The sequence below is a fragment of the Hadarchaeum sp. (SeqCode) genome (assembly GCF_049969415.1).
Lineage (GTDB): Archaea > Hadarchaeota > Hadarchaeia > Hadarchaeales > Hadarchaeaceae > Hadarchaeum.
On the sequence record NZ_JBMFOX010000002.1, the window covers coordinates 55,178 to 105,466 of the forward strand.

Below are 50,289 nucleotides of genomic sequence, written 5' to 3' on the forward strand. Positions count from 1 at the left end.
AATCCGGGCCGGCGGAGGCTGAAGCTATCTTTTTCCAACCGCACCATACCTTCGGAGCCAAGCTGTCTCAGGACAAGTTGGGCGGAATCGACGTCTAGATCTCGGTAAGGCTGAGCTTTCCTTAACAACGTGACCGTCTCTTCGATATTACTCCTGCCTTGGTCTAAGGAGATCCCAACCAATTGGTGGGCCAGCACGTCCAGCGCCAGAAAGTGGAATTTCTCCAACTCCAGTTCACCTAACATGGCCTTCTTGCCGATGACCATCGCCTCAGCAATGTCATCCGGGTTGGCTGCAATTACGATTCCCTCGGAAATGGCCTCCGCACGGTGACCTGAGCGTCCTACCCTCTGGACCAGTCTGACCACCTGTCGCGGTGACATGTACTGTATAACCAAGTCTACCGCCCCGATGTCTATTCCAAGTTCCATAGAGGAGGTGCAGATGAGACCCTTCAAACGGCCGCTACGGAATCCCTCCTCGGCCTCTATTCTGATATCCCTGGCTAAGGAGCCATGATGGATGCCTACCTTCAGCGATGGGTCCAGTAGTTTTAACCGAGATCCTAGCGTTTCCGCCGTCTCCCTCGTGTTGACGAAGATCAGGACTGAACGATATTTGTTAATTAGTTCATGGAGTCTTCTCAGCCTAGCCGCCATCGTAGGTTCTACATAGAGACGTTCCGCAAGAGCAACGTCATCTTTGGAGGGGATTGGGCTCTCAACTTTAATTTTAATCTCCTTCTCCATTGAGGCGTCTATAATCTCTACGTGGCGATTCGAGCCGGCTAAAAACCTTGCTACCTCGTCTTTTGAACCAACAGTGGCCGAGAGTCCAATGCGCTGGAACTCTCCAGCGATTTTAGCGAGTCGTTCCAGACCTACGGCAAGCTGAACACCTCGTTTGTCCGGGGCCAGCTCGTGTATTTCATCTACAATTACCCAGCGCACGGCTTTCAGGTGCTTTCCAATAATTTTGCCCGGGATTATGGCTTGAAGAGTTTCCGGCGTCGTGATTAGCATATTTGGTGGTTCAATTGTCTGCTGCTGTCGTTCACCAGCCGTTGTATCCCCGTGCCTGACTGCAAGGGTAATCCCTAAATTCTTGCAGAGGCGCATAAGCCTCTTGAGCATGTCCCTGTTAAGCGCCCGCAGCGGCGCGATGTAGAGTATCTCGATTCCGGCATCTCGTTTCTGTGAGAGGTGGAGGCTGAACACCGGAAAAATGGCGGCCTCGGTTTTTCCGGTCCCCGTGGGCGCAATTAACAGCACATTTTTTCCGCTTAGAATCGCGGGGATGGCCAGCTCCTGAGGCTTGGTTGGGCTGTTTATACCCAGTTCCCGGATTGCCAGCCTTACGGGCTCCATCATTTGGGAAAAAACATCCATTTTATTCAGCTCAAACGATGTATTTAATTGAAGTTATAAATCAAACGATGTTGATCCAGATGTGTGAGAATAAACCGCTGAAGTTGCCCGAAAATTTGCGTCCGAGACTTCAGTCCCCGCTAGGTCGGTTGTTTACTCATATTACCGATGTTTTTTACCACATCCAGAAGGTTAGGCCTACCCGGTTGATTACTGTTGGCGACATGGTAACCTCTTGCTTTCTTAGCGCTGGATTTAAGCCCGACATCGCCGTGGTGGATTTAACCCTAATGAGGTCTCCGGTCAACGAGAAGATCAAATCTCTAATAGATTCTTTTGAGGCCAACGTGGTTAAAGTCGAAAATCCTGCCGCCACGATAACTCCGGAGCTTTGGCGGGCGCTGGAGTCAGCAAAATCTCCCACCAAGATAATCGTGGTTGGTGAGGAGGATCTCGCCACCATTCCTGCGGTCCTCACTTCGCCTGATGGGTCGGTTGTGGTATACGGGCAACCTAGACAAGGGGTTGTTTTAGTTGAGGTCGATGAAAAAAAGCGTCAAGAGTTTCGTGAGATTCTGAGCCATTTTGTGAGGTGATTAGGACTATCGGCTGGCTCTACTATGGTGCCTCAGGCCAAATAATTTAAAACGTTGAGTTTATTTTAGTATAGCCTTATTGAAGAAAGGGATGAAAATGAAAGTTGAAGTGATCAAGAGGACAGAAAACCCATTGCTTAAACGGGTCGAGGTTGAGTTTAGAATAGATCACGCCGGAGCACCGACACCAAGGCGACTTGAGGTCAAGTCGCAGTTAGCCGCCCTGCTGGGAACGTCCGAAGACCTCTTGGTAATCGAGAGGTTGACCAGCACGCACGGCCGCCAGATGGCAACAGGTGTGGCGCGGGTTTACAACACGCGCGAGCAACTGGAGGCGATGGAGCCCAAGTATTTGTTAAAGCGCGGATTGCCTAAGGAGGAAAAGGCCGCTGAGGCTAAGCCGGAGAAAAAGGCGCCGCCGGCAAAAAGTGAGTCAGGTAAAGGAGAGGGTTAACTATGGGTAAGAAGGTTAAGGCATCGAAATCAAAGCTCTACAAGTTGGATGGAAAATCGGTTAAGCGTCAGAGACCTCAGTGCCCCCGCTGTGGGCCGGGAGTTTTTATGGCGGACCACAAAAACCGATGGTCCTGCGGCAAATGCGGGTACACGGATTTTAAGAAGTGATTTCTATCTTTGTGCCGAGGAGTTCACCGGCCGATTTCTGCAGAACATTCTTCTTAGAAACCAGCTCCTCGAGCATATCTCTGATTTTACTTTCGAGCTGTTCAATGGCATGCAGGGATTCCTTTCGCTCCTCTTCCAGCTTTTCTATCAGGTTTTCAAGTTTAACAACTTCTTCAAATAAGGGATTTTCGGAATCCCTTTTCATATTTTCAGCATTTTCCATCAGCATAGCTAGGTTCTTCTTGACTTCCTTTAACCTAGAGGGCAGAGAATGTGCTGCGGCTTCTAGGTTTTTCATTTCTCGTTTGTCTAGACCTATCTTACCACAACCGGCGAGTTCGAGAGTTCTCCGAAGAAGTTTATCAAAAGCGTTTAGGTTATCTTCTGAGGAGATTAGCTCTCCAGGTTCGTTTATGCAAATTTCCAGTATCTTCTCTAATTCAGGAACCGTCTGAAGTTCACCAGCCTTTAAGCTCTTTTCCAGCTTTCGGAATGGACGGTTTAGCTCGGAAATCAAGCAGACGGTACTTTCCCTCGCTTTGCTTATTTCGTGCCGTGTTCTCTCAAGTTCACCTGCCAAATCAGTTGCCCTTTTGAATTCCGGGCTTACTTTAATCCGAGCGATTTGAGAAGCAATTTCGTTGATTTCGATCTCAAGTTTTTTGACTTTATCTTGCAAATGGGCGATGTTCCCTTTGATCCTTTCCATCTCCATTTGGGTCAGCTTATAGGACGAAATTTCCGAAATCAGTCCATCTAAAGCGTTTATTTCAACGATTATGTGGTTGAGGGTTGGTTGAGTTTGAATGATTAACTCGTTCAGTTTGCGCAGGTGGAACTCAAACTCAGCGTATTTTTTTCCAAAAACTGCTCGCACATAGCGTCCATGCGCTTTCATCGCATCGGCGATAATGGAGGTCGCTTTCGAAATTTTTTCGTTGAATTTAAGGAGAGAATCTGCAGTGAACTCTTGCGGGCACTCCATATTGGCGATGGCCCGCGAAATCTTTTCGTAAAAGAGCTTTCTCGCCTCCGTTGCCGATTTTACCAATCCGTGATGAACCTCGTCCTCTGGCTCCGATTGATAAAGATCTTTCAGGCTAAGAGAAAGCGGGGTACGTATTTTATTAATCTCTACAACCAGTGCGGCCAGTTGCGGCTTATTTTTTTCGATTTTTTCCTCCTTCATCCTTGTGGCACGGTTTCGCAGGGAATCTGGGTCTAGCCTTTCCAGAACAGGTTCGGGTGGTTGCGGTTTGCTGAAAATTCTCCTCAAGAACATTGATACAAATAGTCCTCCAATGTTTTTTTAGTTTATTGCAGCAGTCGCTCATTTATGTCGTTGAACCGCGTAAAACTTTGGTTTTAAATCAATTTAAAAACGAAAAAGTTAAATGTTATGTCTTAAGATGTTTAACTATGCATCTTCTAGTGCCGAGAAACGTACGCTTTGAGTGCCAGCGATGTGCCAGATGCTGTGGTGACACATCGCACCGTGGTAGAAATTTGCTTCTGACCAAGAGTGAGGTGGAAGAGATTTCCGAAAGGACCGGCTTGAACCCACTTTCCTTCGCCACGCCCATTTCAAACAAAGGAATTTACCAATACAGGATGAAAAAGCGCGGGGGCAAGTGTATTTTTTTAGATGGTAAAGCATGTCGGATTTATGACATCCGCCCCTTGGTTTGTCGTTTTTATCCCTTTTCGGTTTGTAAAAAAGATGAAAAATACGTTTTCAATTTTGCTGAGGACTGTCCCGGTATTGGTTTGGGCGATGTGGTGGCGGAGGATGTTTTTGAAGAGTTAGTCACCGAGGCGCAGTTTAAATTAAGGACCAGCTAAATAATTGTTACTGGTGGTTTGAATGAGGGAGGCCCCGATTTACCTAGAAGAAGATGAAGACGATTTCGAGAGTGAGGAAGATCTTTCCATGGAGATCAAGAGAAGCGTTGTCGAGTTTGTCGTTAGGAGATTCGGGCTGTACAGTTCAGCTGACATCGCCAAGGCCCTGAACTGGAAGGTCAGAGAAGTCAATCGGGTTCTGAAGCATCTGGAGTGTTCGGGAAGAGTTAAGCGCGAAAAGATTGGGAAAACCTTCATTTGGATGCCGGTTGAGGAGCGCCACATCAGCCCCATGTACTACTAGCGCCACTGGGTCAACAATTTTTTGCCCGATTCTAACACCACCCAAACTTATATTTTGTTTCAGTGATTTCTCTAAAGTGATGACATGGTTCGCATGGTCGACATAGGGCATAAGGAGGCAGTACCCAGAATGGCCCGGGCCAGCGGCCTTATCCGACTTAAAGCGGAAACCCTGAAAAAAATAGAGGCTAGGGAAGTCCCGAAGGGAGATGTTCTTGCGGTCGCACAGACGGCGGCGATAATGGCTGTGAAGCGGACAACCGAACTGATTCCACTTACTCACCCCATTCCGATAACCGGCGTTGACGTTGACCTTAAAATCGAAGAGAACGGTGTCCGTGCCGAGGTGGAGGTAAGGAGCCTCGGGAAGACCGGAGTTGAGATGGAGGCCTTGGCCGGAGTGATTGGGGCGCTTCTCAGCGTTTGGGATATGGTAAAGGGTTTGGAGAAGGATGAGGCCGGCCAATATCAGACAACTTGCCTCGAGGATATTCGCGTGGTCAAGAAGGTGAAAGGTTGGGTTTCGAAGAGCACAGGAAAAAAGCGCCGAAAAAGCTCAGGATAGCCGTGTTGGTGGTCAGCGACACGAGATCGGCGGCAATGGCGAAGGGATTGGATGAGGATATCTCGGGCAAGATCATCGTACAGAAGGCTCGCGAGGCCGGCCACGAGGCGGTGAGGACGATAGTCCCCGATGAAAAGGTAAAGATTCGCCGGGCCGTGACGGGGTTCGTGTCCGATGCCAGAATTGACGCGATAATAATTACCGGAGGCACGGGAGTCGCGCGGAGAGACGTAACAATTGAAACAGTGGCTCCGCTCTATGATAAGGAGCTCCCCGGCTTTGGAGAGATTCTTCGCAGGGTCGGCTATGATATGGTGGGAACACCTGCTTTGCTCACACGGGCCTCCGCAGGCATCATTAAGGGAAAACCAGTATTCTGCCTGCCTGGGGCACCAAACGCGGTTGAGACGGGCATGGGCATAATTCTTCCTGAACTGGGGCACATCATCAAGCATGCACGTGAGTAAGATGTCAGTCAGGATGCGCGGGTTCTCCCAGTACACTAGGCTTTCGGAGGCGCTCAAGGTAATACTCTCGAAAGTTCAACCGCTCGATCCGGAAAGCATACCTCTGGAAAAAGGATTAGGAAGCGTTCTAGCCGAGGACATTGTTTCCGAAGTGGATATTCCTCCATTTGACCGTTCCGCTGTCGATGGCTACGCAGTCAGGGCGGAGGATACCTTTGGGGCCAGCGCACAAAAGCCAGTAGAACTACGCGTGGTCGGCTCCGTTGAAATCGGCGTTCCGCCAAAGATTGGTCTGAAAAAAGGCGAGGCAGCGAAAATAATGACCGGCGCCGTGATGCCGCGCGGCTCTGACGCCGCGGTGATGGTTGAGAATACTAAGTTGGATGGTACTAGGCTTAAGGTTTTCGCGCCTGTAACCCCAGGTAAGAACGTCTCCGCCAGGGGTGAGGATGTCCGCGCTGGCGAGATCGCTTTGGCAAAGGGGCAGCTGCTCCGCCCGCCAGAGATAGGATTGTTGGCGGCGATGGGCAAGTTAAGGATAAAAGTCGTTAGAAGACCTGTGGTCGGTGTCTTAGCCACAGGCAGTGAGCTGGTCGAGCCTGGGAAAAAACCGCCCCCAGCTAAGTTGGTCAACGCAAACACCCATTCATTATCTGCATGCGTTCAGAGCTGTGGCGCTGTGCCTAAGAGTTTAGGGATTGCTCCAGATGATCCTGAAGTTATCAAGACGATTCTACGCCGAAGCACTGTTTACGATATGGTCATCGTTTCTGGTGGCAGTTCCGTGGGGGAGAAGGATCTGGTTCCCGATGCCATAGCCGAAACCGGTGAATTGCTTTTTCACGGAGTGGCAGCTCGACCCGGGAGCCCCTCGGGTTTTGGAATCGTTCGGGGAAAACCGGTTTTCGCTCTTTCAGGTTTCCCAGCGGCAGCGCTCGTGGGATTTGAGCTTCTGGTCAGACCGGCCCTTCTGGCGATGCAGTGTTTGCCGCCGGATTACGGTCGTTGCCGCATCCATGCTAAGCTGGCGCGCAAAGTTAGCTCCACCTTGGGTCGGCTGGAGGTGGTAAGAGTTAGCTTAAGGAGGGATAAGGGGGCAATTTTGGCCGAACCGATAGCGATAACGGGCTCCAGCGCTTTCAGCTCCCTGACCCGGGCCGATGGGTATGTCATGGTGCCGGAAAACGTTGAGAGGCTTGAGGCAGGGCAAGAGGTCGAGGTGGTGCTGTACTCTTAGGATTAGATAAGCGGCTTGAGTTCCGGCGAGGATTGGAATACAAATCCCGGCGTGTTTTCCACTTCCCACCATGGAAGCATTTGGTAAAAGATGTTATAGTTACCGAACTGAACTCTCCAAACAGGATAGGTTGATACGTTCGTGGTCACTGCGGAGGCTTGGATTTTTGCGTCTGAGGGTATGGCCACGATCAAGTTATCACTGACCTGGCTCCATGTTCTCGATCTCAGATGTTTGAGCACCGCTTCTGGTGAGTACAGCCAGCCGGTCAGATAAGCGTTGTCTGGTGAGGGACAGGAAATCCAGGAAAAGTTGTCCTTAAGTTCAACATTTTCCAGAAGTTCCACAACCCACCAGTTTTCGATAGCCCCGACCTTGGTTAGATTTTCCCTGCCTTCGGCGCGATTGATGGTAGTTTCGTCACCTTTCCTGATTTTTATCAGAATTGAGTCTGTATTTTCCCACACGTACGATACCACGATGACGTTTTCTCCTGAATGTGATCCCAAGGCGTTGAAGTAGGCTGCGGCTATGGCAGCGGCCTCTTTGGGAAACTGCTTGGAGAAGTGATAAAATTCGGGGGGCTCGGTGGGGGTGATTTTAACCACTTTTTCCGCCTTGGCCTCGATCGGTGAGGCGCTGGCGATGATCACATCACCATTGAACATGAAATAGACTTGGCCTCCGGGCGAGAATTTCCCGTCCTCTACAAGAATGGTCGAGTTAACTACGGCTGAATAAGAGGAACCCGACCTCCTTCCAGCCAAAATGCTCACCACAAAGATGCTGTTTTCCTTTACGCTTATGGAGTAGGTACTGCCCCCCAAGTACTCGGGTAGATTGATCGAGTGCAGGCCGCCTGATATTGAGGCAAAGGCGGTTTTGGCCAGTTCATCCGCGAGCGATTCAGCCTGCTGGTCAACCAAGGCGTTAAGCTGCTGGTCGTAGACAAAAAGGAACAGAGCGGCGAAAAGGATGGCCAGAATTGCGCCGAACAGTATTATCAGAGGAAGGTTGTGAGCGCCCTTTTCCTCAAGTTTTGCCGACATACACCCCCTCCTCAACACGGCGAATGATAAGGTTTAAATTTTGCCCGCTGTAGACCGGCCCGCTAACCGGAATGCCTACGGGAAAACTCTTTGCAACACCGCCGATTTTAATCGATACTGCGTTGTCAGAGAAGCTGAGTTCACAGCCAGCCGGAACGAAGATCTGGATATATTCAATCGACCCCACGTCCTGAGCCGCCATGGCTTGGATTCTTTCAGCTAGGAGTTGGGCTCGGTACTCAAATTCCCTCTCCGCAGCCCCTTGCTGGTAGCTGAAATACATGGTGAAGCCAATGCCAATGAAAACGGCAGCGAGAACGGCCATGGCTAGGTAGTCTAGGGCCTCCATGCGATCAAAGTTAATCTCGTCAAATGTTCTAAAAGGGTTAATGTGATTTCCAATTTTGTCGGCCATTCGGTTTGGTGAAGTTTGGCCAAGACCTAATGAAGCTGTGAAATCATCTTAACTCTAGGCGAGATGGACCCAGCATGTTGAAAAATAATGTGTAAGAAGAGTTTAGTTCGCCCGACCAGAAATAAAAATAAGATTCAAGAGCTTACTCAAAATTGTGGTTGGGATGGAAGCCATTGAGGCCATTCGGTTGCGGAGGTCGATCAGGTCGTATGAAAGGAGACCGGTCCCGAGGGATAAAATTGAAAAAATTCTAGAGGCCGCCCGTTTAGCACCTTCAGCGAAGAATGTTCAGCCTTGGTACTTCGTTGTGGTAACCGATGACGAGAAGAGGGAGAAGATCGCTAAAAGCGGCAGGTTCGCCGGCTTTATCAAGGAGGCCCCGGTTGTGATTGTGGGCTGCGGTGATACCAAGGCCTCGCCAAAGTGGCACGTGGTCGACGTTTCCATCGCGATGCAGAATATGGTCATCGCGGCCACGGCGGAGGGATTAGGGACCTGCTGGGTGGGCAGTTTTGACGAGCTTTTGGTTAAGGATATTTTGAAAATCCCGGAACACTACAAGGTGGTTGCCCTTCTGGCGTTGGGTTATCCTCGCAAAAAATTTGACTTGACGGCAAAGCTGCTCCACTTCACCCGCAGAAAGAAGCATTTAGATCAGATTGCAGGATTCGAGGAGTTCCAAGGCTGATTTAAGAATATAATTAACCGCTCGGGCCGCTTGGTGGATTGTCGTTATCTTCATCGGCCCAGGCGTACTTTCGCTGTAACGTCTTGGGATAGTATTTCCTCCAGTCGTATCCAACCTTCTTGGCCCAGCTAACGAAGGCCCGGGGATCGATGTAGCTCTTGAGCGAGGTCCCGAGATTGTAATCTTTGGTGGCGGTCGCGAGCTCCACCTTCAGCTTGGCTTCCTTTATCTTTTCTTTTAGTTTTTTTATCTGTTTTTCACGCGCAGCCGTTTTCGGTTTTTTCATGACTTCTTCCAGTTTGGTTTCAAGCGTCCTTACCCTCTCCTTCTTTTTTTCTAGCGAGGTCTCCCAGTTTTTCGGAAGCTTCCTCTTGTGGTTGCAGGTGATTGCCGCTTCGAGGTTGGCCAAGGTGGCCACATATTTCTTTTTGAATTCAGGGTCCTCGGGTTTCACCTTGCTCTTGTTAAGACACTCCCGGACCACCTTGGTGGCATGGTAGGTTCGGAAAACCTTGGCCGTCAACCATGGGGCCACCTCGCCCAGAAAATCATTTACCATCTCCGAGCGGATGCCGTCGAAGATTGGTTCGTCGGGTCCCTTGATAAATGACTTCAGGTTTCTGATGACGACGGGCGGGGGCTTGATGCTTTTGGTCCACCTCACGGCGTCCTTCCCCAAAAAATCGAATTTCACCGTGTTCGAGTCCTCGAATTGAACGTGACAGCCCCGCAGGGTTGTGGCGCCCACAGTGTCGGCCTCATCCTCATCCTTTTCATCACCCACTCTCATCTTCAGCGTATCGATAAGATAGGCAACGGTAGCTATTTTGCGGCGCATGATATCTTCCGATTCCAGATTTTCGTTTATGTGCTTCCGGACCTTGTCGATGCTTTTTTCCAGTTCATTGGCCTTGTCGAACTTGTCCTTCTCCCGCTCCTGTTTGAAAAAGGCGCTGTCAGCCACCCAGACGTATTTCAGTTCGCCGGTCAGCTTGTCTCTCCACTTGGCAATCCAGAGCGACTCGGGTTCGAAGACCCTGCCCCCCCAGCTATGCTCGGGAGGAGTTTCTGGCGTTGGTGCGTCATCTGAGAGATTAAGGATGATATCTTCATAAGTTACCCTTGGTTTCCACCTGCCGCGTAGCGGGTGCAATCCCCGCCCCACGAAGATGCAAGGAGGCTCCACGGTATAGTTGGCGATTTCCACTAGTTGGCCGTTTACTTCGGCGTATCCATACTTTTGTTTGTTTTCCTCCTTGGCTTTCTTCCTCGCTTCGGCGAGCTTCTTTTTTTCCTCGCGGCTCATGCTTTCTTTTTTTGCCTTTTCGCTTTCGGCCCAGCGGATAATCTCAGAGAAGTCGAACTCCTCAATAGGAACGGGATCTTTGAAGCCAAGGGCCTTTGAGAAATCTTCGCCGAAGTTTTTCACAAAAACCGGGTCCTTAACGTAATCAGTTCCCAGCTTTTTGACCCAGGCCACGGCCATCTCTTCCTGTTCTGGGGTCAGCTTTATTGTTTTTCCCCTCCACCTAATGGAGAACCCCTTTGGCTCGTAGCTGGGGATGATGACTCCGTTGTGCCGCAGCCTTTCTATTTTGAACTCCGGCGCCATATTATCAACTTATCTTAAACTAATCTTGAGGTATAAAAAACTGATTTCGGAATTTGCGGTTTTAGATTTCGTTACCAACACGCTATTTATAGTGGGAGACCATAAAGAAATCAGGCATATATATGGAACCAGCGACTGAAAGTGCTTCGGCACAAACGGTTAAGGTAAAAGATCTCACGCCGCAGTCAAGGCGAGTGAACCTCGTGGTTAAGGTGATTGGCGTGGGAGAGCCCAAGGAAATACCGGGCAGATTCGGTGGAGAACCAAAAAAGGTAGCCGACGCTCAGGTCGGGGACGAGACGGGCACGATCCTGCTCTCGCTTTGGCAGGAGCAGATCGGGTCGGTATGTGAAGGGGATGTTTTGTCGATAGAAAATGGCTACGTATCTCTGGTGCAGGGCCACATGCGCCTGAACATAGGCAAATACGGAAAGATGACGAAGACGGATCAGGAGATGAAAGAGGTTAACACTGAAGTGGACCTCAGTGCCGCGGAGCACCCACGAGAAAGCAGACCGTTTAGACCGAGGCGCGGCGGTTATCAAAGCCGCGGACGTTACGGCGGTAGCCGGAGATTCTGAGCACTTTAAAGGAGAACCTCACCTATCGGGCTTTTAGCAGGTAGGCTTTCAGAAGACCTCAACTCTGCCGTCACCGCTGACGAAGATGATAAAGTCCTTAAGGGCCTTTCTGCGTCTGAGGCCAGATGTCCCGAGGACCTTGGTTATCAGCCTTACGATTTCGGAGTAATCGTGAGATATCTTAATTTTCTTTACATCAGCTTCGTGAAAAACTTTTTCTGAAATTTCGTACACGTTGGAACCAGCCTTGGCTTCTATTTTTATGGGCCAGTCTATCATCTCAATTAACTTCAGCGTGTTTTTGGATTTCCTAATGTTCTCCTCGGCGGTTTTGGCTATTGAGCTAACGTTGGCCCGGGTTGTGTGCAGTTCTCGGGCGATCTCGCTGAGGCTTTTACCGGCTATCCTCATCTTGAGAATTTCAAACTGTTTTTTGGTCAGGTGGGTTTTTTCTAGGTCAATCATCTCGAACTCTCACGTTTTCTTTGGTTTTGCTTTTTTAATGTTTTACTTAACCGCCGCACTTGTTTTTAATAAGCCGCGTTAGAATCAATATCGTGATCGGTGCGGTTATCTTGGGTGCGGGTGAATCGAGGCGGATGGGGACCCAGAAGCTGTTAATCGAGATAAGGGAAAAACCAATGCTGGGATGGGTGGTAAGCTCCTTTCAGCAGGCAGTGGATGATATCGTGGTCGTCTTAGGACACAGGCCGGAAGTTCTTATCCCGCTTCTTAGGCAGCTGGGCGTTAAGTGGACGATTAATGTCAATTATCGGGATGGAATGATCACTTCGATTAAGGAAGGCCTGAAAATGCTGAAGGAATGCGATGCCGTTTTCGTGGCCCTGGGCGATCAGCCGTTGGTCGATGTTGACTTTCTGAAGAAGGCGATAGAAACTTGGAGAAAGGGGGCCAGAATAGTTTGTCCCATTGTCCGTGGTAAAAAGGGTCACCCCGTGTTATTCGATAAGAGTTTGTTTGACGAGATTTTGGCGCTGAGCAAAGACCAGTTCCTTAGGGACGTGATCCATAGGCACAAGGATGAGCTGAAGACTATAGAAGCGGAGGAGTGGGCAATCACCGATATTGACACGCCGGAGGGCCTTGAGGCCTTTAAAAGGAAATTTTAAGACTGTTTCCGGTGGCGCCGGGCTTTCTGCGTTCCTTTATTATCTCAGCCATGATGCTGACGGCGATTTCCTCAGGAGTTTCAGCGCCTATGTCTAACCCGACCGGAGTATGTACCGTTTTAACTTTATCCTCGGCAAAACCCTCTTCGATTAATTTTTTCAGAGTCACCGCTGCCTTTCTCTTGCTTCCGACCATCCCGATGTAAGTCGCGTTGGAGTTAATCACTGCCTTTAGGGCGTCCTCATCGTATTTGTGACCAGTAGCGATGACAACGTAAGTTTGTCTCGTAATCTCGACCATTTTCACACCGTTTTCCACAGGTTCTGGGATGACCTTAACGTATTCCGGTAAGTTTTCCTTTTTCACAGCCGGGTCGATAACGGTAACCTCAAAACCGATATCGTGGCCAAGCTTGGCTAGCTGGGCGCCGATGTTACCGCCGCCGATTATCAACAGCTTGGGTCTCGGGTTAATGACCTCGATATAGACTTCAGCCATTCCGCCGCATTTCATCCCGATGCCACCTAGTTCCTCCTCCTTCAGGGCTACGGTGAATGTTTTCGGCTTGCCCTCCTTTAGAGCCTCGAGGGCCTCGGCCACCGCACCCGCCTCCACGCAGTCCCCGCCGATGGTCCCAAATGTTTTGCCGTCTGGTAGGACGATCATCCTCGCCCCGGCCTTTCTGGGCGTGGAGCCCTCGGTCTTAACTATAGTCACTACTGCGAAGGTCTCGCCTTTTTCCAAAAGTTCGTTGATTTTTCTATAAATCTCGTGCATAGTGGCAAATTTAGTTTCTTAACGGGCTATTTAATCATTTGCCGTTTAAATCTAGATTTTTCTTTTGGTTGCTCCTCGCATGTACCCACCGTGTAGGGCGTGAACGTCCATGATGGTGTAGAATGCCTTTTTGTCGTTGGCTTCGAGGGTTTTTAAGAAGCGGTGGGTATCCCTTCTTCTCAACACGATGTTATAAACGAATTCCGTTCCCTTCAGCCCTTCTCCCTCTATCACCGTCACCCCGAATCCGTGTTTCCTGAGAACGTCGGCAAGCTTGGTCCTTTTTTGGCTTGGGACAACGTAGGCAAAGCAGTAGCCCATTGCAATTTTCTCCTCCAGATAACTGCCGAGGTAATTTCCCGAGGCAAAGCCTAAGGCAAATGCGACGATGTAATACCATCGGTCCAGCTGGGTTATTACCCGGCTCACGGCCAGCACCCAGACCATTATCTCAAAGAAGGCTGAGAAGGCCGCTATGCCTCTTCTCCCCCTGATTAGAAGGATGGTGCGAAGGGTTCCCATTGAGACATCGGTCAGCCTGGCAAAGAAAATCAGCAGTGTCCACAGAATTGCCTCTTCCATGATTTCACCAACTGTTCAGTTAGTTTTAATACCTAATGGCGCGCGTGGGGCAAACTGACACACAGAGGCCGCATTGGTAGCACCTAGCTGCGTCGACCTTTGCCACCTTACCGATAACCTTGATGGCGTTGTAGGGGCAGTGCCTCTCACAGAGCCCGCAGGCGGTGCATTTTGAGTTAATGACTTCGACTGGTTTCGGTGTCACGCGCAGAGGCTGCTCCGGGAGATGCCGCAGCGCTATGCCCTTGATGTCGTTTATGGTGTTGTAGCCCTTTGCCCTCATGAACTTGGCCATTTCATCGGCAATTATGCCGTAGATTTTATGCCCTCGAATAATCGCGGCGGTGCAGAGCTGCACCGCGGAGGCCCCGACCATGATGAACTCGATGGCATCCCTCCCGGAGGTAATTCCTCCAACACCGATTACCGGTATCTTGACCGCACGAGCTATGTCGGCCACGCATCGCACGGCCAGAGGCTTTATGGCCTGGCCTGAGAGCCAACCGTAACCATGGGGGCTCCCCAGCATAGGCATGGCGTTTTCTATTTCTATGGCGAGGCATGGGCCCAAAGTGTTGATCGCGACAATGGCGTCCGCCCCTGCTTTTTCCGCCGCTTTGGCAAACTGACCGATGTCGAGAACATTCGGGCTGAGTTTGACGAAGACAGGTATGTTGACCACTTCCTTGGCAGACTTTACGGCCTCCGCGACTGGCGCCGGGTCGTTGCCGAGATAGTGGGTGGAAAGTTCCAGTGCGTCGACACCTGCCGCCGCTACCTTGGGCGCGAGTTCTCTGATTTCCTCGGGCTTGTAACCAATGCTTGCGATTAACGGCACGCCTGCCTGCTTGGCCTTTTTGTATTCCACCTTCAACCACTGTTCCAACGGTAAATCAGACCAGAGTTCAGCGTTTAGTATGCTGTCCTTTATCTTCACAATACAGGGACGAGGCACTTGGGCCGGGGTGAGGCTCACGGTTTTGGCTACGAGTCCGCCGGCTCCTCCCTCCACGGCCAAGAGCATGCTGTTAGCATCGCGCACAGTGGGACCGGCGGCGGGCATTATCGGGTTCTTGAATTTCAACCCGCAGATTTCAACGGAGAGATCCACCATCTTCTCACCTCTTTTTTATTGCTCCTAACTTCTGCCAGAGTTTCTCGGCAGATTTTCGAGAAATCTTGATTACCTCCTCCTCTTCCATCGATAGCATCTTCCGGTCACGCATAAGTATGTTTCCTCCCACGATTACGGTTTCGACGTCTTTACCGCAGACGGTGTTGACCAGATGTCCGACCACGCTTTCCGGTACTATTGGTGTCGGTGCTCTTTTTGGGTTGATAATGATGATGTCAGCCAGCTTTCCGGGTTCAATCGAGCCGAGTTCATTTTCGAGACCGTAAAGTTCTGCACCTTTGATGGTCGCCATCTCCAGCGCCTCCATGGCTGAGACCACCCGAGGGTCCCTGAGCCCAATCTTGTGCAGCAGGAAAGCCGCCCGGATATTTTCAAAGCCGTCGAAGATATAGCCGTCGTTTCCCAGCCCAACGGGAATTCCCATCGACAGCATCTTGACCACCGGCGCCACACCGACTGCGTTCAACATGTTGCTCATTGGGTTGTGGGCTACCTTGGCTCCGGTCTTCTTGATGATGGCCAGTTCGTCATCGTTGACGTGCACGCAGTGAGCCAGCACGGCATCGGGTCCGAGAACCTCGGCGTCCCGGAGCCGTTCGATGGTTCGCTTGCCGTAGCGTTCATAGTTGTGGTATAGGTCACATAGTCCCTCTGAGGTATGGACGGTCAGCGGAACCTTGTAGCGGCTGGCCAGCTCCCGGACATATCTGAAAAGCTCGTCGGACACGGTGAAGGAGGCATGAATGCTGAACATCCCATGAACCCGATGCTTCCTCTCCTTCTTCACCTTCAGGATGAAGCGCTCATTTTCCTTGATTCCCCTTGCCCCTTCGGTGTGGGTGTGTCTTTCGGTGGCTTCAAAGGAGATTATGCCCCGCATCCCGGACTCCTCCACGGCCGCCGCAATCCTGTCGAGAACTCCTGAGAGAGCGTTGGGCCCCGAGAAGGTGTCAGCGAACAGCGTGGTCCCCGTCTTTATGAACTCAAGACATGAGATCAGGGCGCTGGCGTAGGCGTCATCCTTGGTCATGGCTTCATCCATGGGCCACCAGACCCGCTGAAGAATCTGGGAAAAGTCGGTTGGCGGTTCTATCTTGAGAGGGGCAGCCCGGAGCAGCATCCCGTAAAGATGCGTGTGCGAGCAAATGAGCCCTGGCATGACGATTTTTCCCTTGGCATCTATTACCTCCTCAGATTTACTTTTTCCAGCAAATCCCTTTTTGACGGACACGATGCGCCCCTCATCAATGGCTACGGAGCCATCGGCAATGATTCGACGATCTTTATCCATGGTCACAATGAGACCATTTTTTATCAAAAGTTCGACCATTCAACCCCTTTAGTGAAATGGTTGTGGTAGGTTTAAACCTTAATGAGCGAACAACAGGCTAAAATATCGGGATGTTTCACTAACATAAGAGAAAATGCCGGAGTTTTTGCAAGCCACCATGGTCAAGTTGATAAAGAAAGCCGCCAAGGTCCGCGTCTCGCGCGACGCCGCGCTAGAGTTGAGCATCTTGATTGAGGATTATGCGCTGCGGGTGGCCACAGAGGCACTGAAGCTCAGGGACCATCGAGGTGCCAAGACCTTAAGCAAAGAGGATATAAAAGCGGCCGCGACTGCCATAACGAGATAGACTTTGGGTGATTTTTTGGTTGGTCTAGTCTTGCGTAACGGAAGAATAGTTCTACCTGAGGGCATAGTGGATGGTGAGATCTCGGTAGACAACGGGAAAATAAGTAAGATTGCTGTTAGCGGTCTTCCCAAAGGTGAGACCGAAATAGATGTCAGGGGCAGGACGGTAATACCCGGGGTGGTGGACGTTCACGTCCATTTTCACGATAAAAAGTTTCTGAACCGTGAGGATTTTGCCGGCGGTAGCACAGCGGCCGCCGCAGGAGGAGTGACGACGGTAATCGTCATGCCTTGGGACACGCCGGTTGTTTCAGGCCCGAGCATAGAGGAGACCATAGAGTTAGGCTGCAGGATGAGCATCGTAGACTTTTCCTTGCATGCTGGCAACATGAGCCCAGAATCGATAAAGAAAGTTCCAGAGATCAACTCCTTTGGTATAAAGTCGTTTAAGGCATTTACCTGCGATCCTTACCTAATGTCCTACGAGCAAATTGAGGAACTGATGTGTTACGTTAGGGCAATCGGTGGAGTCACTTTTATACATGCCGAGGATCAGAAGACTCTAAGCAAAAATTTGAGGGCCCTGAAGAAGAGGAAAGATCCGCTGGCCCATGCCCTGTCTCGCCCAGCCGAGGCCGAAGAAAAAGCGATAAAAAAAGTCCTTAAATCAGCGGAAAGGACAGGGTGCCGCACGCATATCGCCCATGTCACCACGCGCGAGGGATGTGAAGCGATTCAAAAGGCAAAGAAAAGGGGAGTGCACGTCAGCGCTGAAACATGTCCTCATTACCTGATTTTCAAAAGAGAGGACATGGAAAAGCTTGGACCTTACTTGAAGGTTAATCCTTCCCTTAAGTCAGATAGCGATCGCGCCGCGCTTTGGCAGGCATTGGCCGAAGGCATCGTAGACATCGTCTCGACGGACCATGCACCTGCCTCAAAAGAAGAAAAGGATAGAGGATGGATCGATATCTGGGAGGTACCTTCAGGAGTTCCTGGCGTTGAGACCAGTTTACCTCTAATGCTCAGCGAGGGAGTTTCCAAGGGCAGGTTGACGCTGGAGCAGCTGGTCAACTGCATGTGCACCAAACCCGCGATACTGTTCGGCCTCTACCCGCGCAAAGGAGTGATCCAGGAGGGATCCGACGCCGACCTGATTATTTTGGATCTTAAGGAGGAGGCCCAGATATCGGCAGAGAGGTTGCACTATAAGGTGGGCTGGACGCCCTTCGAGGGCATGAGGGTCAAAGGGATCCCTGTCATGACGATCTTGAGGGGAACGATAATTGCCGAAGGAGGCAAAGTTATCGGGTCATCAGGCTATGGCCAATTTTTACCCCGTTGATTTTATGCCTTGAGGTCTTCTAATCTGTTTTCCCCAAGATTTTAGGATGCCTATTGCTTCCACGGCTTCCTCGATCTGGGTGTAGATGGGCAGGGTCGATTTGGAAACGATTTCCCTTAAACCCTCGCTATTATCGGCACAAAGCGCGGCATCGACCACGGGCTTTTCTTTGGATTTTTTGGCGACATCGGTGATTTTCCTGAGGTCGTCCATTTCGAACCGTGTGGCCTTCATTGAATTTATCATCATTATCCCGTCCACTTTTTCATCCGAGAGTAACAATTCCGCAGCCCGTTTGTATGCGTCAGCCCCAGCCGCCTTTCCCAGATTGATAAAATTGGATATTTTAGCTGCGGGGTGATTTTTCTGTAGTTTTTCTACGGTTTCGGTGGAAGGCTTGGCCAGCGAAATACCTTTTTCTAAGAGATATTTTTCAGAAAGTTCTGCAGGTCCGGTGACGTTGGTGATAATCGCGATTCTTTCTCCAAGAAGCGGTGGTTGTTTTGCCACCGCAGCGCCCCCGTTTAACATCTCGCGGACGTGGTGGGCTATTATTCCTCCCGCCTGCTTCACGGCGGCCTCCAATATTTCCGTGCCAGCAATTGTTCCGCTGAGAACAATTACAGGTTTTTCAGCAACGGCGTCAGCCAAAGTTTTTATGAATCTCCGGCCGCCCCTGACTTTTTTTAGGTAAATGCAGATGCATTTGGTTTCTTTATCCTTGGATAGATAGCTTAGGAAATCGGACTCATCGGTTCCAAAGTTTTCGTTGATATTCACCAATTTGCTGATTCCGAAGTTTGTGGCCAGACGGAGTATATTCCGGGCGATACAGCTGTCCTGTGAAATAACGGCCACATCCCCCCCGAAAATCTGCCACTTTTCGGGAACAGCGATTAATCCAGTTTTTGTGTTGATAATCCCGATTGAATCCGGACCGACGATTATCGTCGTTTTTCTCTTCATCATCTTAACCAATTCCTCACTCATTTTTTCCTCCAACTCGTCCACCATCAACAAAAGCGACTTTGGCTGGCGTGAGACCAATTTATGTAGGTTTTTGGCCAGCGATTTTTCAGGCAGCAAAACAATCGCCAGATCCAGACCAACCTTGACCATGTTCAAGTTGTTGCAGCTGCCCGGAATTTTTCCACTTAAGTCAATGAGGAAAACTTTACCTCGTTTATAGCCAGATAAATTTTGCACCAGCAGATGGAAAAGATCTGAATAGATCCTATCCTCTCCGGTTAGTTCTGAATTTCCAACTAGAAAAATCGATCTGGGTTCAAAGAGCGGTTTTAGCTCAGCTGACATTACTTGCCCTCTCCAAGGACAATCCGAGCATCCACGGCGACCGCCCCCTTACCCTTGTCGAAAACGAACACTGGATTTAAATCCATCTCGGCAATCTCTGGGAACTCATAGGCCAGTTGCCCCACCTTTTGAATTAATCCAGCCATCGCGTCGATATCCGCTGGCGGAGTACCTCGAATTCCCGCCAAGACGGGATAACCCTTTATCTCTTTGATCATTTCCTTGGCTTCTTCGATGGTAAGAGGTGCGAGCCTGAAGCTGATGTCTTTGAGGACTTCAACCCAGATTCCGCCCAACCCGAACATAACGGTGGCGCCGAAGGATGGGTCCTGTATCGCCCCAACGATGACCTCGCGGGCAGGTGGCAAGTACTCCTGTATCGTCACCCCGAGTATTCTCGCATCGGGGTTGTATTCCCGCGCATTTTTCATGATTTCATTAAAAGCCTGTTTCAGCTCCAGCTCCGAGCTTATCCCCACCATAACACCCTTGGCATCACTCTTATGGATGATATCCGGGGAGGCTATTTTTATTACCAAAGGATAATGAATTTCTCGCCCGATCCTGATCGCTTCATCAACGTTTCTGGCTAGGGCGGTGCGGCTCACTGGTATCCCCCAAGCTTCGAGCACACGTTTTGATTCTATTTCCGAAAGGTGTCGGCGGTTTTCACTTCTGACCGAATTTAAAATTTCCATTATTTTTTCCTTGTTGGACGCCAAGCGAATCACCGGGAATCAAAATTACTTGGCATTGATTCATATAAGTTTTTTTACGAGGGAATGATCGAGCTAAGATTAAGCAAACACTTTTAATATCGGCAACTACTCTCTTACTTTTAGGTGTTTGTATGAAGTTACTGGCAGCAGCTGACTTTCACGGCAACTCAGGTGCTGAAAATAACCTCTCTAAACTGCTTCGAGGTGGGCATGATTGCTTGGTCTTGATCGGAGACCTTACCAATTTTGGCCCGCCGGAAGTGGCAGAGAGCCTGCTGGACTTGGTTAAGGCGCACGGAATCACCTGTTTTTGTGTGCCAGGCAACTGTGATCCTAAGTCGATACTTCAAGTGCTGGATAGGAGGGGTGTGAACCTCCACGGTAGATGCAGTAGACTGGGCGAGTTCAACTTTTTAGGACTGGGCGGTTCTAACCTCACCCCATTTAACACCCCATTTGAGCTTACTGAGGCGGAAATCCAGGAGGAGCTAGCCACGGCCTCTTGCGATACTGTCGGGGAGCTGATTCTGGTGACCCACGCACCGCCCCATGGGACCGAGGTCGATAGGATCAGGGAGGGAACCCACGTGGGAAGCAAGAGCATACGCCAGTTTATCGAGAAAAGACAACCGTTGCTCTCCCTCTGCGCCCACGTTCATGAAGGTCGTGGGGTCGACCAGCTAGGTCGCACGCTTGTCATCAATCCTGGGCCAATGACGAAGGGTTTTGCGGCTGAGATTGAAATTGGCGAAAACAATCAGGTTAACTTTCGGTTGTTAGAGATCTGAGGTAAAAATTTGAAATCAAGGAGAAATTCCACCCACTGTCCTAGATGTGGCTCAGGTAGGTTAAAGTGGGCGTCCGGGCTGCCCCAGCTTTGGTCGGTTTATGACTGTGAGGAATGCGGTTATCGGGGCCCGCTTATCATTGAGAATGGAGAACTGGCCAAGAAAATTAGGAAGCGTTGGCTGAGTAAACGAGGCAAGCAGACGGTCGGTTGAAGATGCCCTTTTATTCCGCAGATTTAAGCTCGAGGTCTAGGGCGATGTGGTAGCATCGGGTGGCGTAAGAACGGATTTTTCTCGCGCCCAGCATTTTTGCCTCAAACCTTTTTTTGGAGGCCTCGGTTTTGACGAAATCTATCGAAGGTCCGAAAATATCAGGTTCCTCTCCATAGTCGTAGAAATGGATTATACCCCCGGTGGGCTTCAGGGCTTTCAGGGCCACATCAAAAAAATTATGGGAAAGCTCGGGTAAGGGCATGAGAACACGATCGGCCTTTCCAGCCAATTCCCTTTCCACAACCTCGCGAGCATCACCGAGGATAGCGATTACTCGATCTCCAACTTTGTTTATCCGGATGTTGGTCTGCATGTATTCAAACGCGTGGGGATTAATGTCGATGGAGTAAATGAGAGCTGCCTTGCCTTGCTTGGCGATGATGATTGAGTAGCTGCCAACCCCGGCGAAAAGGTTCACCACGGTTTCGCCCGGCTTTACCATTTTGGCAATTCGCAGCCTTTCTGTCGCCAGCCTCGGGGAAAAGTAGACCTTTGCCAGATCGACTTTGAAGGCACAGCCAGATTCGCGGTAGATTGTTTCGGTCCTGTTTTCACCGGCGATTACCTCCAGTTCCCGGGTGCGAAACTCACCTTTTACTGGAGAAAGTTGATTAAGCACCACACGCACGTTTTTTTGAACCTCCATTAGAGCTTTACCGATGATGTGTTTTTTAGGAAGCAGGTGTTCGGGTAACTTGACGATAGCGATATCGCCGACCACATCAAATGCCCTTATTAACCTTAGCTCGTCTTCGGAAAGGTAGCCCCTCAATCTTGTGCGCAAATCTTTCGCCATATCTCTCAAAAGCAATTACCTTATGGAGAAAAAGAACTTTTTTAAGCTTGGGAATGAGTGCTTTTTCGATGGAGGCAGCTTTATTTTGTTGTTACTAGATTATTATGGTCGGTATGGAATGCCCAAGTTTGGAAATTAAAGATTCAGGACCGTTAAAGGTAGCCGAGTTTGACTGTCATGGTTGCAATTTTCCCGGGACGCTTAACGAATCAAAGTGTCGTTACTGCGTTTTAAGTCGGTTGCGCATGGAGGCCGAGGTTGACCGGGTCGTACTTCTACAACCTTTGGTGAGAATCTATCACACCCGGGAGCTTTCCCAGCTGGCCAGAACAATCGCGGCGGCAGAACAGCTTGCCTTGGACCGTACCCTTTACGGTGGAAAGGAAGGAGATGCAAAGTGTAAAAAGTGCATAGAAACCCGTATGGCAGCCCTGACCGATGCCTTAGACAAGATAACTTCAGAACCGCATGATCTCAGCCCGCTTGACAACAGCTTGGTTATCTCCAGAATCAAGAGCAGCCCTGATTGCAAAAAGTGCAGTGAGGAAAACTACTTCAAGCTGGTTGATACCGTAAAAGCCACGTTGAAAAGCAACCCCATATTCCGGCGTCTTTCACCGAAAAATTATGACGAGGTTTTTTCCGCTAGAGCTAAGCCTTTTTTCATTGAGGGCTTGTGGAATCCACCACCTCGTGATGCTCGCCTGATTGAAAGCTATGGGCTGTCCGATGGTCGTGGTCGGGTGAATATTTATGAGCAGCGCGACCACCCTGTTCCTTTTTATGAATTGGTCTTGCCTGAGTTTAACCTCCCCGCTGACCAGCTGGAGATGTTGGATTCCGCCTACAGGTTTAAGATTGAGGAGGCACCAGGACATGCCCGGTTTGCCTACTCCACCCGCACCCATTCGTTCGCCGAGGAGTGGTATCACGCGCTACTCCACATGTTGCGGGAGAAGAAAGGTTCGGTTCCCGCCGCCGTTCGCAAGTTGGCGGAGCTAATGGCCAGCTGGTTGACTTACCGTCTCCTTGAGCCTTTTAGCCACGATGACCACATTACCGATATCTTTGTCCCGGCTCCTCCCGAGATACAGCCCATATATGTGGAACATGAGCGCTGGGGGAGGTTAGAGACCGGCATATACTGGACCACACCGGCGCTGCTTGGTTTGGGCGAGACGCTGGCTTCTCGATTGGGAACTTCTTTTGACGAGATCCGGCCCCAACTTGATGCTGAGATACCGGAGCTAGGTATGCGTCTGTTCTTGAGCCGTTATCCTGCCATATGGACACGGAGCGTCGAGATCGCGGTTCGCAAGCGTCGTTCTAGGCCATGGACGCAACCACTCTTTCTGGAACGAGGAACACTTTCGCCCTTAGCAAGTTCCTTTCTGGGCAATGTATTGAGGCTCGGCTCCAGCGCCTTCGTCATCGGGGAAATGGGGACGGCAAAGACCTCCCAAGTTGAGACCTACGTTCCAGAAATAGGTCCGCACAACCGAATAGTGGCCTTTCAGGACACCGAGGAGTTGCACATTGAGGACTTCATTTCCCACGGCTATAAGCTGGCCAACGTAAGGGTTTCGGACCCAGAGCAGCTTGAGCGACAGGTAAATGCCTTTCTCCGGGGCGGTCCCAGTTACTGGCTGATCACCGAAGTTCGGGCGGCCGAGGCGGTGAGAGCAGCGCTAGGTGCCGCTGCGAGGCAGGGTTCTCAGCCAGTGGTGGCGAGCTTTCATGCTAGGAGTAAGATGGAGATGTTTGACCTCATCGTGCATATTATGGGACTGCACCCGGCTACCTTCAAGTATATCGACTTTATCATCAGCACGGCGAGGTTCACCACCCCCAGCGGCACTGTTAGGAGAATCGTTGAGATTTCCGAGGTGCTTAAGGACTGGAAGGATGAGCCGAAATATTCCGAGCTATTTGTCGATGACCGCAAGAGAGATAAGTTGATTCAGTCAAAGCTTCTCAGCGGACCGAAAGGGTTGGTCAAAAAACTGAACTCCAGCGATCTCTCGTCCGTGAACGTAAATGGTGTGGTTAAAGCGGTCAGATTTCTGCCTCCGGAAAAGGGCGGCAGCCAGTTGATACCGAGACTTTGCCGTCGGCTGGCGATTGATGAGGAGGAATTTCTAGCCTCAATTTTGGCCGAGGCAAAGATGAAGTCCGAACTTTTGATGCTGGCTAGGAAATCAGGGGATTCCAGCTATCTTGAGTTGCCCTTCGTAAGCAGGGCCTACAATGCCTACTTCTACCTGCAGAAGCAGAATGCCCCGAACTATTCCAAGGTGCTGGAGGCTTGGCGAGCTTGGCTGAAAAGGACCTAAAACCGCTGCCGGAAAGGTTTCCGGTGCCGAGCGACGTCCGCCAGGCCCTGCAGAGGATTCTCGGGCCGAGGAAGAAAGGATTTTATGAAAAGTTTTGTTTTGCGGCCGGCAGGGTCTTCGGTGTTTTCACGAAAAATTCGAAGCTGAGCCAGAAAACCCTGCGTAATTTGAAAGAGGCCGGGATAAAGGTTGAGCCCAGAGAATGGGCGGCCGGATTGATACTTTCCCTGACAATACCGGCGCTGTTTTCAGTCTTAGTTTGGCTGTGGATTATTCTCTCCGGCGGGGATTTCCTCGGCTCCCTGTACTTGCCAATAGCCGGATTTTTAATTGGAGGAATTCTAATGATGGCCTTCCAGAGCTATCCGGTTTCTGTAGCAGCCCAGCGCCGCGCTGATGCCCAAGCCAAGGCCATCGGGACGGTGATGTTGCTCAGTTTCTCCCTTTATCATCGTCCCGATCTCAGAGGGGCTACCGTGCAGGCGGCCGATATGAGCGAGGGCAAGCTGGCCGAGGACCTTCAGAAAGGATTGTTGGAACTCGAGGAGCGACGGAGATATGATACTGTGCGTCATCTTCTGACGGTGGTGGCCAACGATTGGGGAGAAATAGATGACAGCGTTCGGCAGGCCATTTTCGACCTGCTTAGATCTACTGGGGCAAAGGAGGAGGCGGCAAGGCTGGCCGATGTCGCCAAGGCTCCGGAGCGGGTCTTGGAGGGTGCCGAGGAGCAGCTCACCAACCGCCTCAACCGCCTCATTCTGCCCACGCTGGCCTTTCTTACCTTCAGCTCGCTGGCCATAATCAGCGTTGTGGGTCTGTCCCCGATTTTTGGAGTGATCGGGCTTAACTTCGTCGACCTGAAATTTTTTGCCGCGATAGCGCTGGGTCTGATAGTCGCCTTTCTGGCGTTTACCCAGCTCATGTTGGGCAATCGGCCGGCCACCATCCAGATTCAGAGCCTTCCTGAGGATGATCCGCGTCTACCGCCGCCGGGAAAGTTCACGATATTCGGAAGAAAAATCCCGTTATTAATTATTCCCATAATAGTTTTTGCCGCAGTGGCCTGGCCAGGGGTTTTATATTTGATTGGAGAAAACGGCGGGCCGCTGGGATTTATATCTTTCAGTTTTTCGACCTTCTGGTTCGTCTGGGCCGTAGCCGCGGCCATTGGTGTTTACGCGTATCTTTACGTTTCGGGAAGGACCAAGATACGGGAGGAGGAGAGGCGAAAGCTGGTCGACTGGGGCAACGCGCTGAACACCATTGGCTCGAGAATGCTGGATGGTAAGCCGATGCCCCAGGCGATGGACGAGGCGGCCAACCTGATGGCGGGTTCTCCGTTAGCCGTTGAGCTAAAGGAGGTGAGCCGGAGAATGGGTTATTACGGGATGAACCTCCAAGAGGCTATGTTTGAGCGGCGCTCCGGCAGTCCGTATAACCCGATGATAAAGAGCTTTTTGCAGATCATCTCCCGGATCAGGCGTGACAGTGAGGCAGCGGCGGGCCGGGCCTGCATGATGGCCGCAGAATTTTTGCGGACACTTCACCGCGTTGAACGGCGTTTCCGAGAGAGGATTGATGAGGCAATGGGAAACCTCTGGCTGGTGGCCGCGGTGCTCATACCCGTGGTGTGTGCGATGTCGGTGTGGGTGATGGACTTTATGTCGGGCATGAAGTTCTCAATGGCGGCGCAGGCGGCAACGGCAGGTGTTACCGGGATTCCCTTTCTCATTGGTGTGATGAGTGTTATGGAGATCGCCCTGCTCCGGCTGATCATGGGAATCACCGCGGTGGCGCTGAGCTTTATAATCGCTAGATATATAGCCAACATCAGGGCCGCGGGTGATCAGGTGGAGCTCTGGTCCTCTGTGGCAAAATCAGCCTTGGTTTCGGCAGCTATATTTACCGTCACGAGCTTCTTGCTAACGTTAATAACTGTCGGAGGTGGTTGAGTGGCGAAGGGACTGGATCAGCGTGGCGTTGAGCCTCTGGCGATGAAGCTTTTTGCCGGCATCGTACTCTTGGTCATCGGCTTGGGAATCGGCTATGCAGTTTATACTTGGGCTGGTAGGGAAGCCACCGGGATGCTCTCATTCACAGTTAGCGTTTCGCCCACAAGCGCCACGGTCAGCGCGGGAAGCACGATAACCGTCAGCGTGTCGGTGCAACGCATCGGGCCCTACGATAAGGAAGTGACGCTGTCGGCATCAGGCGTTCCGGAAAACGTTACGGTTAACTTTGCGCCTCCTAGTGGGGTACCAGCATTTGGATCAACGATGACGATTGTGGTCGGAGACTCAGCACAGACGGGAACTACTACGATTACCATCAGGGCAACTGGCACTGATGGCGTCCAGCAGACGGCAAATTTTGAGCTGACGGTGGAGTAGATCTTCATGCCGGCGTTGCGTACCCTTGGCTTAGTTATCCTAAGTGCTTTCGCTGTCGCGGTTGGGATATTCGGTTTCTTTTTAATCCGTGGGTTGGCGGATGAGGGGGTTGCCAGAGAGGCAGCCTTGAAGGTGGCTGAAGCCTGTGGCACGGTGATAGCTACAGGTGGCACGCAGAATGTCAGGGTGAACATCCCGGGAAACTATCACATGAGATTTATTGATAACCGGATTTTCGTCGACGGTTATGGTGTCCCGGAAGACGGCTTTGTGCTGCCATTTTCTGAAGACTCGCCTGAGCTGGGACCCGGTAGCTACGATCTCTCAATTTTCATCAGCGATGGTAGGCTGGTGGTAAGACGGACCTGATAAGGATTTTCAAATCAGTCTTAGCAATCTTGTTGGTGATAGTTTTTCTTTTCCTGCTAGTCTCAGCTTACAGCCAACACCAGAGTATGCTGGCGACAGCAGGTTTGATTGATACCGCGACATCGATTACAAACAACCTAGTCCTTAACCGCTTGGCCCATGTTGAGGGGACTAGGCTACAGGAATATGTCGTCGATGTGGAAAGGATATCATCGCTGGAATTTAGACAAGAAATCGGCGGGGAGAATTACTCTTACCAAATAACAATTTTGTTCAACCCTGAGGCCGGGGTTGTTTTCGGGCCCTTCGGTCCCTCCCCTCCGGATGACAATCCGGTGAGCGCAATCTCAGTGCCGATTACCCTTTATCAAAACGGGCGCTTGGTCTACGCTAAGATGGAGGTTAAAGTGTGGCGGGCCTGAGACGCGGCATAATAACCGAGAGGAAAGGAGTAAGTGATGTTTTATCAATAGCTTTCATGTTTTTGATAGTAGTCTTTGCCGGGGTTCTTTTGCACAGCTATCGTCTTGGGGCGATAGATTCAGCAGTCAGCCGGCAGATGCAGCTGAAAGCCGAGTACCTTTACAGGGCCCTTGAACTATCCCAAGTGGAAAACTACTCACTCAGCTATCTTGCCGCCGTTGCCGAGAACGTGATTGGGGTATCACCCCAAGTAGTCCCAGGAGACTATCTCCGGTCTCGGCTTGATGTTCTTTTGTCTTATTTGCGTCCTTCCGGCTATGGGGTTGTTTTTGAGGTCAGGCACGAGAACTCAGTTTGGGTCCAGATCAGCCCTAGCGACAGTGGACCACCTAGCCCTAACGTGGAGAAGTTTTCCTTTTCAGGAAAGTATACTATTGTGGTCGCAGGCTTGGCTGAAAACAGAGTGGCGCAGGCCGAAGCCACCATAACGCTGTTCAGAAAGGGGTGATAGTGAATGGATGAGTTGGGATCAGCCGAACTGCTGGCGATATTCACGGTCTTTGTAATTCTTTCCAGTCTTGCGGCACTGAATACCTTTGAATCCGGTTACACGCGCCAGATCGAGTTGTTGCAAGAAAGGATGGCGGTTGACACCACTAGGGCCGTGGCTCTTGCTGTTGAAGCGGAACTGAATGATTCCCTTAGATCCGCAGTGGCCGCGGCCATGTTTGAGGCCGGTAAGTTTGCCGGATCAAAGGCAGAGGTGGAGTCACGCTTGCGAAACTACTTTAACCAGCGCATTGCCGCAGGGTGGTCCTACTCCAATTTCGATAATATCTACGTCCCGTTGAGCGATGAAAACTCGTTACAAATTGAGTGGCTACCTGATGGAGGCGTCCGCGTCTACGGCTATCTGGGGGCGAGCTTTAGCCATGTGTCCGGGGCCAAGGCCTTTGGAGTCAAGCTGGATGCTGGCGTTACCCCCCGCTACGGAAGAATGCTTTATCTAGCCAACTTGGCCTACGGCTGGGCACAGAAGGCAGCGGATATCGAGGCATTGGAAAGGGAGCTCAACGAGAACTATGCGGCGGAGATGTTTTCGTTCCACATTTACCGCGAAAACGGTGCCTTGAAGCTGACCATTACGGAGCTGTACGGCGGGCGGGCGATAACCCCGGAAGGCGAGGGCTGAATCTTGTATATTCCGCCGTATAGAATCGCCAGTTATAAATACCGAGGGCAAGGAGATGAGAAGGGTTGAGATATTGACCAAGGACGAGATAATCCAGACGGTGGAAAAGGAAGGCATCAAGTTCATCCAGATGCAGTTCACCGACATTTTGGGCACGGTGAAAAATGTCACCATTCCCGCCACCAAGATCGAAAAGGCGTTGGACGAAGGAGTCTTCTTTGATGGTTCTTCTGTTTTAGGCTATGCCACCATCGAGGAATCTGACATGCGCCTGATGCCGGATCCGGAGACTTTCGTGATCATTCCATGGTTGCAGGACAATCTTAAGACGGCGCGGATGGTCTGCGATGTGTATGACCATGAGGGCAATCCATTTGAAGGAGATCCGCGGGCGGCATTAAAGCGGCAGCTGGAAAGGGCTAGGAAAAAGGGGTGGATTTTTAACACGGCTCCTGAGTACGAGTTCTTTTTCTTGATGTTGGATGAACAGGGGCTGCCCACAACCAGACCTTCAGATTCCGGCGGTTACTTTGACCTCATGCGGGACAGGGGAGACCTCATCAGAAAGGAAATAGTTAACTACCTTAATCTGATGGGATTCGATGTGGAGGCTTCGCATCATGAGGTTGCCCCCGGACAGCATGAGATAGACCTCATGTACACCGATGCCATGACCTCAGCCGATAGGGTGGCCATGATGAAGTACGTCACCAAGAATATTGCCTACCGCCACGGGCTCTACGCCACCTTCATGCCCAAGCCAATTTACGGCGTCAACGGCTCGGGAATGCACGTTCATCAGTCGCTCATGACGCTTGAAGGGAAAAATGTGTTTTACGATCCTAAGGGTCCGTACAAGCTGAGCAAGTATGCGCTTTACTTCATCGGTGGGCTCCTGAAGCACGCCAAGGAAACCTGTGCCATTTTGGCTTCGACGGTTAACTCCTACAAGAGGCTGGTTCCCGGATATGAGGCCCCAGTTTACATTTCTTGGGCGAACAGAAACAGGAGCGCTTACATTCGCGTTCCGGCGGGCAGGGAATCCCACACCCGCATTGAGTTGCGAAACCCTGACCCTGCAGGCAACCCCTACCTCCAGTTCACGGTGATGTTAGCCGCCGGGCTAAAGGGGATCGAGGAGAAGATAGAGCCTCCGGAGCCTGTGGAAAAGGACATCTACCACATGGGCACCGAGGAGCGCGAGGCTTTAGGCATCGAATCGCTTCCGGAGAACTTGGGGCAGGCGCTGGATTATATGCGCCGGAGCCAGCTGGTAATGGATGCGCTGGGTGAGCATCTGTTCAAGCACTTTATCCATGTCAAGGAGAAGGAGTGGGAGAGCTATCGAGCCCACGTGAGCGATTGGGAACACAAATTTTTGTTGCCAGCGCTGTAATCAAAAAATTTAGTATTTTTGATTTTTGGCGCGGGGACGATCGCGAAACTACTCCGCGGCGGCTCGGTTACCCAGCCGCGCTTTCGTTTCGAGATCTTTATCCGACATCCATGCTTCGGTACACACTGCCGTGACCTTATCCACGGCCTCCCCCAGCTGCGCTGAGTTTTTCCGTGGATCCCCCGAACCCGTGGGTTCGAGTTCAGCCTGTTCTGTCGGCTTATCCCCGCAATTTCCATTTAACAAATTTTTAATAATAAATTTTTCGATAATGTTTCAGCGTTTTTTGACGTTGAAAGTCTAGTTTTTGATCAACATTTGTGTTCTAGTTTACGGGAAGAGACCCAGTCTTTCTTGGGCGTCTATTACCCTTTTGACACCGAGGATGTAGGCGCCTGTGGGCAAATCAACTTGGTATTCATTCGCAGTCTTTGAAGCGTCGTGGTAAGCTTTCACCATGTGATTTTCTAGTTTTTGGTTGACCTCGCTTTCGCTCCAGTGCTCTCGGTGGAGGTTTTGTATCCATTCAAAATAGCTGACGGTAACCCCACCTGCGTTGGCCAGGATATCGGGAACGACGAGCACTCCCTGCTCGTGCAATATTTCCCTAGCTTTTGGCGTGCTGGGACCATTCGCGCCCTCAGATATGATTTTTGCCTTGATTTTGCTCGCGTTCGCCTCGGTTATCACGTTTTCCATCGCCGCCGGTACCAGAATATCGCACTCTAGCTGTAGGAGTTCTTCATTGGTAATCTCCTCTCCGCGGCCGAACCCACGCAACTTACCTGTTTTCTCCTTGTGTTTTATCGCGGCTTTGACATCAAATCCCTTCGGATCGTAGATGCCGCAGGTTGAGTCGCTCAAGCCAATTATCTTACAACCCATCTCTTCGAGGACCGCCGCTGCCCACTGGCCGACGTTGCCAAAGCCCTGAACCACGGCCGTTAGTCCTTTCATTTTCAGCCCCAGTTGTTTGGCGGCCTCTCTGGCACAGATGGCCGCACCGCGTCCGGTCGCTTGTTTTCTCCCCTCAGAACCGCCGAGTTCAATCGGCTTTCCGGTGACGACTTCAGGTACCATATAACCCCTGAGCTGGCTGTAAGTGTCCATTATCCAGGCCATCGTTTGGGCATCGGTGTACATATCCGGAGCCGGCACATCTTTGAAGGGGCCGATGTCGTCAAAGATCATGGCAGTATATCTTCTCGTCAATCTTTCAATTTCACCCTTCGACAACTGTTTTGTATCCACAGTTACGCCACCCTTGGCCCCGCCGTAGGGTATATCAACCACGGCGCATTTCCAAGTCATCCACATCGCCAGTGCCTTGACTTCGTCCATGTCGACTTTCGGATGGTATCTTATGCCTCCCTTGAAAGGACCTCTAGCGTGGCAATGCTGGACTCGGTAGCCGGTAAAAACCTTTATTTCCCCGTTGTCCATGCGCACGGGAACGGAGACAATAATTGTTCGGCGTGGGTGTTTTAATCTTATAGTTACACAAGGGTCCAACTTCAATATTTCTTCAATAATTTCCAATTGTTCTACCGCGGCTTTGTATGGGTTTAAATTGCTTGCCGTAATGTCACCCAAAGAGAGTAGCTACAACTATTTATAAGATTTATCAAAAGCACCTAACTGGTATTTTTAGGATTATATTGGGGAAATGTTAATCACAAGTACTTAACCAAAAGCAAGATAATAAGCCCTTGCGTTTAATATTAAGAGGATAACGTGAACGATTTCACCCATGTGGTAACGCTGGAATCGGCCAAGGCAGCGTTGGAAGAAAAATGGCGGCCCAAGCCCCGCGATGTAGTTATTCCGGCCGCTTCCGCAGTTGGTCGGGTTTTGTCAAAGGATATAATTTCCAAAATAGACGTTCCTCCGTTTGACCGGGCGACCTATGATGGCTACGCAGTAAAAGCCTCAGATACCTTTGGTGCTACCGAGCGCTCGCCCATTGAACTTAGGCTGGCGGGAAGGGTTGTGGCGGGAACTTGGCCAAAGATGGTTCTGAGGTCGGGATTCTGTGCTGAGATAACTACGGGGGCACCGCTGCCACGAGGAGCAGATGCAGTGGTAATGTCGGAATACGTTGTGCCGGCGGATGGTTCGGTAACTTGCTACCGAGCTGTATCCCCCGGGGAGAACGTTACCAAGAGGGGCTCCGATATCAGAAAAGGACAGCCGGTGCTCAGGAGATTAAAACGGCTTAATTACCTTGATGTTGCTGTTCTTGCGGCGGCGGGGGTTGATAAAGTCATGGTTAGGGACAGGCCAAGGGTGGCGATTATCTCTACTGGTTCGGAGCTGGTGGAGCCAGGAGCAAGGCTTAGGCCGGGAAAGATCTACGACGTTAATGCGACATCACTCTCGGAGTCGGTGAGGGCCTGCGGTGCCGAACCAATTTTTCTTGGCATTGTGCCTGACAGATTTTCGGCCATCAAAGCCGCGGTAAGTAAAGGAATCAAAGCCACCAACATAGTCCTGATCTCTGGCGGTTCTTCCGTGGGTGTGGGGGACATTACCCCTGGAGCGGTAGCCAGCTTGGGTAAACCGGGCATCATCGTTCATGGTATCGCCATGAAACCGGGTAAACCGACTTTCATTGCCGTGGTCAAAAATAAGCCCGTCTTCGGCCTTCCAGGCTACCCCGTTTCTGCTCTCATGGTATTTGACCAGCTCGTCGCCGATTACCTGCATGAACTCTCAGGAGTCCCGCGGAGCCCGCGGCGTATTGTCCCGGCAAAGCTCGCGTCCAGGATTCTTTCGGCTAAGGGCAGGAAGGAACTCGTCCCGGTCAGACTGGTGAAAAAAAACGGCCAGAATTTTGCCGAGCCGGTTCTTAAGGGATCGGGGGCCATCACTTCTCTCTCAACCGCCGACGGCTACATTGAGGTGCCGCTGGAGCGAGAAATCGTTGACGAGGGCGAGGTTGTTGAGGTGAAGCTTTTTGAAGGGGTCGACCATACCTAGGGCCGTTTCAGTTGTTGGCTTTCATGGCGCGGGAAAGACGAAACTGGTGGTCTCGATTATCAAGGAGCTGGTTAGACGCGGTTACCGAGTGGGCACGGTGAAACACATCCCGGAAAGAAATTTCACCATTGATCAGGCCGGTAAGGATACATGGACGCACGCTAGGGCCGGTGCCGAGCTGGTGGTTTCCCTTGCCCCTGGCGAGTTGGCCAGAATTGAAAAACGTTCGGGAGGGCTAGATGAAATTCTAGGGGGCTTGTCTGGGATCGACTTTGTTATCGTTGAGGGTTTCAAAAGTTTCAGAGGTCTCGCAAGGATAATCGTGGCGAGGAACCGAGCCGAGGTCAACGAACTCGCGGACGAGTTCACCATTGCCTGCGTGGGGTTTAGCTCCTCCTCGATTCCGTCCTTTGATTTCAAGCAGGTTAAAGAGATAGTGGATTTAATCGAGCAAAGGTCCTTTCCACCTCTTCCGGGCATCGACTGTAAACACTGCGGCTTTGAGAGCTGCGAGAAGTTTGCCATCGCTGTAGTTTCCGGTAGGAGACGGTGGGAGGAATGCCAAGCGCTTGCCAGAGAGGTAGTTTTGAAAATAGATGGCAGGCAGATTCCCCTCAAACCATTTGTCCAAGAATTTCTGGCCGGAGCGATTAAGGGGATGGTAAGCTCGCTCAAGGATACCCAAGGCAGAAACATCGAGATAATGGTGATAAATCGTGATGGATAGATACGGGCGTTCAGTCAATGGACTCAGGGTCTCGGTGACCGAGGCCTGCAATTTCAACTGCTTTTACTGCCATCGCGAGGGCTGCCCGGAGAGTTCCCGGGAGATGTCTTCCGAGGAAGTGGGCTGCATAATAGAGATAGCGGCGGGGTTCGGCGTGGAGAAGGTCAAGATTACTGGAGGGGAGCCGCTGCTCCGCCGGGATATAGTTGATATTGTCGCCGCCTCGGTGAAGCCCGGGATAAAAGAGGTTTCCATGACGACCAATGGTGCCCTGCTTTCCGAAAAGGCGCAGGAGCTTGCAGAGGCAGGCCTTAATCGGGTCAACATCAGCCTAGACACCCTTGATGCCGAAAAATTTGCTAGGATTACCCATAACGGGTCATTGGGGAAAGTACTTGACGGGATAGACGCCGCACTTGAGGCCAAGCTTGTTCCCATTAAGTTGAATATGGTGTTGCTCAAGGGAATAAATGAAGATGAGGTCGACCGAATGATTGACTTTGCTGGCAAGCGGGGCATGATACTGCAGCTCATCGAGCTGGTGGACTTGAACGGAGCTGATTTTAGGGAGCATCACCTCGCCCTCGAGGAAATCGAACGTAGCCTTGCCGCCCGAGCCACCGTTGTCAGAACAAGGCGATTGATGCAGTCCCGCAAGAGGTACCTGTTGCCTAATGGAGAGGTTGAGGTGGTGCGCCCGATGCACAACACGAAGTTCTGCGCCCACTGCCATCGGCTACGGCTGACACCCGACGGCTACCTCAAACCGTGTTTAATGAGGAACGACAACTTGGTAGATATTCTGTCGCATGTTCGGGAGGGAGACCTTAATGGGGCAAGGAGGGCGTTTGTCGAGGCGGTGCGGAGGCGGGAACCGTTTTTTAAGAGAACGGAGCGGGAGAGATGTCCGCACGCGCTGTGATCTGCGACGCGGTGGCAGCCTAAGATTTCCGGTTTTGGCGGTCCGGCCATAGGTGGTGATTTATAGATTAAAATCGAGGATTCCACTTGGTGTGGTGATGGGGGGAAATACCTTCGGCAAGATTTTTAAGATAACCACCTTTGGAGAAAGCCATGGGCTGGCGGTTGGGGTGGTGGTCGATGGCGTGCCCGCAGGGATGCCGCTGAGCGAGGCCGATGTCCAGCGTGAACTTGACCGACGGCGCCCTGGTCAATCGATTTTAACAACGCAACGGAAGGAGCGAGATAAAGTGGAAATCCTCTCCGGAGTTTTTAAGGGGAGGACGATAGGCACCCCAATCTGCATGATCGTTCGCAATCTCGACGTTGATTCTCGGCCCTATGAAAAAGTCAGAACAAAGCCGCGCCCGGGCCATGCCGATCTCACCTACTGGTTGAAGTATGGTCATGTTGATTATCGGGGAGGAGGGAGAAGCTCCGCTCGAGAGACGATAGGGAGGGTAGCGGCCGGGGCCGTTGCAAAGAAGCTCTTGGCGGCGTACGGTGTAGAGATCTTGGGCCACACCGTGGAGGCAGCGGGCGTGGCCATCGACCGGCAGCCAACGCTGAAGGAGATTAAAAGGAACGTGGAGAAAAATCCGGTAAGGTGTGCCATACCTGAAAAAGCGGAGATGATGCTAAAGGCGATTTTACAGGCCGCCGCCGAAGGTGACAGTACTGGCGGCGTCGTCGAGGTGCAGGCGCACGGTGTCCCTGCCGGACTAGGTGAGCCTGTGTTTGGGAAGCTGGATGCTGAGATAGCTGCCGCGATGATGTCTATCGGTTCCGTCAAGGCGGTTGTCATCGGGGAGGGAGACAAACTTGCGCGCTTGCGGGGCTCTGAGGCCAACGATGCGATTGTAATTCGAAAAGGAAGGATAGTCACCGCCACCAACCGGGCGGGCGGCGTTCTGGGAGGAATCTCCACCGGGATGCCAATTGTGGTGCGTCTGATGGTTAAGCCCACACCTTCGATATCGAAACCGCAGCGGACCGTTGACTTGGTAAAAATGGAGGAAGCTGAGATCAGTCTCGAGGGGCGCTTTGACCCCAACATCTGTCCGCGGATAGTGCCCGTGGCCGAGGCGATGCTGGCGCTGGTCTTGGCCGACCACATGATCCGCGCTGGAAAAATTAATCCCGACAGATTTGTCTGAGGGAGGGGCTGGTTTGGGGAGAGGAGTCGGTATCGCTTCTGCCTGCGCTTCAGCCACCGTGGTCAACGCCATCGCGGCCGGAAAGGGCGCGGCCTTCGGGATTGATTTGAGAGTTCAGGCGACGGTAAGAATAACCAAGCAAAGGAAGATATCCGGTAGAATCTTGGGTGAGAAAAAAGAAAGCCCGAAGCTGATCGAGACTTGCGTCCGGCGGGTTCTGGAAAGCATTGGCCTAGAAAAAAGCGGGGCCGTTGTCGAGACCACATCTGAAATCCCAATTGCGGCGGGGTTGTCGAGCAGCAGCGCAGCCGCCAACGCAACGGTTCTGGCAACTTTCGCAGCCTGTGATCAACGGCCCACGCCGGAGCAGGTACTGGAACTGGGAATTGAATCGGCCTTCGAAGCCGGAGTCACGGTGACAGGGGCTCTCGATGACGCGGCGGCATCATTCTTCGGTTGCGGTGTGATTACCGATAATTTGAAGCGAAGGATTTTGAAGAAATTTAAGGTGGATCCGCACCTGATGGTGGTGATTCACGTTCCGCCGAAGAAGTTTTACACTTCTAAAGTCAGCCCAGAAAAACTGCACCATCTGCGTGGCCCGATTAAGTCGGTTCATCGCATGGCCAGTCGCGGCGAAATCTGGAAGGCCCTGACCATCAATGGTCTGCTTTATTCCACCGCGCTTGGCCATGACTCGATGATTGCAATCGAGGCCATTTCCCAGGGCGCTGTGGCCGCCGGGCTGACCGGCACTGGATCCGCCACCGTCGCGGTCGCAGAACCGGATAAAGTTGTGGACATAGTCAAGGCCTGGCGAAATTGGCCGGGCAGGATATTGATCACCCGGCCCGCAGTTGAGGGCGCGAGGGTGGAGGGAGTCTGATGGCTGGCGGTGATTTAAAGGAGATTCGGCGCAGGATAGATGAGATCGATGAAAATCTGATCAAGCTGCTCGCGGAAAGGCTCAGGATCTCTCGGGACATCGCCGTTTTGAAAAAGAAGCTTGGCGCTAAGATTAGGGACGAGGTGCGGGAACGCTATGTGATTGATCGTGCCCGCAATCTGGCGCGGGAACTTGGCATAGATCCTGATTTTATTGAAAGCGTGATGAGGTTGGTCATGGCCCAGATGGTTGGCGAGGAGAAGTTGCATCTGGGCGGCGTGGGGGTCTGGAACTGGGTTCAGCAGGCCTTCAGGGATTATCCCGCCCAGATGAGCGTGGCAAGGGTGATGTTCAAATATGGTCTCAGGGTTCTTGAGGATGGCACGATTGCCTGTGGCAACATCAGAATCCCCGCGGTTCAAATAGCTAAGGAGGCCGGGGTTGACCGGAGGGTTGTTGATGCCACCGCCCGTCGTATCCTCAACAACCGGAAGCTACGCGAGATCTTTGAGAATCTGGAGCCCATCGCCTATCTCAAGGGTTTTGCGCAGCAGCTCGGGCTAGGGGTAATCGAGATAATCCCCGAAGATGCTTCTAGGCCAGGGATACTGGAGGAGGTTACCGGGGTTATTGCCAAATTTGGACTTAGCATCAGGCAGTCGGTGACTGATGACCCCCATTTCGTGCCGCAGCCAAAGTTAACCATCATCACCGATGAACCGGTGAAGGGAAAGGTTATCGAGGCGCTGAGGAGGCTGCCCAGCGTCAGAAGCGTGATAGTTTATTAATTCAGATTCAGAGCCTGACTAGCTGGGCGTGTGGCACCCCCGCTATTCTGAGCACGTTTCTTTTTTCGATAATTCCGGCATCAATCGCGTGGTCCACTATTGAGCCTAGCAGGTTGGCGATGGTGGCGTTACGCAGGGCTTGAATGCACTCGTCAATGGTGGCCTCCCTCCCGCAATAAAAAGATTCCTTGACCTCGATCTGAAATTTACCTTCCTTGAATTTTTTCCCCAAAAGCTCGCGGTCGCAGATGATGACCAGATTTTCGCCTTGAGTTTGGATGATTCTTAGTAAGGGCAGATTTACACTCCCCTGACCGGATTGCGTGCCCCGCAGGCTTCACACCTCAGGACGTAAACCCGTTCCCGCTTTTCCAGCCTGGTGTCTGGTTTTCCGCATTCCTTGCAGAGTACGAACTCTTCAGCATAGCGTCGGATTCTATCCTGAACCACGACGGCCGAGAACTTTCCCTGAAACACGGCTTGGGCCCCTTGGATATCGCCGGCTGCTCCGAGCTCCCTAAGAAGATACTTCATCAGGTGCTCCGGCTCACGGTTGAAGGCCGCCGCAATGCTTTTGAAATTTCTGAGGATGGTTCGGTTGCCCACCGTGGCTACGTCGGCCTCGGGAATCTGAAAACGGGAGCTCTCAAAGACAGTTTTGGGCACCTGCTCGATTGCCCTTTCCAGCAACTTTTCGTAGTCCTCTTCCATCCCCTCACCTCGCCAGCCTGAACTTACCCGCTGTTGGTTCAAATACATCACCCTCGACGAACATAACCCTGAGGATGTCGTTGACTTGGGAAAGGCTCAGGTTCAGCTCGTTGGCTATCTTGATGGGCTCCACTCCCGAGCCCGTGTCGAGCTTATCAATCGCGATGGCCACTTTCTTCTTGAGTTCGTCGGGGACAACCGGAAGAGGCTCCTCCTCAGCCTCTGCGGCCTCGGTGCCTACTTCTTGAGTGGCGGTTATCTTCAGTTCCTTGGGCTCCAGCCTGGCGAACTTTGGTCGCACTCCCGCGGCAATTGCCTCCCGCCTTGTAGCAATTATCTCGAGTTCCCTCACCAGCTCCCAGTTGAGGTCTTCGACACGGATGAGAAGTTCCGGCGTGAGATAGATCTCCCCTTGAAATTCTCTCACCCTCCCGATGACGTCCACGGTGTCACCCAAGTTGAATTTGTCGAACTCCTTGGCGCCCTCCTGCCAAGCCCTGAGGCTGATCGTTTCACTTCCGTCGTCTATCCTCAGCGTCGCGTAGTTTTGGTCCTCCCGGATGAATTTATCGACCAAAGTCCCCATCACCCGAACCCTAGTGACCTGCTCACCCCAAGGCGTTAGAAGGAAGCTTGGCTGCGTGCCGTCGGGGGAGCGGATATACCGGCCCAGCACGATGTCCTCTATCTTCATCTTATAAGCCACGGGTCGCATTATAATCGTGGAATATCTGGGGTCGAATGCTTATGAGCTTTCCGCGCCGGGTCAAGATTTTCAAGATCAGGACCACAACCGGGGTTAGGTTTCTTGGTCTGGCGGCGGGCATCTTCATGGTGGACAGCGTGGATGATTTCATCAGGAGGATGGTCCAAATGGACGCCGAGATGGATACCGTCACTCAAGCCTTTAACGCCTCTCGGGTTGCTGGGGCTGAGCATCTTGTCCATTCCTCACGTTTGGCCATTATCGCGAATGAAAGAGGATGCGGCTTTGCCGATTGCCTTGCCGTCGAGCTCATCTGCTGGGCCGCCGCCGAGCGTCAGATTTACCGGGCCTTCGAGAAGATTGGTGTTCGCCAAGGTAGAAATGCTCTCGCGGTGGCCTCAGTTGGTCGCCCTGAGGTCAGGGTGAAAAAGACGGTCGGAAAAATTTTTGATGAATTTGGAGCTGAATGGGATAACTCGTTGATGGACTTCCGGCAGGAAAAATCCTTGGGATTGCAGCGGATTTTTTCAATAACCCCTGAGGAAACTGCGGTGGCACCCCTCCAGAAAATAGTGCTTGAAAGGGTGGCGCTGCTGGCGCTGGCGAAATGAGTTAAACGAGTCTGAGCTGCGTCAATAATTCTTCAAACTCCTCGTCCTTGGCCACGCCGACGATCCTCGAGCATGCAGGCATGATGGGTTTGTCTGAGGTCACAATTTTTCCCTCATCGTCTATGGTGGCATATTTTCCCGAGAGCTTTTCCTTAGCTTCTGTCACGAGGCAGACAACTTCCCTTTCCGATCCCACATAAAGGTAATAGTAGTGTTTTCCTTGGTGGTGGTAATAAAAGAGCCAGCCCTGGTTGCGGGCGATGCTCAGCAGATCCTCTATTTCATTGCACCAGATAGTTCGCATATGGCGCAGGCCTCCTTCTGGAACTTTTCAATGCCCTCAAATGATCCGCGCACGAGGACGATGTCGTTGGCCCTTAACTTAACGTTTCCTCCTGGGGTGATGATGTGCTTTCCGTCCCTCTTTATCACCAGCACATAGACTCCGACCGTGCCCCAGAGGTTCAGCTTTTCGAGTGTTTTGTTGACGAATCTCGAATTCGGAGATATTTTAACCCGGCAGATTTTTTCCAGCGACTCTGAAAGGGCCTTGGCGAAGACCGGGTGTAGCTCTATTTTTCTAATGACGATATCGACTATCGAGTCGGCGGCGTCAGTTATCGATTCCATATATCTCGCCAGCTGGAGGACACTGTTCAATTCCGCGATGTTTCTCCTTTCCCTTGCCGCGATTTTCAGGGTGTCCAGCCAGGCCTGGTAGTTGAACCTGTTGAAAGCCTCCTCTATTTCCCTGACTTCTTCAGCGACTTCGGTAGAGCCCAACATAAGTGAAGAGTAGGCTAGGTCCACGGCGATGTCGCTCAAGTCGCGCATTTTTGAAAGTTCTTTGCGGAGTTTTTTCAGTTTAGTTTCGATAGTTAATGGCCCCATCGGCGTCCCGGCCATTTCATGAATAATTCTCATCCCATAGGGCGGGCCTTTGACCACCAGCTCATCTTCTGCCAAGAGCTGAGCGTCCTTAGCTATTGGAGCCATCCATTCGTTTTTCCTCTTGATGGCCATGACCCAGACCCCAATGCTGGAGGGCAGCCTAAGGTCGCGTAAAGATTTGCTGTCGAGCGAAGATCCGGGCGAGATCTTCAGCTTGCATATCTTTTCGTCTGCAGCTTTCAGGGCGTCCTTTATCACCGGGTGAATGCCGATTTTCATTTTGATGAGGTCAGCAATGTCACCGGCGGCGTTAGAAATGGCCTCTGCCGAACTGGCTACTTGCAGGATTCCAGTTATCTTATGCGCCTCCCTGACGTTTCGGGCCGCGACAGCTGCCATGATTCTTATCGTGTACATCAGCTCGTCCATCTTTGACTCCAACTGATGCACTAAATCGGCCAGCTCGCTGCTTTCGTAGAGCAAAGCCGCGTAAGCTAGGTCCACCATCAGGTCGGAGGTGTCTTTCATCTCCGTCAGGAGCTCGCGCACGCTCCGTGGTTTATATTCTGGAGGTTGCATTTTTACACTCCTATTATTTTCATCGCTATAATTAAGCATGTAACCCCAGCTATGTCCCCAATTGAGGTGACAATGGGAATCACTACGTTGTCGGGATCCAGACCTCTAGAGAACGAGACAAAGGCCAGCCAGATCGTGCAGAAAATGGTCACGCCTATCGCCGCCATGCTGGCCAAGAAAAACGCTGCTATAATGGTCAAAGATTGAAACAGGTTTATTCCGGAGATCAGTGATAAGATAAAAAATATTGCGCTGGTAAACAGGAAGACGCCGATGCTCATGATCCAGGTGGCGCGGATATTTCTCCTAAGAGCCACCTGCCTGCCGAACTTGGGCTCAATGGTACCGATGTGGAGCGCTGAAGTAAGCCTTGAGCCAAGGATGCTGCAGACGTTGTTGTTGATGCCGTTTATCGGCGGCACCATCGTTAGGATCAGTGGTAGCGTTTTGATGCTTTCCAGCTGTGAGCTGAGGATAAGACCGGCGGTGAGCGAGATAACTGCGCAGAGGATGAGCACCGGGTAGCTCTCCCACAAAATTCTCCTCAGGTTGTACGCGGTCATGAGTATCACACAAACAATACTACGATGAAAATGGAGATCATAGTGATTAGATCCCCGATGGTAGCCATCAGCGGAGCCGTGATGTTGTCAGGGTCCCAGCCCCTAACGTAAGAGAATACGGAAATGAAGATGGTTAGGGCGGTGAGGATAACTCCGGAAATGAAACCGGCTGCCACCGCGATGATGATGAGGGAAACAAAGTTGATGGCGCCCATCCCAAGGACGAGGCCAATTAACGAGGCGATTAGTCCAATGGTGGCCGAGGCGGCGAGGTTGAGGATTAACGAGGAGATGACGTTTACCTTGAGTTCGTCGGTCATCGAGAGCTTAGGTTCCAGAATACCGGTGTGGAGGGCGGTGCCAAGCCGTGAAGCCAACGCACCGTTGACGTTTCCTCTCAAATCCAGCAGAGGCGGAATAATTAGGATAAGTCCGGGAAGGGTGACGGTGACACGTTCCTTCATCCCCTCCAAAACACTTCCGGCCAAGATTTCGATGATGGCGCAGATGACTAGGATGAAAAGCCCTTGAATGACTACCGCCCTAACGTCGACGCTCTGGGGCATAGGTTCACCTTTAAAGGCGTTGGTCTTCATTCTATAATACATTTTATAATTGAAGGCTCAAACCAGATGCTTTAGATGCGAGGCCGGTCTGAGCCTTTAGAATCAAAAGTTTTCCCGCGTTGCTTCGGAGAGCGTACAGACCACCAAGAATTATTTTTGGCAGTGACGTTGTAGAAATTACAGACGCGGTCTGTTTTAACATCGGATTTTCTTCCCGAGCGCAGCTCCTTGACTGCCTTCACGTATAACTCGTGATTGAACTTCTCGGCTCTCAAGGTTCCGGTATCGCCCGCAGTTCCTTTCAGACCAAAAACAGATCACGATTCGAGACAGAACTATTCTTTGGGCTTCTAAGAAAGGCCAGATATCTTCGGTGGGGTTGAGTTTCCAATTCCACGTATCGTTCGTTGAGACAGTTTTACCATGGTGAACGATAGGTTTTATATTATAACATGGTTATAGTTTATCCTGATGACAACGATCACTGAAAAACCAAAAATCACGTTGGATTGCTTAGGGCTGTACTGCCCTGAGCCCGTGTTCCGAACGCGTTTGGAGTTGGACAAGCTCGATTCTGGGGATGTCTTGGAAGTGCTGGCTGACGATCCGGCTGCGGTGGAGGATATCGGAAGTCTGATCAAGCACCTTGGTCATGAACTCTTGAATTTGACTAGGGAGGGCGATGTCATCCGGTTTTTAATCAGAAAAAAGTGAGGTGATTTTATGGGAAAGAAGATCCTGTATCTCCAGACCAGTGGGGTTGACACACCTGAGCGCACATATGCACCCTTTATCTTGGCGACCACGGCGGCAGCGATGGGGATAGAGGCAACGATTTACTTTTTGATAAAGGGAGTTACCTTGGTCAAGAAGGGCGAGGCGGAGAAAATTAAATTGGGAAGTTTTCCCCCACTGAAGCAGGTGATGGATCAAGCGGTTCGGGCTGGCGTGAAGCTTGAGGTCTGTGAGCAGAGCTGTCAGCTGCTGGGGTTGGGTCGCGGAGACTTTGTAGAGCCAGCCAAGATTGTTGGTGCGGCAACGTTAAACGATCGAGTTCTGGAAGCCGATGCGGTCCTGTGCTTCTGAAGGGACGGTAATGATGAGAAGGGTTTACTTGGATCATGCCGCTGGTAGGCCGGTAGATGCCCGCGTCATCGAGGCCATGCTCCCTTACTTCATCCAGAAGTACGGGAATCCTTCCCTGGTCCACACCCCTGGCAATGAAGCCCGCGAGGCGATTGAAGTAGCTCGTGAAAAAGTGGCGAGGCTAATCGGGGCTTCCAAAAAGGAGGAGATCGTTTTTACCTCTGGAGCCACGGAGAGCAATAATCTGGCCCTGAAGGGGGTGGCGTTGAGAAACCGTGACCGCGGCAATCACATTATCACTAGTTCCATCGAGCACATGTCGGTGATCAACGTCTGTAAGGATCTGGCGAAGCAGGGGTTTGAGATCACCTATCTGCCCGTGGACAGATACGGCGTGGTCGATGTTGAGGCCCTGAAAAAGGAGATGACGGAGAGAACGGTTCTGGTGTCGATAATGTACGCCAACGGCGAAATCGGGACCATCGAGCCGATTAAAGAGATCAGCGACGTAGTTCACGACCACGGCGCATTGCTGCACGTGGATGCCGTGGCCGCCGCAGGACAGATTCCGATAGATGTCGAGGCGGAGCATGTCGATTTGCTTTCGCTTTCGTCCAACGATATTTACGGCCCCCGCGGTGTGGGAGCCCTCTACATCAGGTCGGGAACCCGGATCATGCCAATTTTGCAAGGGGGCGGTCAGGAGCGGGGACTGAGGTCGGGGACGGAGAACTTGCCCGGCATCGTTGGAATGGGCAAGGCCGCTGAGATTGCTGGCGCTGAGATGGAGGTAGAATCGCGAAGGTTGACAGTGTTGCGGGATAGGTTGATCCGAGGCATTCTGGAGACCATCCCGGTTTCCTTTCTCAACGGACATCCGACTAACCGGCTGCCAAACAACGCCAACGTCCGGTTTAGCTACATCGAAGGCGAGGCCCTGATATTGAGCTTGGACATGGAGGGTGTGGTCTGCTCCTCCGGTTCTGCCTGCACCTCGAAGACGCTCGAGCCCTCCCACGTGTTGCTGGCCACAGGACTGAAGCACGAGGAGGCGCACGGGTCGCTCCTGTTTACTCTCGGGAGGCAGAACACTGAAGAGGATATGGAGTACGTGTTGGGTTTATTACCTGGAATTGTGAAAAGGTTGCGGGTAATGTCTCCGCTCACGCCGAAGGAGTTGGTTGCTGATGTATAGCGATAAGGTGATGGAACACTTCAGGAACCCGCGCAACATGGGGGAGATTCCGGATGCCGATGGCGTTGGCACCGTGGGCAACCCCGTCTGCGGGGACATGATGACGATCTACATCAAGGTAAAGGACAACAGGATCGCCGACATCAAGTTCAAGACCTTTGGCTGCGGTGCCGCGATAGCTACCAGCAGCATGACCACCGAGCTGGCCAAGGGCAAGACCATTGAGGAGGCGCTGCGGATCACCAGGGAGGATGTGGCCAGGGATTTGGGAGGACTGCCTCCCGTGAAGATGCACTGTTCCAATCTGGCCGCGGACGCGTTGCATGCAGCGATAAAGGATTACCTGCAAAAGGAGGTAAAAAATGACTGAGTTTGTAAGGTGCCGGATGTGTGGCTTGGAGCTGCGTGGCGAGAAGTGCCTCTTTGCCACACATCGAAGGGTGATTGGTGGTAGAGAATATCTCTTTTGTTGCGAAAAGCATGCTGAGGAATTTGAGAAGAAAATGGCGAAAAAGTAAAGTCAGATTTTTTCTCTAAATCCCAAATAAAAAGCGGCAGGGACTCGATCCCTCCACTACTCGTCCAGCGAGCTTGCGAATCTCGACCACTTCGCTCACTCGCCGTCTTTTCGTGTTGGGATCTTTTTCCTGCAGTCGCTGTCTCGTCCCGTTCCCCCACGGGACTTACCCGCGTCCTTCCCCGGTTTTTCGCCCGGGTTTTTACACGGGTCCCCGTTGCCCGTAGGCTCCGGTTCGACCACCTCTGCAGGCTTTGATCCCTGCCGCACTATTATCTACGTGTCTTTGTTTTTAAAGATTTTTTGCCAAGTTGAGATATTTCAGAATTGGGAAATGTGAAAAAAGATGATTGTTTCAGTAATTCGGATTTTATTTCACCCGATTTTGTAATTTTGCATTTTTATTTGGCCGGAAGAAGAAGCGATTGGAAAAGAGCAAAAATAACTGAACTTACGAATCGAAATATGCCGGGCTGTCACTTTGCGATGATTTCAAAATCGCCAGCGACATCTCCAGCGCTTTTTTGGCGTCTGAGAGTTTCACCAGCGGCTCTTCGCCTTTTAGCGCCACCGACTTGAGAAAATATTCGTCCTCGGGCTTGTGCCCCCATTTCTCAGGCCGTGACAGCTTTAGCGGGTACTCCGTCACCCTTCCGCCCGATTTCAGGATTACCTTCTCCGGACCGTCCACGATTATGGTGCCGCTTTCGCCCGTGATTTCCATCCTAAGCGGTGGCCCCGGGACGCTGCTATCCTCACTGGCAAACATGTTGGTCCAGACGACGTCGTTTCTGAACTTGATGGCGTTGAAAACCCGGTACCCCCAGGTGCCGTACTTGGGCAGCTCCAGCCAATCAATCTTTGCTGTCAGCGAGGCCGGCTCCGAGTTCAGCACCCATCGAGTCAGGTCCATGCAGAAGATGGTCATCGTTATTATCGGGCCTCCGGTGGCCCTGTTCCAGGCCCATGATCCCGGCGCCCATTGCCTTGCTAGGCTGTCCGCGGGCACAAATTCGGTAAAGCTAATGGATATCGGATTGCCGATTTCACCCGCGTCGAGGAGATCCTTTACTTTTCGGAAACAGGGGGCGAACCGGTAGCAGAGCCCAGGCATCACCCGAACGTTTTTGGTCCTTGCCAGTTCACTGAGGCGGTCTATTCCTTGAGGCGTGTCTGAAGGGGGACATTCCAGAAGGGCGGTCTTACCGGCCCGCAAGATTCCACTGGCGATGGTCTCCATGAATCTTGGAGGCACGGCGCAGATGACCGCCTCGACATCAGGGTCGTTGGTCATCTCTTCAATTTCAGTGTAAAACTTTTTCACCTTGAACCCCAAGCCGGCGGCGAACTCCTTAAACTTTTCGTGTTCTGCGGGAAACTTGGACCAGGCGGCAACTATTTCTGCTTTCGGTATCTCGGCCAGGGCCCTGGAATGGATCCGGGCCATAAATCCCAAGCCGGCAAGCCCAATCCCAACTTTTTCCATCAAAAAATAGTTTGGAGAGGTTGGTTTAAAATTTCCGAGCCTTTTTTCTTTTGGAAGCAGAAACAGAAGATGATGATAAAGATCGGTTGCTGCGGTTGGGGTTTCTACAAAGGCGGGCTAAAGGCCTATGCGCAAAAGTTTTCACTGGTTGAGTGTCAGCAGACTTTCTACAAGCTACCTATGGTAAAGACCGCCCAGAGGTGGCGTGACGAGGTCCCGAAGGATTTTGAGATAACCGTGAAGGCCTGGCAGACCATCACCCACCACCCCTCGAGCCCGACCTGGAGGCGCTCCGGGCTGAAGCTGACGCCGGAGCAGGAGAGAAATTACGGCTGGCTCCGGCCTACCAAGGAAAATTTTGGGGCTTGGCAGCGCGTCAGGGAGATTTGCGTTGCCCTGAGGGCGGAAATTTGCGTCCTGCAGACACCCCCGAACTTCGGATGCACCGATGAGAACATTAAGAACCTGAGCCGTTTTTTGGATAATATCGACCGAAGGGGCCTTGTTCTGGCTTGGGAACCACGCGGCGACTGGCGCGAAAATGAGGCCAAGGTCAAGAAACTCTGCCGGGATTTAGACCTCGTCCACGTGGTTGACCTCATGCGCCGTTATCCCGTGTCGGAAGCCTCGATCGCTTATACCAGACTACACGGCCTGAACCCGCGCGAGTATGACTACCGTTACTATTACACGAAGGAGGAACTCAGGGAGTTGGCGAGGCGGGTTAAGGAACTGGAAAAAGTTCATGAGAAGGTTTACGTTATGTTCAACAACACAGAAATGTACCAGAATGCTCTGGAGCTGGTAGAATTAATTAAATGAGGTTCCTTGGCACGCGTCTTTCAAGCAGTCGGCCGGTTAACGCTTATTTTTTGCGGTTCTCTTGGAGCTATGGATAGGTGGATTCTGGAGGGATTACTCCGTCTCTACCAATTCTTACTAGCTCGTAGATAATGCCTAGGAGGGGCTCCGTGTCCAAGTAGTAGAACTCGACGCCCTTGCATTTGCCGCTCATAAGGACTTTGATTCCCATGGCCTCAAACGCGGCGAGTTCCTTTTTCAGGTCCTCTTTTTGATATTTAGCTAGGTGGTGGATGCCCTCACCTTTCTTCTCCAGAAATTCTTCATAGATGTTTGGCCCCGTTAACGGTTCTATCAGTTCTAGCTCTATGCCGCCCACCCTCGCCAGCGCTATCTTCATAGAATATTCCGCGGGCACCCCCCGCAGTTTGGTGTTTCTGAGGTCCGGTGGCGCGTAGCGATGAATTCTCCAGGGCCCAATTCCCAAAGTTTCCCAATATCTCTTAACCGCAACATCAATGTTTTTTGTGACAATTCCTATCTGCGAAATTTTGCTAACCCTAATTTTTGGCCTGCCGGGATTGTTGGGCATTCAGATCAATTCAACTCAGGTCCAAAGGTAAAAAGAGTTAAGGTTGCGTGCAGTTCAAATGTCGTCTTTGGAATTCTTAAATCCCACATTGGTGCGGGGGAGGGGATTTGAACCCCCGAACTCCTAAGAGACCAGATCTTGAGTTACGCCCGGCTGTCTGGCGCCGTTGACCTGGCTTGGCTACCCCCGCAGTAAAGAGTTTTTGTTATGGGTTAATTAAATATGCGGGGAAACATGGCAGAGTTCGAGTCCCGGAGCGCCTTTGAGCATATAGACAAGCTGGCCTACGAGATCGGCCCCCGTCTGGCCGGAAGCCGCGGTGACCGACAGGCGGCCGATTACATCCGCAAGCAGTTTGAGAACCTCGGGCTCAAGGTTAGGATTCAGGAGTTTAAGTTCGTTGGTCACACCCTTCGCACTAAGGTTGCGGCGGCGCTATTGGCATTAGCCTTCCTTCTCACCTTGTTTTTGTCGCCGGAGTTTTCGCTGCTTTCTTGGCTGGCAGCGTTGGTGCTGTGGCGCTATCTGGAAAAACTGCTGCCCAAGCGCGTCAGCCAGAACATTATCGCGGTCAAGGAGGTCGAGGCGCCTAAGAAACGGGTGGCCCTGACCGCCCACTACGACTCCGCTCCTTGCACGATTAGCTTCAGGCTCAGCCTCCTCGTCAGGTTTACCTTCTTGCCGCTAGTCCTTGTGGTCACGGCATCGCTTTTGCTAAGGGTGGCGGGAATGATCCCGGATTGGCCGCTGGTGTGGGCAGTTCTGGCGATTTTCTTCCTACCAGTCTGCGGGGCGAGCTTCATAGCCGCGGGCGGCAGGCGCGTCTCCCCGGGTGCGGAAGACAACGCCTCCGGGGTGGCGGTGATGCTGGAATCGGCCCGTGTCCTTACTGAACAACCGCTTCCGGAAACCACGATGTTCTTCATCGCCTTTGGGGCTGAGGAGCAGGGATTGATTGGATCAAAAAGGCTGGCTCGGGAAAAACTCATCCCCAAGGACACGTTGGTGCTGAACTTGGACATGGTTGGAGCCAGCAACCAGCCCTACGTCATCGAGGGCAACGGGATCATCAGGCGGGTGAGGACCTCGGAAGCCCTGAACCAGAAGCTGCTCGTTGCCATCAGCAATCTTGGCCTCAAACCAAAGCTCTGGTGGGCCGCCCTAGCCGGACACGACCACATCCCGCTGCTTCGGGCCGGCATCCAGGCCACCACCTTTACCTTTGACGCGGTGGGGGTGGATAAACTCGGCCAGAGAATCGCGAGGTTCTTCAGGCTGCCGAACGCAAGAATCAGAGGCTATCGGTACCTCCACAGCTACTACGACCTTCCCGACCACGTCAACGTCGAGACCATTGAGAGGGCCGGGGCGGTTGTGGCCGAGTTCCTTAAAATGATTTAAACCGCGGCGCAGAGTAGTCTCGGGGTTCCTTGGCGCTAATCGGGCTGATGTCGGACACGCACGACAAGCTGGATGCGGTCGAAAGGGCCATAGCATTTTTCAACCAAGCCAAGGTCACCCACGTCCTCCACGCCGGGGATCTGAACTCTCCTTTCGTGGTCCCGAAATTTTCCAAGCTGAAAGCGAGGCTCCACTATGTGTGGGGAAACAATGACGGCGACCGGGAGACGATAGCCGCGAGGTTTGATGAGCTTGGCTTGCCCGAGCCGCAGAACTTTGCCTCGTTGCGTCTGGGGGGCCGCAGGATTGCCCTGCTTCACGGAACCCATCCGGAGATAATCGAGGCCATCATCAGGTCAGGAAAATATGATGTGGTGGTCCGGGGCCACACCCACCGGGTCAAGGTGTTTGGACGGAAGCCGCTGGTGGTTAATCCCGGGGAGGTCTGCGGCTATTTGACCGGCAGGGAGACGGTGGCCACGCTTGACCTGGAAAGGTTGCGCGTGAGGATCGTGGAACTGTAGGGAATTATTAACTTCAGAAGATAACTCGATTGGGCGAACCCATTGATCGAGATCATGATTCTGGCCGTGGCCTTTTTCTTGGTCTGGAACCTAGGCGCCAACAACACCGCCAATTGCGTTGGGGTCTCGGTCGGCGGCGGGGTCATCGGATATCGCCGAGCGATTGCAATCGTGATAATTTTTGTTCTCCTAGGCGCGGTTCTCGAGGGTTGGAAGAACATGAGGACGGTCGGTGAGGGGATTATCCTACCTACAGCTTCGGGAATGAATCCGCTCTCCCTCTTTCCCCGGGCAGCTTTGGCCAGCCTCACCGCCGCCGCTGCGTGGATGTTTGCGGCTACCTTTTTCGGCATTCCGATGTCGGTTTCTCTTTCCACGGTCAGCGCGGTTGTCGGAGCAGGCCTGGCGATGAGCTTCACTCATCCTGAGCTCGTCTTGGGCCTGCAGTACTCCAGACTTTCGGCAATCGTCATTTCTTGGGCGCTGAACCCCGTCTTTTCGGCCCTCATGTCGTTTCTGATCTACCGGATTGTCGCCGCCAGCCTGCGCCGAATCAAAAACATGCTCCTTTTTAACCGAGCCCTAAAAGTTCTCCTCTTGGTCGCCTCCGCCTAC

61 protein-coding genes and 1 tRNA gene (1 of these 62 running past the window's edge) are annotated in these 50,289 nt (G+C 51.9%); 38 read left to right on the forward strand and 24 right to left on the reverse strand.

Annotated features, from left to right (window positions below; all coding sequences use genetic code 11):
• Positions 1 to 1,388 carry the 5' end (the start) of a DEAD/DEAH box helicase gene (locus tag ACP5PX_RS01005; RefSeq protein ID WP_428083083.1) on the reverse strand. It extends 1,450 nt beyond the left edge of the window, so 1,388 of the gene's 2,838 nt are visible here — the first part of the coding sequence; the start codon lies at positions 1,386 to 1,388; its stop codon lies off the left edge, out of view.
• A 59-nt stretch (positions 1,389 to 1,447) separates the two neighbouring features.
• Between ACP5PX_RS01005 and ACP5PX_RS01010 the strand changes: the two genes are divergently transcribed.
• The 3 genes from ACP5PX_RS01010 (at position 1,448) to ACP5PX_RS01020 (ending at position 2,587) form a co-directional block, all read left to right on the forward strand.
• The gene (locus ACP5PX_RS01010; RefSeq protein WP_428083085.1) at positions 1,448 to 1,963 is read left to right on the forward strand and encodes a GTP-dependent dephospho-CoA kinase family protein; all 516 of its coding nucleotides are present in this window, start codon (positions 1,448 to 1,450) and stop codon (positions 1,961 to 1,963) included.
• A 97-nt stretch (positions 1,964 to 2,060) separates the two neighbouring features.
• Entirely contained in the window at positions 2,061 to 2,417 is a 357-nt protein-coding gene (locus ACP5PX_RS01015; RefSeq protein ID WP_428083087.1) for a 30S ribosomal protein S24e, read from the forward strand.
• Positions 2,418 to 2,419: 2 nt separating this feature from the next.
• The gene (locus tag ACP5PX_RS01020; protein ID WP_428083089.1) at positions 2,420 to 2,587 is read left to right on the forward strand and encodes a 30S ribosomal protein S27ae; all 168 of its coding nucleotides are present in this window, start codon (positions 2,420 to 2,422) and stop codon (positions 2,585 to 2,587) included.
• Here the strand turns inward: ACP5PX_RS01020 and ACP5PX_RS01025 are convergent.
• On the reverse strand, positions 2,577 to 3,776 hold the full coding sequence (locus ACP5PX_RS01025) for a hypothetical protein (RefSeq protein WP_428083091.1): 1,200 nt from the start codon (positions 3,774 to 3,776) through the stop codon (positions 2,577 to 2,579). The genes ACP5PX_RS01020 and ACP5PX_RS01025 overlap by 11 nt on opposite strands.
• A 230-nt stretch (positions 3,777 to 4,006) precedes the next feature.
• On the opposite strand from ACP5PX_RS01025, the gene ACP5PX_RS01030 reads away from it, so the two are divergent.
• The 5 genes from ACP5PX_RS01030 (at position 4,007) to ACP5PX_RS01050 (ending at position 7,001) form a co-directional block, all read left to right on the forward strand.
• On the forward strand, positions 4,007 to 4,429 hold the full coding sequence (locus ACP5PX_RS01030; RefSeq protein WP_428083093.1) for a YkgJ family cysteine cluster protein: 423 nt from the start codon (positions 4,007 to 4,009) through the stop codon (positions 4,427 to 4,429).
• A 22-nt stretch (positions 4,430 to 4,451) separates the two neighbouring features.
• Complete coding sequence (locus tag ACP5PX_RS01035; RefSeq protein WP_428083095.1) at positions 4,452 to 4,733, forward strand: hypothetical protein; 282 nt, start codon at positions 4,452 to 4,454, stop codon at positions 4,731 to 4,733.
• 84 nt (positions 4,734 to 4,817) lie between these two features.
• Positions 4,818 to 5,297: a cyclic pyranopterin monophosphate synthase MoaC gene (gene moaC / locus ACP5PX_RS01040; RefSeq protein ID WP_428083097.1), complete on the forward strand. Its 480-nt coding sequence runs from the start codon at positions 4,818 to 4,820 to the stop codon at positions 5,295 to 5,297.
• Positions 5,249 to 5,764, forward strand: a complete 516-nt coding sequence (locus ACP5PX_RS01045; RefSeq protein WP_428083099.1) for a MogA/MoaB family molybdenum cofactor biosynthesis protein — start codon at positions 5,249 to 5,251, stop codon at positions 5,762 to 5,764. The genes moaC and ACP5PX_RS01045 overlap by 49 nt, the downstream gene beginning before the upstream one ends.
• A 1-nt stretch (position 5,765) precedes the next feature.
• Positions 5,766 to 7,001 carry a molybdopterin molybdotransferase MoeA gene (locus ACP5PX_RS01050; RefSeq protein ID WP_428083101.1) on the forward strand — a complete coding sequence of 412 codons (1,236 nt, stop codon included), beginning with the start codon at positions 5,766 to 5,768 and terminating at the stop codon, positions 6,999 to 7,001.
• 2 nt (positions 7,002 to 7,003) lie between these two features.
• Here ACP5PX_RS01050 and ACP5PX_RS01055 read toward each other — a convergent pair whose 3' ends face one another.
• Together ACP5PX_RS01055 and ACP5PX_RS01060 are read right to left on the reverse strand one after the other, a co-directional pair.
• Positions 7,004 to 8,050 carry a hypothetical protein gene (locus ACP5PX_RS01055; RefSeq protein ID WP_428083103.1) on the reverse strand — a complete coding sequence of 349 codons (1,047 nt, stop codon included), beginning with the start codon at positions 8,048 to 8,050 and terminating at the stop codon, positions 7,004 to 7,006.
• Entirely contained in the window at positions 8,034 to 8,399 is a 366-nt protein-coding gene (locus ACP5PX_RS01060) for a hypothetical protein (protein WP_428083105.1), read from the reverse strand. Before ACP5PX_RS01060 ends, ACP5PX_RS01055 begins: the two co-directional genes overlap by 17 nt.
• A 229-nt stretch (positions 8,400 to 8,628) precedes the next feature.
• On the opposite strand from ACP5PX_RS01060, the gene ACP5PX_RS01065 reads away from it, so the two are divergent.
• Positions 8,629 to 9,153, forward strand: coding sequence for a nitroreductase family protein (locus tag ACP5PX_RS01065; RefSeq protein ID WP_428083107.1), 525 nt, complete (start codon positions 8,629 to 8,631; stop codon positions 9,151 to 9,153).
• Between the two features lie 13 nt (positions 9,154 to 9,166).
• Here ACP5PX_RS01065 and ACP5PX_RS01070 read toward each other — a convergent pair whose 3' ends face one another.
• Positions 9,167 to 10,765, reverse strand: coding sequence for a DNA topoisomerase I (locus tag ACP5PX_RS01070; RefSeq protein ID WP_428083109.1), 1,599 nt, complete (start codon positions 10,763 to 10,765; stop codon positions 9,167 to 9,169).
• Positions 10,766 to 10,887: 122 nt separating this feature from the next.
• Between ACP5PX_RS01070 and ACP5PX_RS01075 the strand changes: the two genes are divergently transcribed.
• Positions 10,888 to 11,346 (forward strand): single-stranded DNA-binding protein, encoded by a 459-nt coding sequence (locus ACP5PX_RS01075; RefSeq protein ID WP_428083111.1) that lies wholly within the window; start codon positions 10,888 to 10,890, stop codon positions 11,344 to 11,346.
• 48 nt (positions 11,347 to 11,394) lie between these two features.
• Here the strand turns inward: ACP5PX_RS01075 and ACP5PX_RS01080 are convergent, their stop codons facing one another.
• Positions 11,395 to 11,811, reverse strand: coding sequence for a Tfx family DNA-binding protein (locus tag ACP5PX_RS01080; protein WP_428083113.1), 417 nt, complete (start codon positions 11,809 to 11,811; stop codon positions 11,395 to 11,397).
• A gap of 110 nt (positions 11,812 to 11,921) precedes the next feature.
• Here ACP5PX_RS01080 and ACP5PX_RS01085 point away from each other — a divergent pair, with 110 nt between their 5' ends.
• Positions 11,922 to 12,476 (forward strand): nucleotidyltransferase family protein, encoded by a 555-nt coding sequence (locus ACP5PX_RS01085; protein WP_428083115.1) that lies wholly within the window; start codon positions 11,922 to 11,924, stop codon positions 12,474 to 12,476.
• Here ACP5PX_RS01085 and ACP5PX_RS01090 read toward each other — a convergent pair.
• From ACP5PX_RS01090 to ACP5PX_RS01105, 4 genes are read right to left on the reverse strand one after another with little or no spacing between them, the layout of a single operon-like run.
• Positions 12,460 to 13,254, reverse strand: coding sequence for an XdhC family protein (locus tag ACP5PX_RS01090; RefSeq protein WP_428083117.1), 795 nt, complete (start codon positions 13,252 to 13,254; stop codon positions 12,460 to 12,462). The genes ACP5PX_RS01085 and ACP5PX_RS01090 overlap by 17 nt on opposite strands.
• Before the next feature lie 51 nt (positions 13,255 to 13,305).
• Positions 13,306 to 13,836: a DUF2179 domain-containing protein gene (locus ACP5PX_RS01095; RefSeq protein WP_428083119.1), complete on the reverse strand. Its 531-nt coding sequence runs from the start codon at positions 13,834 to 13,836 to the stop codon at positions 13,306 to 13,308.
• A gap of 25 nt (positions 13,837 to 13,861) precedes the next feature.
• Complete coding sequence (locus ACP5PX_RS01100) at positions 13,862 to 14,950, reverse strand: 4Fe-4S binding protein (protein ID WP_428083121.1); 1,089 nt, start codon at positions 14,948 to 14,950, stop codon at positions 13,862 to 13,864.
• Between the two features lie 4 nt (positions 14,951 to 14,954).
• Entirely contained in the window at positions 14,955 to 16,301 is a 1,347-nt protein-coding gene (locus tag ACP5PX_RS01105; protein ID WP_428083123.1) for an amidohydrolase family protein, read from the reverse strand.
• Positions 16,302 to 16,395: 94 nt separating this feature from the next.
• Between ACP5PX_RS01105 and ACP5PX_RS01110 the strand changes: the two genes are divergently transcribed.
• On the forward strand, positions 16,396 to 16,608 hold the full coding sequence (locus ACP5PX_RS01110; RefSeq protein ID WP_428083125.1) for a histone: 213 nt from the start codon (positions 16,396 to 16,398) through the stop codon (positions 16,606 to 16,608).
• 15 nt (positions 16,609 to 16,623) lie between these two features.
• Positions 16,624 to 17,952 (forward strand): dihydroorotase, encoded by a 1,329-nt coding sequence (locus ACP5PX_RS01115; protein WP_428083127.1) that lies wholly within the window; start codon positions 16,624 to 16,626, stop codon positions 17,950 to 17,952.
• Here the strand turns inward: ACP5PX_RS01115 and ACP5PX_RS01120 are convergent.
• Both ACP5PX_RS01120 and ACP5PX_RS01125 read right to left on the reverse strand, forming a co-directional pair.
• A complete protein-coding gene (locus tag ACP5PX_RS01120; protein WP_428083129.1) occupies positions 17,941 to 19,266 on the reverse strand; it encodes a hypothetical protein in 1,326 nt (441 codons plus the stop codon). The genes ACP5PX_RS01115 and ACP5PX_RS01120 overlap by 12 nt on opposite strands.
• On the reverse strand, positions 19,266 to 19,964 hold the full coding sequence (locus tag ACP5PX_RS01125; protein ID WP_428083204.1) for an acetate--CoA ligase family protein: 699 nt from the start codon (positions 19,962 to 19,964) through the stop codon (positions 19,266 to 19,268). Before ACP5PX_RS01125 ends, ACP5PX_RS01120 begins: the two co-directional genes overlap by 1 nt.
• A gap of 152 nt (positions 19,965 to 20,116) precedes the next feature.
• Between ACP5PX_RS01125 and ACP5PX_RS01130 the strand changes: the two genes are divergently transcribed.
• Positions 20,117 to 20,773 carry a metallophosphoesterase gene (locus ACP5PX_RS01130; protein ID WP_428083131.1) on the forward strand — a complete coding sequence of 219 codons (657 nt, stop codon included), beginning with the start codon at positions 20,117 to 20,119 and terminating at the stop codon, positions 20,771 to 20,773.
• Between the two features lie 223 nt (positions 20,774 to 20,996).
• Here ACP5PX_RS01130 and ACP5PX_RS01135 read toward each other — a convergent pair whose 3' ends face one another.
• Complete coding sequence (locus ACP5PX_RS01135; RefSeq protein WP_428083133.1) at positions 20,997 to 21,830, reverse strand: class I SAM-dependent methyltransferase; 834 nt, start codon at positions 21,828 to 21,830, stop codon at positions 20,997 to 20,999.
• Between the two features lie 257 nt (positions 21,831 to 22,087).
• Between ACP5PX_RS01135 and ACP5PX_RS01140 the strand changes: the two genes are divergently transcribed.
• The 8 genes from ACP5PX_RS01140 to ACP5PX_RS01175 all read left to right on the forward strand — a co-directional run bounded on the left by ACP5PX_RS01140 (position 22,088) and on the right by ACP5PX_RS01175 (position 29,948).
• Positions 22,088 to 24,175: an ATPase, T2SS/T4P/T4SS family gene (locus tag ACP5PX_RS01140; RefSeq protein ID WP_428083135.1), complete on the forward strand. Its 2,088-nt coding sequence runs from the start codon at positions 22,088 to 22,090 to the stop codon at positions 24,173 to 24,175.
• Positions 24,148 to 26,130: a hypothetical protein gene (locus ACP5PX_RS01145; RefSeq protein ID WP_428083137.1), complete on the forward strand. Its 1,983-nt coding sequence runs from the start codon at positions 24,148 to 24,150 to the stop codon at positions 26,128 to 26,130. Before ACP5PX_RS01140 ends, ACP5PX_RS01145 begins: the two co-directional genes overlap by 28 nt.
• A complete protein-coding gene (locus ACP5PX_RS01150; protein ID WP_428083139.1) occupies positions 26,131 to 26,568 on the forward strand; it encodes a hypothetical protein in 438 nt (145 codons plus the stop codon). It begins immediately after the preceding gene.
• Between the two features lie 6 nt (positions 26,569 to 26,574).
• A complete protein-coding gene (locus ACP5PX_RS01155) occupies positions 26,575 to 26,937 on the forward strand; it encodes a hypothetical protein (RefSeq protein WP_428083141.1) in 363 nt (120 codons plus the stop codon).
• An 86-nt stretch (positions 26,938 to 27,023) separates the two neighbouring features.
• The gene (locus tag ACP5PX_RS01160) at positions 27,024 to 27,359 is read left to right on the forward strand and encodes a hypothetical protein (RefSeq protein WP_428083143.1); all 336 of its coding nucleotides are present in this window, start codon (positions 27,024 to 27,026) and stop codon (positions 27,357 to 27,359) included.
• On the forward strand, positions 27,347 to 27,868 hold the full coding sequence (locus tag ACP5PX_RS01165) for a hypothetical protein (protein ID WP_428083145.1): 522 nt from the start codon (positions 27,347 to 27,349) through the stop codon (positions 27,866 to 27,868). The genes ACP5PX_RS01160 and ACP5PX_RS01165 overlap by 13 nt, the downstream gene beginning before the upstream one ends.
• Before the next feature lie 6 nt (positions 27,869 to 27,874).
• Positions 27,875 to 28,552 (forward strand): hypothetical protein, encoded by a 678-nt coding sequence (locus ACP5PX_RS01170; RefSeq protein ID WP_428083147.1) that lies wholly within the window; start codon positions 27,875 to 27,877, stop codon positions 28,550 to 28,552.
• 55 nt (positions 28,553 to 28,607) lie between these two features.
• Positions 28,608 to 29,948: a glutamine synthetase family protein gene (locus ACP5PX_RS01175; RefSeq protein WP_428083149.1), complete on the forward strand. Its 1,341-nt coding sequence runs from the start codon at positions 28,608 to 28,610 to the stop codon at positions 29,946 to 29,948.
• A gap of 330 nt (positions 29,949 to 30,278) precedes the next feature.
• Here ACP5PX_RS01175 and ACP5PX_RS01180 read toward each other — a convergent pair whose 3' ends face one another.
• Complete coding sequence (locus tag ACP5PX_RS01180) at positions 30,279 to 31,532, reverse strand: Glu/Leu/Phe/Val family dehydrogenase (RefSeq protein WP_428083206.1); 1,254 nt, start codon at positions 31,530 to 31,532, stop codon at positions 30,279 to 30,281.
• 150 nt (positions 31,533 to 31,682) lie between these two features.
• Here ACP5PX_RS01180 and ACP5PX_RS01185 point away from each other — a divergent pair, with 150 nt between their 5' ends.
• The 6 genes from ACP5PX_RS01185 to ACP5PX_RS01210 all read left to right on the forward strand — a co-directional run bounded on the left by ACP5PX_RS01185 (position 31,683) and on the right by ACP5PX_RS01210 (position 37,445).
• The gene (locus tag ACP5PX_RS01185) at positions 31,683 to 32,927 is read left to right on the forward strand and encodes a molybdopterin-binding protein (protein ID WP_428083151.1); all 1,245 of its coding nucleotides are present in this window, start codon (positions 31,683 to 31,685) and stop codon (positions 32,925 to 32,927) included.
• Positions 32,905 to 33,654, forward strand: coding sequence for a molybdopterin-guanine dinucleotide biosynthesis protein B (gene mobB / locus ACP5PX_RS01190; RefSeq protein ID WP_428083153.1), 750 nt, complete (start codon positions 32,905 to 32,907; stop codon positions 33,652 to 33,654). Before ACP5PX_RS01185 ends, mobB begins: the two co-directional genes overlap by 23 nt.
• On the forward strand, positions 33,647 to 34,576 hold the full coding sequence (gene moaA, locus ACP5PX_RS01195) for a GTP 3',8-cyclase MoaA (RefSeq protein ID WP_428083208.1): 930 nt from the start codon (positions 33,647 to 33,649) through the stop codon (positions 34,574 to 34,576). The genes mobB and moaA overlap by 8 nt, the downstream gene beginning before the upstream one ends.
• A gap of 97 nt (positions 34,577 to 34,673) precedes the next feature.
• The gene (gene aroC, locus ACP5PX_RS01200) at positions 34,674 to 35,771 is read left to right on the forward strand and encodes a chorismate synthase (protein ID WP_428083155.1); all 1,098 of its coding nucleotides are present in this window, start codon (positions 34,674 to 34,676) and stop codon (positions 35,769 to 35,771) included.
• Between the two features lie 13 nt (positions 35,772 to 35,784).
• Entirely contained in the window at positions 35,785 to 36,657 is an 873-nt protein-coding gene (locus ACP5PX_RS01205; protein ID WP_428083157.1) for a shikimate kinase, read from the forward strand.
• Complete coding sequence (locus ACP5PX_RS01210; RefSeq protein WP_428083159.1) at positions 36,657 to 37,445, forward strand: chorismate mutase; 789 nt, start codon at positions 36,657 to 36,659, stop codon at positions 37,443 to 37,445. The genes ACP5PX_RS01205 and ACP5PX_RS01210 overlap by 1 nt, the downstream gene beginning before the upstream one ends.
• Before the next feature lie 7 nt (positions 37,446 to 37,452).
• Here the strand turns inward: ACP5PX_RS01210 and ACP5PX_RS01215 are convergent, their stop codons facing one another.
• The 3 genes from ACP5PX_RS01215 to ACP5PX_RS01225 are packed head-to-tail and all read right to left on the reverse strand — an operon-like array spanning position 37,453 to position 38,850.
• Positions 37,453 to 37,779 carry a DUF424 domain-containing protein gene (locus ACP5PX_RS01215; RefSeq protein WP_428083210.1) on the reverse strand — a complete coding sequence of 109 codons (327 nt, stop codon included), beginning with the start codon at positions 37,777 to 37,779 and terminating at the stop codon, positions 37,453 to 37,455.
• Positions 37,746 to 38,156, reverse strand: coding sequence for a translation initiation factor IF-2 subunit beta (locus ACP5PX_RS01220; RefSeq protein ID WP_428083161.1), 411 nt, complete (start codon positions 38,154 to 38,156; stop codon positions 37,746 to 37,748). The genes ACP5PX_RS01215 and ACP5PX_RS01220 overlap by 34 nt, the downstream gene beginning before the upstream one ends.
• A 4-nt stretch (positions 38,157 to 38,160) precedes the next feature.
• Positions 38,161 to 38,850: an OB-fold nucleic acid binding domain-containing protein gene (locus tag ACP5PX_RS01225; protein ID WP_428083163.1), complete on the reverse strand. Its 690-nt coding sequence runs from the start codon at positions 38,848 to 38,850 to the stop codon at positions 38,161 to 38,163.
• A 53-nt stretch (positions 38,851 to 38,903) separates the two neighbouring features.
• Here ACP5PX_RS01225 and cgi121 point away from each other — a divergent pair, with 53 nt between their 5' ends.
• On the forward strand, positions 38,904 to 39,473 hold the full coding sequence (gene cgi121, locus ACP5PX_RS01230; RefSeq protein WP_428083166.1) for a KEOPS complex subunit Cgi121: 570 nt from the start codon (positions 38,904 to 38,906) through the stop codon (positions 39,471 to 39,473).
• Between the two features lies 1 nt (position 39,474).
• Here the strand turns inward: cgi121 and ACP5PX_RS01235 are convergent, their stop codons facing one another.
• From ACP5PX_RS01235 to ACP5PX_RS01250, 4 genes are read right to left on the reverse strand one after another with little or no spacing between them, the layout of a single operon-like run.
• Positions 39,475 to 39,777 carry a hypothetical protein gene (locus ACP5PX_RS01235; protein WP_428083168.1) on the reverse strand — a complete coding sequence of 101 codons (303 nt, stop codon included), beginning with the start codon at positions 39,775 to 39,777 and terminating at the stop codon, positions 39,475 to 39,477.
• Positions 39,750 to 40,943 carry a potassium channel family protein gene (locus ACP5PX_RS01240; RefSeq protein ID WP_428083170.1) on the reverse strand — a complete coding sequence of 398 codons (1,194 nt, stop codon included), beginning with the start codon at positions 40,941 to 40,943 and terminating at the stop codon, positions 39,750 to 39,752. Before ACP5PX_RS01240 ends, ACP5PX_RS01235 begins: the two co-directional genes overlap by 28 nt.
• A 2-nt stretch (positions 40,944 to 40,945) precedes the next feature.
• Positions 40,946 to 41,506: a magnesium transporter gene (locus tag ACP5PX_RS01245; RefSeq protein ID WP_428083172.1), complete on the reverse strand. Its 561-nt coding sequence runs from the start codon at positions 41,504 to 41,506 to the stop codon at positions 40,946 to 40,948.
• Between the two features lie 5 nt (positions 41,507 to 41,511).
• Positions 41,512 to 42,072, reverse strand: a complete 561-nt coding sequence (locus ACP5PX_RS01250; RefSeq protein ID WP_428083174.1) for a magnesium transporter — start codon at positions 42,070 to 42,072, stop codon at positions 41,512 to 41,514.
• A 471-nt stretch (positions 42,073 to 42,543) separates the two neighbouring features.
• Here ACP5PX_RS01250 and ACP5PX_RS01255 point away from each other — a divergent pair, with 471 nt between their 5' ends.
• Genes ACP5PX_RS01255 through ACP5PX_RS01275 form a run of 5 tightly spaced genes read left to right on the forward strand, consistent with a single transcriptional unit; the run spans position 42,544 to position 44,871 of the window.
• The gene (locus ACP5PX_RS01255; protein WP_428083176.1) at positions 42,544 to 42,786 is read left to right on the forward strand and encodes a sulfurtransferase TusA family protein; all 243 of its coding nucleotides are present in this window, start codon (positions 42,544 to 42,546) and stop codon (positions 42,784 to 42,786) included.
• Positions 42,787 to 42,795: 9 nt separating this feature from the next.
• Positions 42,796 to 43,158, forward strand: coding sequence for a DsrE family protein (locus tag ACP5PX_RS01260; RefSeq protein ID WP_428083178.1), 363 nt, complete (start codon positions 42,796 to 42,798; stop codon positions 43,156 to 43,158).
• A gap of 10 nt (positions 43,159 to 43,168) precedes the next feature.
• Positions 43,169 to 44,353, forward strand: coding sequence for a cysteine desulfurase NifS (nifS, locus tag ACP5PX_RS01265; RefSeq protein ID WP_428083180.1), 1,185 nt, complete (start codon positions 43,169 to 43,171; stop codon positions 44,351 to 44,353).
• The gene (gene nifU, locus ACP5PX_RS01270) at positions 44,346 to 44,723 is read left to right on the forward strand and encodes a Fe-S cluster assembly scaffold protein NifU (RefSeq protein WP_428083182.1); all 378 of its coding nucleotides are present in this window, start codon (positions 44,346 to 44,348) and stop codon (positions 44,721 to 44,723) included. The genes nifS and nifU overlap by 8 nt, the downstream gene beginning before the upstream one ends.
• On the forward strand, positions 44,716 to 44,871 hold the full coding sequence (locus ACP5PX_RS01275; protein ID WP_428083184.1) for a hypothetical protein: 156 nt from the start codon (positions 44,716 to 44,718) through the stop codon (positions 44,869 to 44,871). The genes nifU and ACP5PX_RS01275 overlap by 8 nt, the downstream gene beginning before the upstream one ends.
• Before the next feature lie 450 nt (positions 44,872 to 45,321).
• On the opposite strand, the gene ACP5PX_RS01280 is transcribed toward ACP5PX_RS01275, so the two are convergent.
• A complete protein-coding gene (locus ACP5PX_RS01280; protein WP_428083186.1) occupies positions 45,322 to 46,356 on the reverse strand; it encodes a Gfo/Idh/MocA family protein in 1,035 nt (344 codons plus the stop codon).
• A 69-nt stretch (positions 46,357 to 46,425) separates the two neighbouring features.
• On the opposite strand from ACP5PX_RS01280, the gene ACP5PX_RS01285 reads away from it, so the two are divergent.
• Complete coding sequence (locus ACP5PX_RS01285) at positions 46,426 to 47,178, forward strand: DUF72 domain-containing protein (protein ID WP_428083188.1); 753 nt, start codon at positions 46,426 to 46,428, stop codon at positions 47,176 to 47,178.
• A 67-nt stretch (positions 47,179 to 47,245) separates the two neighbouring features.
• Here the strand turns inward: ACP5PX_RS01285 and ACP5PX_RS01290 are convergent, their stop codons facing one another.
• Both ACP5PX_RS01290 and ACP5PX_RS01295 read right to left on the reverse strand, forming a co-directional pair.
• Positions 47,246 to 47,749 carry a VOC family protein gene (locus tag ACP5PX_RS01290; RefSeq protein ID WP_428083190.1) on the reverse strand — a complete coding sequence of 168 codons (504 nt, stop codon included), beginning with the start codon at positions 47,747 to 47,749 and terminating at the stop codon, positions 47,246 to 47,248.
• Between the two features lie 89 nt (positions 47,750 to 47,838).
• A tRNA-Gly gene (locus ACP5PX_RS01295) sits at positions 47,839 to 47,939 on the reverse strand.
• 44 nt (positions 47,940 to 47,983) lie between these two features.
• Between ACP5PX_RS01295 and ACP5PX_RS01300 the strand changes: the two genes are divergently transcribed.
• From ACP5PX_RS01300 to ACP5PX_RS01310, 3 genes are all read left to right on the forward strand, one after another.
• Positions 47,984 to 49,150 (forward strand): M28 family peptidase, encoded by a 1,167-nt coding sequence (locus tag ACP5PX_RS01300; protein ID WP_428083192.1) that lies wholly within the window; start codon positions 47,984 to 47,986, stop codon positions 49,148 to 49,150.
• 29 nt (positions 49,151 to 49,179) lie between these two features.
• Positions 49,180 to 49,674: a metallophosphoesterase gene (locus tag ACP5PX_RS01305; RefSeq protein WP_428083194.1), complete on the forward strand. Its 495-nt coding sequence runs from the start codon at positions 49,180 to 49,182 to the stop codon at positions 49,672 to 49,674.
• A 42-nt stretch (positions 49,675 to 49,716) separates the two neighbouring features.
• Positions 49,717 to 50,289 (forward strand): inorganic phosphate transporter (locus ACP5PX_RS01310; protein WP_428083196.1); only part of this gene is annotated, 573 nt, incomplete at its 3' end.

What these genes read in the sequence shown, in the direction of transcription:
- ACP5PX_RS01280 (WP_428083186.1), bottom strand. Translation starts at nt 46,356, where the DNA reads ATGGAAAAAGTTGGGATTGGGCTTGCCGGCTTGGGATTTATGGCCCGG.
- cgi121 (WP_428083166.1), top strand. Translation starts at nt 38,904, where the DNA reads ATGAGCTTTCCGCGCCGGGTCAAGATTTTCAAGATCAGGACCACAACC.
- nifS (WP_428083180.1), top strand. Translation starts at nt 43,169, where the DNA reads ATGATGAGAAGGGTTTACTTGGATCATGCCGCTGGTAGGCCGGTAGAT.
- ACP5PX_RS01100 (WP_428083121.1), bottom strand. Translation starts at nt 14,950, where the DNA reads ATGGTGGATCTCTCCGTTGAAATCTGCGGGTTGAAATTCAAGAACCCG.
- ACP5PX_RS01120 (WP_428083129.1), bottom strand. Translation starts at nt 19,266, where the DNA reads ATGTCAGCTGAGCTAAAACCGCTCTTTGAACCCAGATCGATTTTTCTA.
- ACP5PX_RS01030 (WP_428083093.1), top strand. Translation starts at nt 4,007, where the DNA reads ATGCATCTTCTAGTGCCGAGAAACGTACGCTTTGAGTGCCAGCGATGT.
- ACP5PX_RS01020 (WP_428083089.1), top strand. Translation starts at nt 2,420, where the DNA reads ATGGGTAAGAAGGTTAAGGCATCGAAATCAAAGCTCTACAAGTTGGAT.
- ACP5PX_RS01025 (WP_428083091.1), bottom strand. Translation starts at nt 3,776, where the DNA reads ATGAAGGAGGAAAAAATCGAAAAAAATAAGCCGCAACTGGCCGCACTG.
- ACP5PX_RS01060 (WP_428083105.1), bottom strand. Translation starts at nt 8,399, where the DNA reads ATGGAGGCCCTAGACTACCTAGCCATGGCCGTTCTCGCTGCCGTTTTC.
- ACP5PX_RS01095 (WP_428083119.1), bottom strand. Translation starts at nt 13,836, where the DNA reads ATGGAAGAGGCAATTCTGTGGACACTGCTGATTTTCTTTGCCAGGCTG.
- ACP5PX_RS01245 (WP_428083172.1), bottom strand. Translation starts at nt 41,506, where the DNA reads ATGACCGCGTACAACCTGAGGAGAATTTTGTGGGAGAGCTACCCGGTG.
- ACP5PX_RS01290 (WP_428083190.1), bottom strand. Translation starts at nt 47,749, where the DNA reads ATGCCCAACAATCCCGGCAGGCCAAAAATTAGGGTTAGCAAAATTTCG.
- ACP5PX_RS01130 (WP_428083131.1), top strand. Translation starts at nt 20,117, where the DNA reads ATGAAGTTACTGGCAGCAGCTGACTTTCACGGCAACTCAGGTGCTGAA.
- ACP5PX_RS01210 (WP_428083159.1), top strand. Translation starts at nt 36,657, where the DNA reads ATGGCTGGCGGTGATTTAAAGGAGATTCGGCGCAGGATAGATGAGATC.
- ACP5PX_RS01050 (WP_428083101.1), top strand. Translation starts at nt 5,766, where the DNA reads ATGTCAGTCAGGATGCGCGGGTTCTCCCAGTACACTAGGCTTTCGGAG.
- ACP5PX_RS01170 (WP_428083147.1), top strand. Translation starts at nt 27,875, where the DNA reads ATGGATGAGTTGGGATCAGCCGAACTGCTGGCGATATTCACGGTCTTT.
- ACP5PX_RS01260 (WP_428083178.1), top strand. Translation starts at nt 42,796, where the DNA reads ATGGGAAAGAAGATCCTGTATCTCCAGACCAGTGGGGTTGACACACCT.
- ACP5PX_RS01035 (WP_428083095.1), top strand. Translation starts at nt 4,452, where the DNA reads ATGAGGGAGGCCCCGATTTACCTAGAAGAAGATGAAGACGATTTCGAG.
- ACP5PX_RS01175 (WP_428083149.1), top strand. Translation starts at nt 28,608, where the DNA reads ATGAGAAGGGTTGAGATATTGACCAAGGACGAGATAATCCAGACGGTG.
- ACP5PX_RS01055 (WP_428083103.1), bottom strand. Translation starts at nt 8,050, where the DNA reads ATGTCGGCAAAACTTGAGGAAAAGGGCGCTCACAACCTTCCTCTGATA.
- ACP5PX_RS01285 (WP_428083188.1), top strand. Translation starts at nt 46,426, where the DNA reads ATGATGATAAAGATCGGTTGCTGCGGTTGGGGTTTCTACAAAGGCGGG.
- ACP5PX_RS01105 (WP_428083123.1), bottom strand. Translation starts at nt 16,301, where the DNA reads ATGGTCGAACTTTTGATAAAAAATGGTCTCATTGTGACCATGGATAAA.
- ACP5PX_RS01110 (WP_428083125.1), top strand. Translation starts at nt 16,396, where the DNA reads ATGCCGGAGTTTTTGCAAGCCACCATGGTCAAGTTGATAAAGAAAGCC.
- ACP5PX_RS01075 (WP_428083111.1), top strand. Translation starts at nt 10,888, where the DNA reads ATGGAACCAGCGACTGAAAGTGCTTCGGCACAAACGGTTAAGGTAAAA.
- moaC (WP_428083097.1), top strand. Translation starts at nt 4,818, where the DNA reads ATGGTTCGCATGGTCGACATAGGGCATAAGGAGGCAGTACCCAGAATG.
- ACP5PX_RS01220 (WP_428083161.1), bottom strand. Translation starts at nt 38,156, where the DNA reads ATGGAAGAGGACTACGAAAAGTTGCTGGAAAGGGCAATCGAGCAGGTG.
- ACP5PX_RS01010 (WP_428083085.1), top strand. Translation starts at nt 1,448, where the DNA reads ATGTGTGAGAATAAACCGCTGAAGTTGCCCGAAAATTTGCGTCCGAGA.
- ACP5PX_RS01255 (WP_428083176.1), top strand. Translation starts at nt 42,544, where the DNA reads ATGACAACGATCACTGAAAAACCAAAAATCACGTTGGATTGCTTAGGG.
- ACP5PX_RS01015 (WP_428083087.1), top strand. Translation starts at nt 2,061, where the DNA reads ATGAAAGTTGAAGTGATCAAGAGGACAGAAAACCCATTGCTTAAACGG.
- nifU (WP_428083182.1), top strand. Translation starts at nt 44,346, where the DNA reads ATGTATAGCGATAAGGTGATGGAACACTTCAGGAACCCGCGCAACATG.
- aroC (WP_428083155.1), top strand. Translation starts at nt 34,674, where the DNA reads ATGGGGGGAAATACCTTCGGCAAGATTTTTAAGATAACCACCTTTGGA.
- ACP5PX_RS01275 (WP_428083184.1), top strand. Translation starts at nt 44,716, where the DNA reads ATGACTGAGTTTGTAAGGTGCCGGATGTGTGGCTTGGAGCTGCGTGGC.
- moaA (WP_428083208.1), top strand. Translation starts at nt 33,647, where the DNA reads ATGGATAGATACGGGCGTTCAGTCAATGGACTCAGGGTCTCGGTGACC.
- ACP5PX_RS01250 (WP_428083174.1), bottom strand. Translation starts at nt 42,072, where the DNA reads ATGCCCCAGAGCGTCGACGTTAGGGCGGTAGTCATTCAAGGGCTTTTC.
- ACP5PX_RS01080 (WP_428083113.1), bottom strand. Translation starts at nt 11,811, where the DNA reads ATGATTGACCTAGAAAAAACCCACCTGACCAAAAAACAGTTTGAAATT.
- ACP5PX_RS01090 (WP_428083117.1), bottom strand. Translation starts at nt 13,254, where the DNA reads ATGCACGAGATTTATAGAAAAATCAACGAACTTTTGGAAAAAGGCGAG.
- ACP5PX_RS01225 (WP_428083163.1), bottom strand. Translation starts at nt 38,850, where the DNA reads ATGAAGATAGAGGACATCGTGCTGGGCCGGTATATCCGCTCCCCCGAC.
- ACP5PX_RS01155 (WP_428083141.1), top strand. Translation starts at nt 26,575, where the DNA reads ATGCCGGCGTTGCGTACCCTTGGCTTAGTTATCCTAAGTGCTTTCGCT.
- ACP5PX_RS01125 (WP_428083204.1), bottom strand. Translation starts at nt 19,964, where the DNA reads ATGGAAATTTTAAATTCGGTCAGAAGTGAAAACCGCCGACACCTTTCG.
- ACP5PX_RS01240 (WP_428083170.1), bottom strand. Translation starts at nt 40,943, where the DNA reads ATGCAACCTCCAGAATATAAACCACGGAGCGTGCGCGAGCTCCTGACG.
- ACP5PX_RS01140 (WP_428083135.1), top strand. Translation starts at nt 22,088, where the DNA reads ATGGAGGCCGAGGTTGACCGGGTCGTACTTCTACAACCTTTGGTGAGA.
- ACP5PX_RS01065 (WP_428083107.1), top strand. Translation starts at nt 8,629, where the DNA reads ATGGAAGCCATTGAGGCCATTCGGTTGCGGAGGTCGATCAGGTCGTAT.
- ACP5PX_RS01300 (WP_428083192.1), top strand. Translation starts at nt 47,984, where the DNA reads ATGGCAGAGTTCGAGTCCCGGAGCGCCTTTGAGCATATAGACAAGCTG.
- ACP5PX_RS01070 (WP_428083109.1), bottom strand. Translation starts at nt 10,765, where the DNA reads ATGGCGCCGGAGTTCAAAATAGAAAGGCTGCGGCACAACGGAGTCATC.
- ACP5PX_RS01235 (WP_428083168.1), bottom strand. Translation starts at nt 39,777, where the DNA reads ATGCGAACTATCTGGTGCAATGAAATAGAGGATCTGCTGAGCATCGCC.
- ACP5PX_RS01160 (WP_428083143.1), top strand. Translation starts at nt 27,024, where the DNA reads ATGCTGGCGACAGCAGGTTTGATTGATACCGCGACATCGATTACAAAC.